We start from the raw sequence: 56,658 nt of genomic DNA, 5'->3' as shown, positions 1-56,658 counted from the left end.
GGCGTCGAAACCCGGGTCCAGAGCGCCATCACCATGGGCCAGGTCGCGGAGGCGTACATTCCGCGCCGCGCCATCCGACACATGGAAAAGGGCCGCGTTGTCATCTTCGGCGCCGGAGCCGGCTTGCCGTACTTCTCCACCGACACCGTGGCCGCCCAGCGCGCCATGGAGGTCCACGCCGACGTCGTCCTGATGGCGAAGAGCGGCGTCGACGGCGTCTACACCGCAGACCCGAAGAAGGACCCCACAGCAGAGAAGCTGCACCGCCTCAGCTACGACGACGCCCTGCGCCGCGATATCCGGGTGATGGACCAGACCGCGATGACCATGTGCAAGGACAACAACCTCACCATGGTCGTGTTCGGGATGGAAGGCGAAGGCAACGTGACCCGCGCCATTCGGGGCGAGGACCTGGGCACCATCGTCACCCCCTAGCAACGGCTAGGATGTTTTCAGGACAGTTCCGCACCCCCGCAGCAGGGGGCCAGCAGCCGGAACACAACAGCACCCCGCCAGCGGCGGGTGCACCAATTTCTGAGGAGAGATCGTGATCGAAGAAACCTTGCTCGAAGCCGGGGAAAAGATGGACAAGGCGGTTGAAGTAGCCAAGGAAGACTTCGCCTCGATCCGGACCGGCCGCGCCAACCCGGGCCTCTACAACAAGGTCCTGGTGGACTACTACGGTTCTCCCACACCCTTGCAGCAGCTGGCCTCATTCGCCATCCCGGACGCCCGCACCATCCTGATCACGCCGTTCGACAAGACCGCCCTGCGCGACATCGAACGGGCCCTGAGCGACTCCGAGGTGGGAGCCAACCCCTCGAACGACGGCAGCGTCATCCGGATCACCATCCCGGATCTCACGCAGGAGCGCCGCAAGGAATACGTCAAGATCGTCAAGACCAAGGGCGAGGACGCCAAGGTCTCCATCCGCAACATCCGCCGCAAGGCCAAGGAAACCCTGGACAAGCTGGTCAAGGACGGCGAAGCCGGCGAGGACGAGGGCAGCCGAGGCGAAAAGGAACTGGACGCCCTGACCAAGGCCCACGTCGACGGGATCGACGAGCTGCTCAAGCGCAAGGAAGCCGAGCTGCTCGAGGTCTAATGGCGCAGGAACAGGGGGATCCCGGGGCCGACGTCCGGGTGCGGCGGAAGCAGCGGAGGAACCCGACGCCGAAAGCCGGAAGGAACCTTCCCGCGGCTACAGCGGTGGGCCTTGGCATGCTCTTCTTTGTCCTCGGCGGACTGTTGTTCCTTCCGCTGGGGTTCGTGCTCATTGTCACCGCCTTCGCGGTCTTCGGCGTGTGGGAAGTCTTCCGGGCCCTGGAAACCTCGGGCACCAGGCTGCCGATCGTGCCGGTCATGACCGGCGCCGTCGCGATGCCCGCTTCCGCCTACTTCGGCGGCCTCGAGAGCCTCCTGTTCGCCATGATGCTCAGCAGCGTCGCGGCCCTGATCTGGCGGTCCCTCGAGGGCGCCGCCGGTTCCGCACGCAGCATCTTCGCCGGTGTCTTCACCCTGGCCTGGATCCCGTTCATGATCAGCTTCGCCGTGCTGCCGCTGCACACCCCTGTGGGTGAAACGCCGGTGGGACTATGGCCCGACGGCGTTGTTCCCCCCGGAGCGTGGCAGATTGCCACCCTCCTGCTGCTGGTGGTCGCCAATGACACCTTCGGGTACCTCGTCGGCGCCTCGCTCGGCAAGCACCCGATGGCGCCGAAGATCAGTCCCAAAAAGAGCTGGGAAGGCTTCGCCGGGTCCATCGCCGGTGCCACGGTGGTCGGGGTGCTCGCCGCCATCTTCCTGCTGGACAAGCCCTGGTGGTTTGGCGTGGTGCTGGCCGTGGGCATGGTCGCCGCTGCCACCGCCGGTGACCTCTCCGAATCCATGGTGAAGCGCGAACTCGGGATCAAGGACATGAGCAGCATCCTGCCCGGGCACGGCGGGGTCATGGACCGGCTGGACTCGATCGTCTTCGCCTGCCCGGTGGCATTCATCCTCTGCTCCCTCCTGGCCGGCGCGTGAGGCACCCCCTCTTCCACCCTCCGGCCCCTAGAATGGTGCCGGGCAAACCAGCCGAACGGCATTGAAGGAAACAAAAGTTACAGTGGACATTCAACGGCAGATTCCTGCTTCCTTTGACCGCGTGCAGCGGAACCAGTACGGCTACAACGCCAAGCAGGTCGACCAGTTCATGCAGCGCGCACGCGTCTCCTTCGAATCGCCCAAGTCCGCCGGCCGCCCGGTCAAGAGCGCGGACGTCAGGGCAGTCGCCTTCGACCCCGTCAAAGGCGGCTATGCAGCGGCCGGCGTGGACGCGGCCCTGGACCGGCTCGAGGACGCCCTCGCCCTGCGGGAACGCGACGGGCTCGTCGCCGAACGGGGCGAGGAAGCATGGCTCCGCGAGATCGGCCGGCTCGCCGGCCTGCTCCGCGGACGGCTGCACCGCCCCGACGGCCAGCGCTTCCGGCGCCCTGCCAAGGCCAAAGCCCGCAGCTACAACACCACGGACGTGGATGACCTCTGCCACGAGCTGATCGGCTACCTCGAAGAGGACAAGCCGCTCAGCGTGGACAATGTCCGCCGCGCGGTCTTCCGCCCCGCCGTCGGCAAGGACGGCTACGAGGAAAACCAGGTGGACGCCTTCCTGGACCGCGTCGTTGAGCTCATGGCCGCCATCGACTGACCGCCCTTAGCGCTCGGTGACGAGCGGCCGTTCCGGGGTGTGCAGACGCGTCATGAGCCGGGTGATGGTCCGCGGAACGCGCGCCCGGGTGGCCCGGGAGACCAGGACCATCACGGTAAAGGCGGCCGGCACCGTCCAGGCCGCCGGCTGTGCCAGCCACGGCGCGGTGCCGCCTGCACCCAGTACAGCCCCGGCCACCATCGCCCCGCCGCACAACACGGCCCCCGTCGCCATGCCGGCGACCGCCCCGGCATCGGTCAGCCCGCGCCACCAGATGCCCAGCAGTAGCACCGGGCAGAGCGTGGACGCGGTGAAGGCAAACACCATCCCCACGCTGCCTGCCAGCGCCAGCGACCCCGTCATGGACGCTATTCCCAGCGGCACCACCGCCGAGATCACGGCCGCCCGGCGGAAGCCTTTCACACTGCCGCCGAAGAGGTCCTGGCTGATCACCCCGGCGAGCGAGACCACCAGCCCCGAGGTTGTGGACAGGAATGCGGCAAACGCCCCGGCCACCACCAGGGCGGACAGCAGGTCCCCGGCCATCCCGCCCACCAGCTCTCCGGGAAGCAGCAGCACCAGCGCATCGGCCTGCCCGCTCTGCGCCAGTCCGGGGGCGAACATCCGGCCGATCAGCCCGTAGGCCGTCGGGAACAGGTAGAACACCGACAGCAGGCCCAGGACGATCAGGGTGGTCCGGCGCGCCGACTGCCCGTCCGGGTTCGTGTAGAAGCGCACCAGGACGTGCGGCAGCCCGAGCGTCCCGAACAGCAGCGCCACCAGAAGGGAAATGTTTTGGTAAAGCCCGGCCGGAGCCGCACCCGTGGGGTTCACCGACGCCGCCGCCACGGCGGGAGTCCCGGACCCGGCCAGCGTGAAGACGATGAACAGGATCGGCACGGCCAGCGCTGTCAGTTTCAGCCAGTACTGGAACGCCTGGACAAAGGTAATGGACCGCATCCCGCCCGACACCACGGTGACGCAGACGACGGCGACCACCGCCACCATCCCCACCCACGCCGGCAGCCCGGTGGTGATCCGGATGGCCAGTGCTGCGCCGTGCAGTTGCGGGACTATGTAGAGCCAGCCGACCATCACCACGACGATGCTCGTGACGCTGCGGGCCACCCGGGAGTCGAGCCGCGCTTCGGTGAAGTCGGGGATGGTGTAGGCGCCGGAGCGGCGGAGAGGGGCGGCGACGAACAGCAGCAGCATCAGGTAGCCGGCCGTGTAACCCACCGGGAACCACAGGGCGTCCGTACCGGAGAGCAGGATGAGGCCGGCGACGCCGAGAAAGCTCGCCGCCGAAAGGTATTCACCGCCGATCGCCGAGGCGTTCCACCAGGGCCGGACCGTCCGGGAAGCCACATAGAAATCCCCGGTGGTGCGCGAGATCCGCAGCCCGTAGAAGCCGATGACGGCAGTGGCCAGCGAGACGGCGGCGAACGCCGCGATGCCGACGACCGGGTTCACGGGCGCCTCACTTGTCCCCGACGAGATCCCGGTAGCGGGCCTCGTTCCGGGCCGCCGTGCGGATGTACAGCCAGGCGCTGAGCCCGATCACCGGATAGATCCCGGCGCCCAGCAGGACCCAGTCGAAGGGCAGGCCCACAATCGTTGACTCCGCGAGGCCGGGGACCAGGCCCAGCATAAGCGGGAACGCAACCAGGATCAGCAGGAATCCCGCGGCCACCACCACCGCAAGCCGCAGCTGCGAGCGGATCAGCGAGCGGACAAACACCTGGCCGGCGTCGGACTCCTCCGCGGCGTCGCGCGAGTCGGCGGCCGACCGCGCGGCCGGCAGCACGGCGCTTGCCGGTGTCATGCTGCGCGCCGTAACACTGCGCGGTGCGGTGACGCGGACCCGGGTCATGCCTGCGGCCGGATCCGGGTCGCCTCGAGCTTCTCCCGCACGGAGGGCAGGTGCCGCCGGCTGATGGGCAGTTCGGCCCCCGCCACGGTGACGCTGGGCCGGGCGGCAGCGAGCTTCATGTGGCTGACATGGTTCAGCGCGATGAGGTAGGAACGGTGGATGCGGAGGAACCCGGCCTCGGCCCATTGCTGTTCCAGGTCCGCCAGCGGAACGCGGATGAGGTAGCTTGCGTCCGCGGTGTGGAGCCGGGCGTAGTCGCCCTGGGCCTGGACGTAGGTCACGTCGTCGCGGCGGATCATCTTCGTGGTGCCGCCAAGGTCCACGGTGATCATTTCCGGCCGCGGGGCGCCGTCCTTGAGCAGCTCGCTGATCCTGCCAATCGACTTGGCCAGCCGCTCGGCACGGACGGGTTTCAGCAAATAGTCCACGGCAGCCAGTTCGAAGGCTTCGAGGGCGCAGTCCTCATCGGCCGTGACGAACACAACCGCGGGAGGCTTGCTGCTGCGCGCGATGACGCGGGCAATGTCGAGGCCGGAGAGCGCGGGCATGTGGATGTCGAGGAAGACGGCGTCGACATCCCCGGCCTCGAGGGCGCGCAGGGCCTCGGCCCCGGAGGACGCGCGGTGGATGGTGCCGATCCGGTCGTCCCGGCCGAGCAGGAAGGCCAGTTCCTCAACAGCGGGCAGCTCGTCGTCGGCGACGAGGACGTTAATCATGGTTCAAGACTACTGCCGCAGGCATTTTGGCCCCTACCGGGCATCGGGTCAGGCATCGTGGCGGGGCTGAGACTTGGGGACCCGCATCGTAATGAGGGTGCCTTCCCCGGGCGCCGTCTCGATCACCAGTCCGTTGTCGTCGCCGTAGACCTGCCGCAGCCGGGCGTCGACGTTGCGCAGCCCGACGTGGTCGCCGTCGCCGTGTCCGGCGAGGACGGCCCGCAGCTGTTCCGGATCCATGCCGACGCCGTCGTCCTCGATTCTCACCTCGGCAAACGCTCCGGAGTCATTCGCCGTGATGGAGATGTGTCCGGGACCCTCCTTGGCCTCGAGGCCGTGCCGGACCGCGTTTTCCACCAGCGGCTGCAGGCTCAGGAAGGGGATGACGGTGCTGAGCACCTCCGGGGCGATCCGCAGGCTCACCTGGACGCGGTCCCCGAACCGGGCGCGTTCCAGCAGCAGGTAGCGGTCGATGCAGCGCAGTTCCTCGGCGAGGGTCGTGAAGTCACCGTGCCGGCGGAAGGAATAGCGGGTGAAGTCGGCGAACTCCACCACAAGTTCCCGGGCCCGGACGGGGTCCGTATTGATGAAGGATGCGATCGCGTTCAGCGAGTTGTAGATGAAGTGCGGACTGATCTGGGCCCGGAGCGCGCGCACCTCGGCCTCCATCAGGAGGGTGCGGGACGCGTCGAGTTCGGCCAGCTCCACCTGCGCCGCCACCCAGTCGGCCACCTCGCTGGTGGCCCGGACCAACCCGGCGCCAGCCGCCGGGGCAAAGGCGGCCACGACGCCCACCACCCGGGTCCCGGCCCTGATCGGCGCGATCACCGCGGCGCGTTCCACGTCCGGGCGGGTCGCCACGGAGCCCTTCGCCCCGGCGAGTTCCTGCACTTCGCCGGCCGGGATGACGGCGGTGTGGCCGCCGTCGAGCACCCCGGACGCGAGCTCCATCAGCAGCGGCTTAAGCTCTTCCCCGGCGCCGTCCCAGGCGAGGACACCGGTGGTGTCGGTGATGGCCAGCGCGTCGCAGCCCAGCAGGCTGCGCAGCTGCCGGCTGGCCTTGGCGGCGCCGGCAGGATTAAGCCCGGTGCGCAGGTGCTGGCCGGCGCGCGACGCCGCGTGCAGCGTTTTGTAGGTGGCCCGTTCCGCGTCGGTGCCAAGCTCCCGGAACGAGCGGAGCACCTTGAGCCCGACGGCGACGACGACGGCGATCGCCGCCGCGATCACGGCGATGGCGGCGGCGATGAACAGGGGAGAGTCGGGCATGGGCCCAGCGTATCGCGGCACCTGCCCGGCCGGGGCCGACGGGGCTCCCGGCGGCTGCGCCGGTTCCACGGATCGTGCCGTTGAGCGCAGCATCCCGACCGTTGAGCGACGCAGGGTACGGCGGTTGTGGATTGTAAGGCGCATCACGGGAGACAGTGATTGCAGTCACATTGGCCGGAGGGCTGTTCGGAGCAGGCCAGGGCAGCCGGTGTGGACTCAAATCTCTCAATGAGGAGGAACGATGGGTCACGAAGCCCAAGAAACGGACGCTACGGCGGCCGTGGACTTCAAGGAAGTCCAGTCGACGCCGCGGTTCCAGGAACTGCGCAAGCGTCACCGCAGCTTTGTCTTTCCGATGGCCATTGCATTCCTGCTCTGGTACTTCGCTTATGTCCTGCTGGCCGATTATGCGGTGGATTTCATGTCCACCAAGGTCTGGGGCAACATCAACGTTGGCCTGATCATGGGCCTGCTTCAGTTCGTGACCACGTTTGCCATCACCGGCTGGTACGTCAGCTACTCGAACCGGAAGCTTGACCCGATCGCAGCGGAAATCCGCCACGAAATCGAAGGCCACGAATTCGATAAGCACGGCAACCAGATCACCGGGGTAGAAAAATGACGCTTATGGTTCCCGCAGTCAACGTTGCGGATCTCAAGGACACCACCCTGCTGAACATGGGCATCTTCGCCCTGTTCGTGGCGATCACCATGGTCATCGTGGTCAAGGCAAGCAAGAACAACAAGACGGCCGCCGACTACTACGCCGCCGGACGGTCCTTCACCGGATCCCAGAACGGCACCGCCATCGCAGGCGACTACCTGTCGGCGGCCTCGTTCCTGGGGATCACCGGCGCCATTGCCATCAACGGCTACGACGGCTTTATGTACTCCATCGGCTTCCTGGTCGCCTGGCTCGTTGCCCTGTTGCTGGTGGCCGAACTGCTCCGCAACACCGGCAAGTTCACCATGGCCGATGTGCTCTCCTTCCGGCTCAAGCAGCGGCCCGTGCGCATCGCGGCGGCCATCTCCACCCTTGTGGTCTGCTTCTTCTACCTCCTGGCCCAGATGGCCGGAGCCGGCACCCTGATCTCCCTGCTCCTGGGCATCAGCGACTGGGGCGGACAGGCGCTGGTCATCGTCGTCGTTGGCGCCCTGATGATCATGTATGTACTGATCGGCGGCATGAAGGGCACTACCTGGGTCCAGATCATCAAGGCCGTGCTCCTGATTGCCGGTGCCGCTGTGATGACCCTCTGGGTCCTCGCCATCTTCGGCTTCAACCTCTCCGCACTGCTGGGCGGCGCGGTGGAAACCTCGGGCAACCCGAACCTCCTGAACCCGGGCCTGCAGTACGGCAAGACTGAAACCTCCAAGATCGACTTCATGTCCCTGGCCCTGGCCCTCGTGCTTGGCACCGCGGCCCTGCCCCACGTACTGATGCGCTTCTACACGGTTCCGACCGCCAAGGAAGCCCGCAAGTCCGTGGTCTGGTCCATCTGGCTGATCGGCGTGTTCTACCTGTTCACCCTGGTCCTGGGCTTCGGCGCTGCGGCCCTGGTGGGCGCGGACACCATCAAGGCCGCCCCGGGCGGCGTCAACTCCGCCGCACCGCTGCTGGCCTTCCACCTCGGTGGCCCGCTGTTGCTCGGCTTCATCTCGGCCGTGGCCTTCGCCACCATCCTGGCCGTCGTCGCCGGCCTCACCATCACGGCGGCGGCGTCGTTTGCCCACGACATCTATGCCAGCGTCATCGCCAAGGGCAAGGCCGACGCCGGCACCGAGGTTAAGGTGGCGCGGCGCACCGTGGTCGTCATCGGCCTGCTGGCCATTGTGGGCGGTATCTTCGCCAACGGCCAGAACGTCGCGTTCCTCGTGGCGCTGGCCTTCGCCGTGGCGGCCTCGGCCAACCTGCCCACCATCGTGTACTCGCTGTTCTGGCGCAAGTTCACCACCCAGGGCGCCATCTGGAGCATGTACGGCGGTCTGGGCTCGGCAATCATCCTGATCGCCCTGTCCCCGGTGGTCTCCGGAGCCAAGACGTCAATGATCCCGGGCGCCAACTTCGCGATCTTCCCGCTCAGCAACCCCGGCATCGTCTCCATCCCGCTCGCGTTCCTGCTGGGCTGGCTCGGTTCGGTGCTGGACAAGAAGCTGGAAGACACCACCAAGCAGGCCGAAATGGAAGTCCGTTCCCTCACGGGTGTGGGCGCCGAGAAGGCCACCGACCACTAGGCTCAACCGCCGGTGATTACCGCCGGCTGACAGAGCGCAGGAGGGCCCGCGGAGACAGACGGGGGGGAATGCGCTCTTGGGCGTTAACCTTCGGCGGAGCCGCGTTCCAGCAGCGGCTGGATCCGGAACGGGATCATTTCACTCATGGCCAGGGCCGTATCCGTCCGGTCCACGCCGTCGCAGGCCAGGATCTTGCCGTTGATCCGGAACAGGTCCTCGGCGTCGAGCGCCACCACCCGGAGCAGCAGGTCCGCCGAGCCGGTGAGGCCGTAGCCCTCCAGGATCTCCGGGATATCAGCCAGCTCCACCGCCAGCTTGCCGAGCTTTTGCTGCTGCACGTGCACCGAGATGAACGCCATCAGCGGGTAGCCCAGCGAGGCCGGATTGATGCGGCGCTCAAAGGACAGGAAGACGTGTTTTTTCTCCAGCTGCGCCATCCGGGCCTGCACGGTATTCCGTGACAAACCCAGCTTCTGGGCCAGCGCAACCACGGTCCGCCGGGGGTCCCCGGCCATGGCCGAAAGGAGGCGGGTGTCGGTGCCATCCAAGGGTTGCATAATGCGCAAGATTAGCACGGTCCACCGAGGCCAGACAGTGCAGAATGCTCAACTTATTCGGAGGTGGTTGTACCCAATGGGCATTGTGAGTAGGGTCACAGATATCCGGGGCAACGGCGCCCGGGCGGCCGGCGCGCACCGGGATCACGAGTCCTGCGAGCACCGGTCAGACGACGTCAGAAGGTGCGGACAACTGTGTTTACCGACGACGCGGGCAAGGGCGGCATTTCCGCCGGGGGCCCCGGAAACAGTGCAGAATCAAACAGGCGGTCGGGCGGGGACCTCGTCCAACTCATCACCCCCGGGGGTGAACGCGTAAGCCATCCGGAGTTCGACCCCTGGGTCCAGGACGTCAGTGACGAACAGCTGGGCGCGCTCTACGAGGACATGGTGGTCATCCGCCGGATCGACGCCGAGGCCACCGCCCTGCAGCGGCAGGGCGAACTCGCCCTCTGGCCGCCGCTCCTGGGCCAGGAAGCGTCCCAGATCGGCTCGGCCCGGGCCCTTCGCGACGACGACTTCGTCTTCCCCAGCTACCGCGACAACGGCGTCGCCTACTGCCGCGGGGTCAACCCGGAGGACATCGTCAAAGCCTGGCGGGGCAACGCCCTGGCCGGGTGGGACCCCTACACGGTCAACGTCGCCACACAGCAGATCATCATCGGCGCCCAGACCCTGCACGCCACCGGCTACGCCATGGGAATCCAGAACGACGGCGCCGACTCGGTCGCCGTGGCCTATTTCGGCGACGGCGCGACGAGCGAGGGCGATGTCAACGAGGCCCTGGTGTTCGCCGCCAGCTTCCAGTCCCCGGTGGTCTTCTTCTGCCAGAACAACCACTGGGCCATTTCCGAGCCCGTCCGGCTGCAGTCCCACATCCAGATCGCGGACCGCGCGGCCGGCTTCGGGATCCCCAGCATGCGCGTCGACGGCAATGACGTCCTGGCCGTGATGGCAGCAACCCGCATCGCCACCGACCGGGCCCGCCACGGCGGCGGCCCCACTTTCATCGAGGCCGTCACCTACCGTATGGGTCCGCACACGACGGCGGATGACCCCACCCGATACCGCGACGCGAACGAGCTTGAGGACTGGGCCGCCAAGGACCCGATCGCACGGCTGAAGTCACTGCTCGAACGCAAGGGACTGCTCACGGCGGAACTCGAAGCCGCTGTCGCAGCCAAAGCCGACGCCGTCGCCAAGGCGCTGCGGGCCGGCACCATCAACATGCCCGAGCCGGCGCCGATGGACATCTTCAAGCACGTCTACAGCACACCCCATTCCCCGCTGGACCGCCAGCAGGACCACTATTCCCGCTACCTGGCTTCCTTCGGCGATCCCGCAGAAGCCGCTTCTGAAGAAGGTGCACGCTGATGACGCAGATGACCTTTGCCCGAGCCATCAATTCGGGCCTGCGCAAGTCCCTCGAAAACGACCCCAAAGTGATCCTCATGGGCGAGGACATCGGCGCCCTCGGCGGCGTCTTCCGCATCACCGACGGCCTGCAAAAGGACTTCGGCAAGCACCGCGTTGTCGACACGCCGCTGGCCGAGTCCGGCATCATGGGCACCGCCGTCGGCCTCGCCTACCGCGGGTACCGCCCGGTGGTGGAGATCCAGTTCGACGGGTTCATCTACCCGGCGTTCGACCAGATCGTCAGCCAGGTCGCCAAGATGCACTACCGTACCCAGGGTGCGGTCAAGATGCCCATCACCATCCGCGTGCCCTTCGGCGGCGGCATCGGCTCCCCGGAGCACCACTCCGAATCACCCGAGGCATACTTCACCCACACCTCGGGCCTGCGGGTGATCTCCGTCTCCAACCCGCAGGACGCGCACACCATGATCCAGCAGGCCATCGCCTCGGACGATCCGGTCCTCTACTTCGAACCCAAGCGCCGCTACCACGACAAGGGCGAGGTCGACGAGACCCTGGACCTCAGCGCCGCCCTGTCGATGGAGATGGCCCGCGTTGTCACCGAAGGCACGGACGTCACGCTCGTGGCCTATGGCCCTCTCGTCAAGACGGCCAGGGACGCTGCCCTTGCCGCGGCCGACGAGGGTGTGTCGGTCGAGGTCATCGACCTGCGCTCGCTCGCCCCGCTGGACTTCGCGACCCTGGAAGCCTCGGTCCGGAAGACCGGCCGGCTCGTCATCACGCATGAAGCCTCCCAGACCGGCGGCATCGGCGCCGAGGTGGCCGCCAGCATCACCGAACGCTGCTTCTACCACCTTGAGGCCGCCCCGGTCCGGGTGACCGGCTTCGACGTCCCCTACCCGTACTCAAAGCTTGAAATGCACCACCTGCCGGGCCTGGACCGGATCCTCGACGGCGTCGACCGCGCCCTGGGCCGCCCCAACTCCCTGAGCGGGCTGGAAGGATGAGCGCCACCATGATCAAGGAATTCAGGTTGCCGGACCTCGGTGAAGGTCTCACTGAATCGGAAATCGTCGCGTGGAAGGTCGCGGTGGGGGATACCGTCGCGCTCAACCAGATCATCGCGGAGGTCGAAACAGCCAAGGCCGTCGTCGAGCTCCCCTCGCCGTTCGCCGGCGTCATCACCGCGCTGCACGAACAGCCCGGCACCGTGGTGGAGGTCGGCAAACCGATCGTCTCCTTCGAAGTAGAGGGCGACGACGGCGGTTCCGGTACCGCGGGAGGTGGGGGCACAGACGCGCCCGCCAAGCGCGAGCCGAACCTCGTCGGCTACGGCGCCGTCCTGGAAGGCTCCGGCCGTCCGGCCCGCCGCGCCCGCAGCTTCGCCGCCCCGGCCGTGTCGGCAGCGCCGGCCGCCGCCGTCGTCGAGCATGTCCACGCCGCCCCGGCCGTCGAAACGGTCGCCGCTGCTCCAGTGGTTCCCGTGGCCGGGCCTGTAGAGACCCGGCCGGCACCGCACTCGGCGGAACGCCCGCGGTCCACGCCGCCGGTGCGCAAGCTGGCCAAGGATCTCGGCGTCGACCTCGCTGCCGTCACCGGCACCGGGGAATTCGGGCTCATCACCCGCGAGGACGTCCACAACTTCGTCGTCGGGGGAGACCTGCCGGTGGCACCCCGGGACCTGGCCGGTGTTTCGGCCCAGGGCCAGGCTCCGGCGCAGGGTGAGCGGGAAACCCGGACGCCGATCAAGGGCGTGCGGAAGTTCACCGCCGCGGCCATGGTCTCCAGCGCCTTCACGGCTCCGCATGTCACGGAATTCCTGACCATTGACGTCACCCCGACCATGGAGCTGCTGGCGAAGCTCAAGGCGAGCCGCGCGTTTGCCGGCTACAAGCTCACGCCGCTGACGCTGGTGTCCAAGGCCGTGCTGATCGCCCTGCGCAACCACCCCACGCTCAACACCCGCTGGGACGAGGCCAGGCAGGAGATCGTCCAGTACAACTACGTGAACCTGGGCATCGCGGCCGCCACCCCGCGCGGGCTGACCGTGCCGAACATCAAGGACGCCGACCGGATGTCCCTGCTGGAGCTCTCCACCGCGCTGACCGAACTGACGGACACGGCACGGGCCGGCAAGACCAGCCCGGCCAACCTTTCCGGCGGCACGATTTCCATCACGAACATCGGCGTCTTCGGCATTGATTCCGGCACGCCCATCCTCAACCCGGGGGAGGCCGCCATCCTGGCCCTCGGTGCGGTGCGGAAGATGCCGTGGGAGTACCAGGACGAGGTGGCGCTGCGCCAGGTCATGACGCTCAGCCTCTCCTTTGACCACCGGCTGGTCGACGGCGAGCAGGGATCACGGTTCCTGCAGGACCTCGGCGCCATCCTGTCCGATCCGGGCATGGCCCTCGCCATGGTCTAGTACCACCGGGCGAACGGCTGCCGGCTGTCCCTTCTCCGGGGGGCGGCCGGCAGCCTTCTTCTGCGGCACCATCTGATGCTGGTGCCCCCGTTCGGGGCATAGGGCGGGGCTATTTTCCGAGCCGTCTGCACGAAGTGTGCAAAGCCGTCTGCACGGCCACTACATGTTCGTAAAGGGAACCTGCTGCGACACTCCGGCCGAGCAGAAACGAACACCAACAGCCAAAATGCGGTCAAGGTCGCGTGGTCGCGTAGAGCAGCATGTCGCGCCGCGCGTCACCAATCTCCTGGTGGCTGCGGAGTAAGCCCTCCCGCTGAAAACCAGACGCATCGGCAACCGAGTAGCCGACCGTCGCATGGCCGGCCGACATGTTCTGAAGCCACAGTCCGATGGCACCGACGGCGCTGTCGGACTGTGGCATCGGCGATGGCGAAGGACAGCCCTTTTCCTTCGGTCAACCGGCCGCGCTGCCGGGGGATCCACTCCAGCGCCTGCTGTTCCGTGGGCAGTGCCGGAACGCTGCCAATGAGAGGGATGTAAGGATCGGTCCCCCAACTCGAAGGCGAGATGTACGTCGTCGTCGGTGAACTCGCGCAAAACGACTGAACCGTAGGTCGGTTGTGTGGTCGGCCAGGACGGTAAGTGCTCAGTCATACCTCGACTATCGCCGTGGTCATCGTCCCGTGCTGCTCAAGATTCACCCGATCATGCCGGACAGAGTGGGGTTCCACCCTCAGCCCGTTTCCGGTGAAGGATCCTTCACCGGGCAGCTCAGTTGAAACGCTGACCGGAGGCTATGGCATCCAGATCATTGGCAGTTACGGTGGCTCCATGAGGGACAGGAGGCTGCTGATCATGTGCGGGACGACAGAGATCAATGACGCCCTCGACCACTACGGGACGGAAGGCATGGCGCGATGCGGAAACTGATCTACGGCATGAATCTGACACTGGATGGCTACGTCGCCGCGCCCGGCGACGACCTCGGCTGGGGCGGACCGAGCGACGAGCTGTTCCAGTGGTGGCTCGATCAGGAGCGGGCGATCGGCCTGTTGCTGTATGGGCGCAAGCTGTGGGAGGCCATGAGTTCCCACTGGCCGACCGGCGACCAGCAGCCCAACGCCACCCCGGCCCAGATCGAGTTCGCGCGGAACTGGCGGGACACACCGAAGGTGGTGTTCTCCTCGACGGTCGACAAGGTCGACTGGAACACCCGTCTGGTCACCGGCGACGCGGTCGCGGAGATCACCCGGCTCAAGGCCGGGGACGGCCAGCCGATGAGGGTTGGTGGTGCAACGCTCGCCGGGGCGGCCATGCGGGCCGGGCTGATCGACGAGTACACGATCGTGACTCATCCAGTCCTGGTGGGCGGCGGCACGCCGTTCTTCACCGCGCTGGACAGCTGGGTGAACCTGAACCTGGTGGAGACGCGGACGTTTCCCGGCGGGGTGGTCCTGACCAGGTACGAGACGAGGCGCTGAGCGCGATTCCTCCGCGCGGTCGGGGAAGTACGTCCACCACCAGCGGGCCGCCGTCGGGGGCCAGCAGATAGTCCGGAATGTGCATGCGCACCGCCCCGGCGACCTCAGCCGTCTACAGAAACGGTTGCGCCACAATATGGCCCACCGACACATTGAAGTCCGCGAACAACAAACGCGCCAACTCCGAGCCGGCCGAGGCGTACCGCCCGGAGGCTGTCCGTGCCAAAGTGCCCTTCGAGCGCGCCGCCCGGGCGGGTGCTGTCAGCCGGCGGGAACGGCCGGGGCCATCAGGGCCGCCAGCGCCATGCTCTGCAGCAGCGGCCGGGCCCGTTTGACCGCGATCTGCCGTCCATGGCTGCGGACCGAGTGCGGGGTGGAGTTGATCAGGCCGAAGGTGGCGTGCGCGCGCATCCGGAGCTCGGTGGCCTCGGTCCCGGGATGCAGCCCGGCAAGGACCTCGACCCAGAGCTCCACGTAGTTCCTCTGCAGTGTGCGGACCTCGGCCTGGTCCTCGTCGGCGAGGTTGCTGAAGTCCTGGTCCTGCACCCGGATGACGTCGGGGTTGCTGAGCGCGAAATCCACGTGGAAGCCAACCAGCCGGTGCAGGGCAACCCCGGCGCCGTCGGAATCGGCAATGACGTGCCGGCCGCCGTCGAGCAGGTCACGGCTGACACTCAGCAGCAGCGCCCCGAGGACGGCCTGCTTGCCAGCGAAATGCCGGTACACCGCAGGGCCGCTGACCCCGGCGGCGGCGCCGAGGTCCTCCAGGGACACCCGGTTGAAGCCGTCGACGGCGAACAATGCGGCCGCCGAGGACAGCAGCGCCTGGCGGCGGCTCTCCTTGGCCTGGCTGCGCTGGGTCGTCGGAGGCAGGGTCGCTGCAAGCTGCGCGCCGGTCCGGCTCGCCTCGCTGGGTTCGGTCACCGGCACACGCCTCATCTCAAGAAAACCATCATTTGTGCGGCCTTGTGTTGGACATCACAGTTAATAGAGACTAACCTAAATCTCAGTTATGCGGTACTAACCGAAGTGGCTGGAGCGGGCGCACTGCAGGCCCCAGCATGAAGGCCAGGAACGGAAGCAGTCAATGGAGACAATCGCCAGCCAGGTGGACGCCACGAGCGCCGCCTTCGCCGCGAACCGCGAGGCCCAGCTGGGGCTGGCGCGTGAGCTGAGGGAACGCCTCGCCACGGCCGCGTTGGGCGGGCCGGAGAAGTCGCGGGAACGCCATGTGGCCCGCGGCAAGCTCCTTCCCCGCGAACGCATCGACCAGCTGCTCGATGACGGCAGCCCCTTCCTGGAAATCGCGCCGCTGGCAGCCAACGGCATGTACGACGACGACTCGCCCGGCGCCGGCGTGATTGCCGGGATCGGCCTGGTCCACGGCCGCCAGGTCCTGGTCATCTCCAACGACGCCACGGTCAAGGGCGGCACCTACTACCCGATGACCGTGAAGAAGCACCTCCGGGCGCAGGAAATTGCCCTGGAAAACCGGCTGCCCTGCATCTACCTCGTGGACTCGGGCGGGGCGTTCCTGCCCAAGCAGGACGAGGTCTTCCCGGACAAGGAGCACTTCGGCCGGATCTTCTTCAACCAGGCCAAGATGTCCGCGGCCCGGATCCCGCAGATCGCCTCGGTGATGGGCTCGTGCACCGCCGGCGGCGCGTACGTCCCTGCGATGAGCGATGAGACCGTGATTGTCCGAAACCAGGGCACCATCTTCCTGGGCGGACCGCCGCTCGTGAAGGCCGCGATCGGTGAGATCGTCACGGCCGAGGAACTCGGCGGCGGTGATGTGCACTCGAAGATCTCCGGTGTCACCGACCACCTGGCCGAGAACGACGAGCATGCCCTTCAGATCGTCCGCGACATTGTCTCCACCCTGCCCCGGCCGGCTGCCCCCGCCTGGGACATCGACACCGCCGTCGAACCCCTGGCGGACCCGGAGGAGCTGTACGGCGCCGTCCCCACCGACGTGAACGCCCAGTACGACGTGCGCGAGGTCATCGCCCGGCTGGTGGACGGCAGCCGCTTCCACGAATTCAAGAAAAACTACGGCACCACCCTGGTGACCGGCTTCGCGAAGCTGCACGGCCACCCGGTGGGCATCGTGGCGAACAACGGCGTGCTGTTCAGCGAATCCTCACTCAAGGGCGCCCACTTCATCGAACTCTGCGACCAGCGGGGCATCCCGCTGATCTTCCTGCAGAACCTCTCCGGCTTTATGGTCGGCAAGGACTACGAACAGGGCGGCATCGCCAAGAACGGCGCCAAGATGGTCACCGCCGTCGCGACCGCCCGCGTCCCGAAGCTCACCGTGGTGATCGGCGGGTCCTTCGGCGCCGGCAACTACTCGATGTGCGGGCGGGCCTACTCGCCGCGCTTCCTCTGGATGTGGCCGGCGTCCCGAATCTCCGTGATGGGCGGGAACCAGGCCTCCAGCGTGCTCGCCACCGTCAAACGTGACCAGTACGAGGCCCGCGGCGAGGAATGGTCCGCCGCGGACGAGGAAGCCTTCAAGGCCCCGATCAAGCAGCAGTACGAGGACCAGGGCAGCCCCTACTACTCCACCGCCCGCCTCTGGGACGACGGCATCATCGACCCCGCGGACACCCGCACCGTCCTGGGACTGGCGCTCGACGTCGTCTCCCGCACCCCGCTGCCGGAGACCTCCTTCGGCCTTTTCCGGATGTGAGCCCGCCATGACAATTCCTTCCACCCCTTCGCATCCGGCACCAGCCGGAAACCCGCTCTTCGGCACTGTTCTGGTCGCCAACCGCGGCGAGATCGCCTGCCGCGTGATCCGGACCCTGCGCGCGCTCGGTATCCGCTCGGTGGCCGTCTATTCCGACGCCGACGCCGGAGCCCGGCACGTGCGCGAGGCCGACACCGCCGTGCGGATCGGCCCGGCCGCCGCCGCCGAGAGCTACCTGAAGATCGACGCCATCATCCAGGCCTGCCGCGACACCGGCGCCGAGGCCGTGCACCCCGGCTACGGGTTCCTGAGCGAGAACGTGGACTTCGCCCGCGCCCTGGAAAAGGCCGGTATCACGTTCATTGGCCCCGGCGTCGAATCCCTGAACGTCATGGGCGACAAGATCCGTTCCAAGAACCACGTGACCGGCTACGGCGTCCCGGTGGTCCCGGGCATCGCCGAACCGGGTATGACGGACGCGCAGCTCATCGAGGCTGCGGCCGGCGTCGGCTTCCCGCTGCTCATCAAGCCCTCCGCCGGCGGCGGCGGGAAGGGCATGCACATCGTGGAACGCCCGGAGGATCTTGCGGCCACCCTGGTGACCGCCCGGCGCGTCGCGGCCAGCGCCTTTGGCGATGACACGCTGTTCCTGGAACGCCTCGTCCTGACCCCGCGGCACATCGAAGTCCAGGTGCTGGCGGACAACCACGGCAACGTCATCCACCTCGGGGAGCGCGAGTGCTCGCTGCAGCGCCGCCACCAGAAGGTCATCGAGGAGGCACCCTCCCCGCTGCTGGAATCCCTGCCCGACGGCGCGGAAATCCGGGCCCGTCTCGGCGAGGCCGCGTGCCAGGCCGCACGCAGCGTCAACTACAGCGGCGCCGGCACCGTGGAATTCCTCGTCTCCGACAACGCCCCGGACGAGTTCTTCTTTATGGAGATGAACACCCGCCTGCAGGTCGAGCACCCCGTCACCGAAATGGTGACCGGCGTCGACCTCGTCGAATGGCAGGTCCGGATCGCCGCCGGCGAGGAACTCGCCGTCCGCCAGGACGACGTCGTGCTCACCGGACACTCGGTGGAGGCGCGGGTCTACGCGGAAATCCCGGAACGCAACTTCCTGCCCTCCGGCGGCGAGGTGGTGCTCCTGGACGAACGCGGCGAGACCTTCACCGCCATGGACGACCTGGATGCCATCACACCTGCCCTCGCGGATCCGGACATCCGGATCGATTCCTGTCTGGTTCAGGGACTCGAGATCTCCAGCGACTATGACCCCATGGTTTCCAAAATCATTGCCTGGGGCAAAGACCGCACTGCGGCACTGGATAAGCTCGACACGGCGCTAGCCCGCTACACCGCGCTGGGGATCGACACCAACGTCGAATACCTGCGGCTGCTGATCAACGACGCCGACGTCCGGGCCGGCCGTCTCGACACCGGCCTGATCGAACGGAAGATGCCCGGCTTCACGTTCCGCCGCGCCGGCGATGCCGAGCTCATTGCCGCTGCCATGCCCTTCTGGGTCCTGGCCGAAGGGCCGGCAACGGTGGGATCCCCCTGGGACACCCTCCGTGGCTGGCGCCTGGGCACACCGGCGGCCTGGACCATGAGTTTCGGTGTTCCCGGCGGAGAGCTGGCCACCGTGGCCGTGACCTGGCTGAACAACTTGGATCTCGGTCACGCCGCCGTCCGGGTCAACAACGGCCCGGTGCACGACGTGAAGGTCCTGGGGCTGTCCGGTGTCGACGTGTACCTCGAAGTCGACGGACGGGAACAGCGGTTCGCGCAGGGCGCCGTCTGGGAGGACTACCCGCCGGAGGGGAATCCGCAGTACGTCTTCGTAGCCAACGAGGGATGGTCCTGCCGGCTCGAACCGCTCACCCGTGAAACCAAGCTCGCCCGGGTGCTCGCCGCCGTCGAACGCGAGGAAGGCGCCGCCGACCCGGCAGTGCGGTCGCCGATGCCCGGCACCGTGGTGTCCGTCTCGGTCGAAAACGGCGACGCCGTGACAGCCGGCCAGGTCCTGCTCTCGGTGGAGGCCATGAAGATGGAGCACCAGCTCGTGGCACCGCTGGACGGGACCGTGCACATCAGCATCGCGTCCGGCGACCTCGTGAAGGCGGACCAGGTCCTCGCCACGATCCACCCTGTTCACCCGACGGCGCCGGCTCCGCCGGACAACGCAGCCGAGGACACCATCGCGGAAGCCGTCATCGCCATGGGCGCGGCGGAGTAGCACTCAACAGCTTCAGCACCAGACCACCACCCGACACAGATCTTCGACAGCAGCACAGACAAAGGAGTCACCATGCCAGATTTTGAACTCAGCGAGGATTACCAGGACCTCAGCAACACCGTCCGAGCATTCGCCGACGAAGTGGTGGCCCCGGTCTCCGCCAAGCACGACGAGGAACACAGCTTCCCCTACGAAGTGGTGTCCCAGATGGCCGACATGGGCCTCTTCGGCCTGCCGTTCCCGGAGGAAGTCGGCGGCATGGGCGGGGACTACTTCGCCCTCGCCCTGGCGCTGGAACAGCTCGGCCGGGTGGACCAGTCCGTCGCGATCACCCTGGAGGCTGGCGTCTCCCTCGGCGCCATGCCGGTCCACCGTTTCGGCACCGCCGCCCAGAAGGAGGAGTGGCTGCCGCTGCTGGCCTCCGGCAAGGCCCTCGCCGGCTTCGGCCTGACCGAACCGGAAGCAGGCTCCGACGCCGGCGGAACCAAGACCACCGCCAAGCTCGGCGGAGGTGAGTGGGTCATCAACGGCAACAAGGAATTCATCACCAACTCCGGCACCGACATCACCCGGCTCGTCACTGTCACCGCGGTGACCGGCCAGTCGGAACGCCCGGACGGCAGCATCAAAAAGGAAATCTCCACCATCCTGGTGCCCACCAACACCCCCGGTTTCAAGGCCGAGAAGGCCTACAACAAGGTCGGCTGGAACGCCTCGGACACCCACCCGCTGACACTGGACAACGTCCACGTCCCCGAGGCCAACCTGCTTGGCACCCAGGGCCGCGGCTACGCCAACTTCCTCTCCATCCTCGACGAGGGCCGGATCGCGATCGCCGCGCTCGCCGTCGGCGCGGCCCAGGGGTGTGTGGACCAGTCGGTCAAATACGCCAAGGAGCGCAGCGCGTTCGGGCAGAACATCGGCAAGTACCAGGCCATCGCCTTCAAGATCGCCCGGATGGAAGCACGGGCCCACACCGCCCGCCTGGCCTACTACGACGCCGCCGCCCGGATGCTCGCCGGCAAGCCGTTCAAGACGCAGGCGGCCATCGCTAAGATGGTCGCAGGCGAGGCAGCCATGGACAACGCGCGGGACGCCACCCAGGTGTTCGGCGGCTATGGCTTCATCAACGAATTCACCGTGGCACGCCACTACCGCGACTCCAAGATCCTTGAAGTCGGCGAGGGCACCACGGAGGTCCAGCTGATGCTGATCGCCCGCGAACTGGGGCTCTGACCGGCCCGCTGGCCGCAACCGTCGAGGGAAGGATCAACGATGATTAACAAAGTTGTTGCCAGCGCTGCGGAGGCCGTCGCGGACATCCGCGACGGCGCCTCACTCGCCGTCGGCGGATTCGGCCTGTGCGGCATTCCGGTGGCCCTGATCGAAGCCCTGCACCAGGGCGGCGCCACGAACCTGGAAACCGTGAGCAACAACTGCGGAGTCGACGACTGGGGACTCGGGATCCTGCTCAGGGACGGCCGCATCCGCCGCACCATCAGCTCCTACGTGGGGGAGAACAAGGAATTCGCCCGCCAGTACCTCGCCGGCGAGCTCGAAGTGGTCCTCACCCCGCAGGGCACCCTGGCCGAGAAACTGCGCGCCGGCGGGGCCGGCATTCCCGCCTTCTACACGCCGGCCGGCGTCGGCACCCAGGTGTCCGACGGCGGCCTGCCGCAGAAGTACGACGCCGACGGCGGCATCGCGATCGCCTCCGCGGCGAAGGAGGTGCGCAGCTTCAACGGCGCCGACTACGTCCTCGAGGAGTCGCTGACCCCCGATTTCGGCCTTGTGCACGCCTGGAAGGGCGACCGCCACGGCAACCTCGTCTTCCACGCCACCGCGATGAACTTCAACCCGCTCTGCGCCATGGCCGGAAGGACCACCATCGCCGAGGTCGAGGAACTCGTGGAGCCGGGGGACCTGGACCCCGAACACGTCCATATCCCCGGCATCTTCGTCCAGCGCGTGGTGCTGGCCCCGGACGTCGAGAAGCGGATCGAGAAGCGGACGGTGGCCTTGGCTGCAACGTCCGCCGCCGGCCCTGCCGCCCCAACAACAGACCAGTCAGGAGCCTAGGCCATGGAATCCAACAGCCTGCAGGGTGCGCCGCCCCGTCCGGAAGCGGTCCGGCACGAATACCGGCCCGCCGCCGTCGAGCACCCCGCCGGTGTTGAGAGCAAGGGCTGGACGCGCAACGAACTGGCTGCCCGGGTGGCGCAGGAACTGCACAACGGGCAGTACGTCAACCTCGGCATCGGAATGCCCACCCTGATCCCCAACTACATCCCCGCCGGCGTCGAGGTGGTCCTGCACTCCGAGAACGGCATCCTCGGCGTCGGGCCGTACCCGGGGGAGGACGCCGTCGATCCGGACCTGATCAATGCCGGCAAGGAGACTGTAACGGTCAACAAAGGCGCCGCGTTCTTCGACTCCGCCACCTCCTTCGGCATGATCCGCGGCGGGCATGTGGATGTCGCCGTACTCGGTGCCATGGAAGTGGCCCAGAACGGTGACCTGGCCAACTGGATGATCCCGGGCAAGATGGTCAAAGGCATGGGCGGTGCCATGGACCTGGTGTTCGGCGCCAGGAAGGTGGTCGTGATGATGGAGCACGTGGACCGGAACGGCCGGCCCAAGATCGTGGAGCGGTGCACGCTGCCGCTGACCGGCAAAGCCTGCGTGGACCGGATCATCACGGACCTTGCGGTCATCGACGTCGTGACCGACGCCGGACAGTCCCGGCTGGTGCTGCGCGAACTCGCCCCCAACGTGACGGCCGAGGACGTGGCCGCAGCCACCGGCGCCGAACTTTTCGAGGAAGACCAGGAACTGACCGTATGACGACTGAACCATTGCGCGCGACTGGACCCCGGGGCAACGAACCGCGGGTCATTGAACAGCGCGGACTCTACTTCGACGAGCTCGACGAGGACGTGGTGTACGCGCACCGGCCGGGCCGGACCGTGACCGAGGCGGACAACGTCCTCTTCACCACCATGACCATGAACACCCAGGCCCTGCACCTCGATGCCGCCTGGAGCGCGGAGCAGCCGTTCGGCCAGCGCCTCATGAACTCCATGTTCACCCTGGCCACGGTGGTGGGGCAGTCCGTTCCGCAGCTGACCCAGGGCACCATCATCGCCCAGCTGGGGCTCACGGACGTGTCGTTTCCGCACCCCATGTACCACGGCGACACGCTGTACACCGAGACTGTCGTGACCGGGAAACGGCTGTCCTCCTCCCGGCCCGGCCAGGGGATTGTCACCATGAAGCACACCGGCCGGAACCAGAACGGCGACGTCGTCGCCCTCGCCACCCGCAGCTGCCTGATGTGGACACGCGACGCGCACACCGCTGCGCAGCAGGCACACGCGACCGGAAAGAACCTGCAGCGGTCAAGCGCGGCCCGGAAAGAACCGGCACAAAAGGGCAGAATAGACACATGAGCTTCCTGATGGGCCCCGCCCTGCTGTTTTGCCCTGCCGACCGCCCCGAGCGCTACCAGAAGGCCGCCGAGCGCGCCGACGCCGTGATCGTGGACCTCGAGGACGCCGTCGCGCCGGCGGACAAACAGCGTGCCCGCGGCGCCATCCTCGCCCAGCTCGGCGCCACCGGGGACGTCCCCGAGCTGGACCCCAGCCGCACCATCATCCGGATCAATCCGGCCGGCACGGAGGAGTTCGAGAAGGACCTGCACTGCCTCAAACACACCCCCTACCGGCACATCATGCTGGCCAAAGCCGAAAGTGCCGCCCAGCTGAGGGAGCTCGAGGGCTACAGCGTGATCGCGCTGTGCGAGACGGCGCTGGGGGTCATCAATGCCGCCGCCATCGCCGCGGAGCCAAACGTCGTCGGGCTGATGTGGGGCGCCGAGGACCTGCTCGCCTCGCTCGGCGGCACCTCCAGCAGGACGGACGACGGCGCCTACCGCGCGGTCGCCCTGCACGCCCGCTCCTCGGTGCTGCTGGCCGCCCGCGCATTCGGCAAGGACGCCGTCGATTCGGTGTACGTCAACATCCCCGACCTTGAAGGGCTCGCCGTCGAATCCCGTGACGCCGTCGCCTCGGGTTTTGGCTCCAAGGCCTGCATCCACCCGAACCAGGTGGCCGTGGTCCGCGGGGCTTACGCGCCGACCGAGTCCGAGGTCGCGGCAGCCACCGAACTGCTCGACGCGGCCGCAGCGGCAGGCTCGGGCGTGTTTCAGTTCAACGGCAAGATGATCGACGGCCCTCTCCTCAAGCACGCCGAATCCACGCTCCGCCGCGCGGGGCTGTAGCCTCTGCAGGTCTGGGGGTCCTGGCGGCTCTGCGCGTCTGGTCGGTGCACGTGGGGACGTCCTGCGGGGATGAACTGCGTCGATTCGTCACGAATGGCCGCTTTGACGTGTCCCATAGCGGCCATTTGCGTCAGATGGGTGCCCGGTAGCGGCCATTTGCGTCAGATGGGTGCCCGGTAGCGGCCATTTGCGTCAGATGGTTGCCCGGTAGCGGCCACTTGCGTCAGATGGTTGCCTCAAGGTGCGCAACCCTGGCCGGCGCTCGCCTGCGACGAATGGACATGCTCCGCGCAACTCCGACAAACTGGGCATGCTCAGCGCTTCCACAGGTACCGGTTCTCCGGCCGCCCTGCCGCGCCGTAGCGGGGTGTGAGCCGGGCGAAGCCGTGGATGACCAGATACTCAAGGTAGCGCCGCGCGCTGACCCGCGAGAGTCCGAGCTGCAGGGCCATCCCGGCGGCAGAGACGTCGTCGGAGGTTGATTTGAGCGCCTCGATGACGGCGTCCAGGGTGGGCCTGGACAACCCCTTCGGCAGCCTTGCCACCGAACCGGGCGCTGGTGCCGCCCCAAAGTCCGCAACAATTGCCCGGCGCGACGGCGCCACGAGCCGGTCGATGCTGTCCTGGTCCAGCGGCCCGGCAGCCCCGCCCGCGGCGAGTTCGCGGCGAAGGAGCAGGTACTCGTCGAGCCGTTCGTTCAGGGCCTGGGACGTGAAGGGCTTCACCAGGTAGTGCAGTACCCCGCCCGCCATGGCGCCGCGGACCGTTTCCAGCTCCCGCGAGGCGGTGATGACCAGGACGTCGAGCGCCTGCTGGCGGCCGCGGAGCTGCCGGAGCACGTCCAGGCCGGACATGTCCGGAAGATGGATATCCAGCAGGACAAGCTCGGGCAGCAGCTCCGCCGCCAGGTCGAGGCCCTGCTGCCCGGTATGGGCCAGGCTGACGACGTCGAAGCCGCCGCGGGCCAGCAGGAACCCGTGGTGGATCCCGGCCACTGCCACGTCATCGTCAATGATGAGGGTGCGTATGGAGCTCATTGTGTTTGTAGTTCCGCCTCTTTTGTCCTCAGTATTACCGTAAAGCAGGCACCGCCCAGCACGGACGGCCTTACCGACGCCCCGCCGGCCCGGCGCCGGGCCACACGCTGGACCAGGGCCAGCCCGAAGCCGCGGCTGTTGATGCCCTCGGCCTGTTTGGTGGTGACGCCGGCCTCGAACACGGCGCTCCGTTCCGGCTCGGGGACGCCGGGGCCGTCGTCCTCGACCGTGATGGTGCGTTCGCCGTCGGGAGCCTCATCCAGCCTGACGGCGATGGTGCTGTCGTAGCCTGCGGCGTCCGCCGCGTTGTCGATCAGGTTACCCAGGACGGTGATGACGTCGCCTGTCCCGTCCGGCGTGCACACCGAGGCCGGGTCCACCAGGATCTCAACGCCGCGCTCGGCGCAGACCGTCGATTTGGCGATCAGCAGGGCCCGGACATCGTGGTCGGTGATTCCTGCCGCCAGCGGGCGGTTGACGAACGCGGCCTCGCTGTGGCTCCGGCCCAGGTATTCCACGGCCTTGCCCTGTTCGCCGAGCTCCAGGAGACCCGAGATCACGTGCAGCTTATTGGCGAATTCGTGGGCCTGCGCCCGCAGCGCCTGCGTCACGTCCAGGGCGCCGTCGCGGTCGCGGAGGATTGCGTGGAGTTCGGTGCGGTCGCGAAGAATGAGGACTTTGCCCACTTCCCGGCCGTCCACGGTGGCGGCATTGACCTTGCCCAGCAGGATCCGTTCCCCGGAGAGCACCAGTTCTTCCGTGGCGGATCCTGCGGTGAGCATCCGGCGGATACCGGGTTCCAGGCATTCGCTGGCCGCCCGGCCGGTGATTTCCTCACCCACGCCCAGCAGCCGTCGGGCTTCGTCATTGACCAGCGCGACCTTCCCCTCGGCGTCCACCGCGATGAGTCCCTCGCCCAGCCCGTGGAGCATCGCGTCGCGGGTCTCGAGCAGGGCCGCGATGTCCTCCGGCTCCAGCTTGTAGATCCGGCGCCACACAAGCTTTGAGATGTACATTGCCCCGAGCGATCCGAGCAGCGCGGCGCCGAGGAGCCAGCCGAACAGTTGCGGCAGGTCCTCGTAGAGGTCCTGGGCCAGGGTGCTTTCCAGCACACCCACCGAGGCCGAGCCGATCACGGCTCCGGCGTTGTCGAAAATGGGAACCTTGACCCGCCAGGATTCACCCAGCGTCCCGGTCTGGGTGCCGACATAGATCTCGCCGGAAAGGGGCACGGAAGGGTCGGTGGACACTGGCCTGCCGATTTCCGCCGGGTTCGGGTGGGACTGCCGGACGCCGTGGCGGTCCGTCACCACAACATAGGTGACATTCGAGGCCTGCCGGATGACTTCGGCGATGGGCTGGATGGTCTGGGCCGGTTGCGGTGTCCCGAAGGCATTCACCACGGAGGGCAGCCGCGCGACGCTTTCGGCCACCCCGATCAGCCGGCCCTTGTACGCGTCCCGGAGCTGCTGCTCCTGCATCCGGATGGTCACGGCTCCCACCGCTGTCAGGACAGCCAGCACGATGCCAAGCTGCAGCGCGACCAGCTGGAAGCGTAAGGGAATCCTGTGAACCATGTCACAAGTTTCCCATCCCCTCGCCGCCCCGCGGCCCAAACGCGGGCCCGGGGCCGTGACCAATATGACCACTACTACCTCTACGGCCAAATTCTGTTCCCCGGCGCGTGCCGCTCCTACTCTCGGGGAAGTGATTCCGATGACGTGCGTCACATTCATACAAGGAGAAACCATGACCTCCCACTTCGATTCCCCGCGGTTCAACTTCACCCGCCGGGCCGCCCTCGCGGCCGGGGCGGCCGGCGTCGTCCTCGCCATGTCGGCGTGTGCCGGCGGTGCCAGCGGCGCGGCAGCAGGCCAGAGCGCGGCCGCCGACCCGATCAAGAAGCTCAGCATCATCGTTCCCGCGAACCCGGGCGGCGGCTGGGACCAGACCGGCCGTGCCATCCAGGCCGACCTGCAGTCCAACAAGTTCGTCACCTCGGCCCAGGTCAGCAACATCGGCGGCGGCGGCGGCACGAACGGCCTTGCCAAGCTGGCCACCGAAAAGGACGCCAACACGCTGATGGTGATGGGCTACGTCATGGTCGGGGCCGTGGAAACCAATGCCGCCAAGACCCGGCTGGAGGACACCACCCCCATTGCGCGCCTGACCGAAGAGCCGCTGGTCCTGGTGGTCCCGGCGTCGTCCAAGTACCAGTCGGTCCAGGACCTCGTGGATGACATCAAGGCCAACGGCAAGGGTGTCGCGATCACCGGCGGCTCAGCCGGCGGCGCGGACCACATCCTGGCCGGCCAGATCCTGAAGTCCCAGGGCATCGCCTCCGACAAGCTGAACTACATCGGCTACTCCGGCGGCGGCGAATCGATCGCGGCACTGCTCGGCAACAAGGTCCAGGCCGGCATCTCCGGTGTGGGGGAGTACGCCGAGCAGGTCAAGGCCGGCAAGGTCCGGGCGCTCGCCGTCTCCGGCACGTCCGAGGCCCCGGCCCTGCCGGGCGTCAAACCGCTCAAGGACCAGGGCATCGACGTCGTGCTGACCAACTGGCGCGGCGTCGTCGCACCGGGTTCCATTGATGACGCGCAGAAGGCGAAGCTGACCGAGGTTGTCACCAAGCTGCACAGCTCCGAAGCCTGGAAAGCGACCCTGGCCAAGAACAACTGGGATGATGCCTTCCTCGCCGGCGACGGGTTCAAGACCTTCCTCACGGAGGACATCGCCAAGGTCAAGACCACGCTGACCGAGATCGGCCTGGTCAAGTAACAATGTCCGTCCAAGTGACCACGCCCGCCAAACGGCCCACGGGGGAGATCCTCTTCGCCCTGGTGTTCGTGAGCGTGGGCGCAGCGGGCCTCCTGGCGGCGGGGTCCATCCCGATCCCGCCGTCGGAGACCGGCATCGGCCCGCGGGCCTTCCCCTACATCGTGTGCGCCATGCTGGTGCTCGTCGGCACGGGCATCGTGGCCCAGGTGTTCCGCGGCAAGGTGGGCGAGGCCGAGGAAAGCGAAGACCTCGACGTCACCGCCAAGACCGACTGGTTGGCCCTGGCGAAACTCGTGGGCTTCGTGGTCCTCCACATCTTCCTGATCGAACCGGCCGGCTGGCCCGTTGCCGCGGCAGTGCTGTTCAGCGGGGCGGCGTGGTCCCTCGCGGCCAAGCCGCTCTGGAAGGCAGTCATCATTTCCGTGCTCCTGGCGCTCGTGCTGCAGTACGTCTTCGGCGGTCTGCTGGGCGTGTCCCTGCCGCCGGGACCCCTGCTTGAGGGGGTGCCGTTCTTCCATGGATAGCTTCATGATGCTTCTTGAGGGCTTCTCGACGGCGCTGCAGCCGGTCTACCTGCTCTACGCCCTGGGCGGCGTCTTCGTCGGCACCGCTGTCGGCGTCCTGCCCGGCATCGGCCCGGCGATGACCGTTGCCCTGCTGATGCCCATCACGTATGCGCTGGATCCGGCGGCCGCCCTGATCGTGTTCGCCGGCATCTACTACGGCGGCATGTACGGCGGCTCCACCACGTCCATCCTCCTCAACACGCCGGGCGAGTCCTCCTCGATCGTCACGGCGCTTGAGGGCAACAAAATGGCCAGGTCGGGCCGGGGCGCGGCGGCACTGGCGACGGCGGCGATCGGCTCGTTCGTCGCCGGCACCATTGCGACGGTGCTGCTGTCCTTCCTGGCGCCCGTCGTCGCGGAACTGGCCGTGGGCCTGGGCCCCGTGGACTATGTGGCACTGATGGTGGTGGCATTCCTCACCGTCGGTGCCCTGCTGGGCGCCTCCGTGCTGCGCGGTCTCGCCTCCCTGGCATTGGGGCTGTTCATCGGGATGATCGGCATCGATGACAGCACCGCGCAACAGCGTTTCACCTTCGACAACCCCACGCTGGTGGACGGGATCGACATGGTCCTCGTCGCCGTGGGCCTCTTCGCCCTCGGGGAGGCCCTGTACGTGGCGTCGAAGCTGCGGCACGGGCCGGTCGAGGTCATCCCGGTCAGCAAGGGCAAGAACGCCTGGCTGTCCAAGGAGGACTGGAAACGGTCCTGGAAACCGTGGCTGCGGGGCACCTTCATCGGGTTCCCCATCGGCACGGTGCCGGCCGGCGGCGCGGACGTCTCCACCTTCCTGTCCTACGCGGCGGAGCGGAAACTGGCCAAGGGCGCGAACAAGGCACAGTTCGGCAAGGGTGCCATTGAGGGCGTGGCCGGTCCGGAAGCGGCGAACAACGCCGCCGCCGCCGGCGTCCTGGTCCCACTGCTGACGCTCGGAATTCCGACGACGGCGACCGCGGCCATGATGCTCACCGCGTTCCAGCGCTACCAGATCCAGCCCGGTCCGCTCCTGTTCGAGAACCAGGGTGCGCTGGTGTGGACCCTGATCGCCTCGCTCTACGTGGGCAACCTGATGCTGCTCGTGCTGAACCTGCCCCTGGTCGGACTCTGGGTGAAGATCCTGCAGATCCCGCGGCCCTATCTGTACGCGGGCATCCTGGTCTTCGCGGCCTTGGGCGCCTTCTCGGTGAACTTCGCCGCGGCCGACGTCGGCATCCTCCTGGTGGTCGGCATCCTGGGCTACTTCATGCGCCGCTACGGCTACCCCGTGGCGCCTATGGTGGTGGCGATGATCCTCGGGCCGATGTTCGAAGTGCAGCTGCGGCGCTCGCTGCAGCTCTCCCAGAACGACCCCACGGCGCTGTTCTCCTCGCCGTTCGCAGTGGTGGTCTACGTCTCCATGGCCCTGATCTTTGTGGGCTCCTGGTGGCTCCGCCGCCGCCAGGCCTCGCTGGAGGCAGCGCCGGTGAAGGACGAAGTCTCGGTCTAGGAGGTGGTCGGGTGCCCGGGCCACGGCACGGGCACCTCAGTCCCCGGGCGGCAGCGACAGGGGCGGAATGGACTCGTCCAGCAGCATCCGGATCCAGCGCTGGCCGGTGGCACGGAATTCCTCCCGGGTGGCGAAGCGGTACAGGTAGCTGCTGGCCCGCACCCAGCGGGGCCGGGCGCCCTCGAACGGATCACGCCGCAGCAGCCGCAGGGTGGGCCGGTCGGCCTCCAGCAGTTTGGCCAGGAAGGCATAGAACCACTGCTCGTGCACGGTGCGCAGCGGCAGGAACCACATCAGCCAGTCCAGGCGCAGGTGGTAGGGCGCCCACTGGCGCGGGATCCGGCGAACCTCGCCGGGCTTTCCGCGGAACCCGTATTCCCGCCAGTCCGCAGCGTCGTCGGGATCCGCGGCGAGGGTCCCCTCCACCACGATTTCGATCCGCTGCTTCGTGACCGTGCCAAACGCACCATAGGTGTTCCCCAGCTGCCAGCGGTTGAAGGCGGCGTTCATCAGCTGGTAGCGGGAGAACAGGTTCTCGACCGGGCGGTAGCTGAGCACCACGAGCAGCACGGCGGCGAGCAGGACCACCACGAGCCACACGACCGGCGCCTGGCTGCCGGCCGCCGCGCCCTCCACAACGTTCGCCCCGGCCCCGGTCCCTGCGGCCGTCCCTGCCGACGCAGCATGCCAGTCGAGCGGGATCGCCGGGAAGACGGCATGCGCCACGGGGTCGCTGACTGCGGCGAAGGCGAGCAGGATGGCCATCCAGTTGAGCCAGGCGAAGTTCCCGCTCGCCACCAGCCAGAGCTGCGTGAAGATGATGATGCCGGCGGCCACACTGGCCAGCGGCTGCGGGGCGAAGAGGAAGAAGGGCACCACCAGCTGCGCAAAATGGTTGCCCAGGACCTCGATTCGGTGCCACGGCTTGGGCAGCAAATGCGCCTGCCGGCTGAGCGGCCCGGGCATCGGCTGGGTCTCGTGGTGGTAGTAGAGGGCGGTCAGGTCACGCCATTCCCGGCCGCCGCGGATCTTGATCATGCCGGCGCCGAACTCCAGCCGGAACACCAGCCAGGCCAGCAGGATCAGGACGGTCCGCGGCGGGGGAGTCTGGTCCGAGCCGAGGAACGCCACAATGAACCCGGCCTCGAGCAGCAGCATCTCCCAGCCGAAGCCGTAGAAAGTCTGCCCCACATTGACGATCGACATGTACAAGAACCACAGGGCCAGGAACGCCAGCAGGGGAACCCACGGCGGGCCAAGCTGGGGCAGGCCCAGGACGATCGCGGCGGCAATTGCCAGCCCGGCCCAGCACACCGTGCGCAGCAGCCGGTCCGTGTAGCGCCAGCTGAACAGGGTGGGCCTGCGCGGCCGGCTGGAGCGTGCCAGGAAATCCGGCACCGGCAACAGCCCGCGCTCGCCGAGGAGGGCAGGAAACTGGTTGAGCGAGGACAGGAAGGCCACAAAATAGAGCGTGGCGGTGCCGCGCTGCAGCACCTGCCGGGCGAACTCGTATTCCGGCGCGTCAAACCAGGCCGTCCACTCCACGATCACCACGTTACGCCTGCAGTACCAGACGGGCATCGAGTTGGCGCTTCGCGGCGGCGTTGCGCCAACACTGCCGTGACATGCCACCGCGACGGCCAGGCCCGGGCACAGAACCCGGTGCGGGATACTTAACCCATGCAGCCGCGCAAGATCGTCCTCCTCGGGTCCACCGGTTCCATCGGCACACAGGCGCTTGACGTCGTCGACGGCGCCCCGCACCTTTTCGATGTCGTCGCGCTCAGCGCGGGCGGCGGCAACCTCGAACTCCTGGCCCGGCAGGCCGTCCACACCCGGGCCCGGGCTGTCGGCTCCGCCACCGGCGATGGGAAGGACCTCCAGACACTGATCGGTGACGCCGCCGCCGCGGCGGGCGTGACGGGCTACCGTCCCGAGATCATCACCGGACCGGACGCCTCCACCCGGATCGCGGAGATCGACGCTGACGTGGTGCTCAACGGCATCACTGGCTCCATCGGCCTGGCGCCCACCCTCGCGGCACTCAAATCCGGTGCCACCCTGGCCCTGGCCAACAAGGAATCCCTGATTGTCGGCGGCGCCCTGGTCAAGGCCGCGGCCCGCGAAGGCCAGATCGTCCCGGTCGACTCCGAACACTCCGCCATCGCCCAGTGCCTGCGCTCCGGCACTGCGACCGAAGTGGACCGGCTGATCCTCACGGCCTCCGGCGGGCCCTTCCGCGGTAAGACCCGCGGGGAGCTGCACGATGTGTCCCCGCAGGACGCACTCGCCCACCCCACCTGGGATATGGGCCTGATGGTCACCACCAACTCCGCCAGCCTGGTCAACAAGGGCCTCGAAGTGATCGAAGCGCACCTGCTCTTCGACATCCCTCTGGACAAGATCGACGTCGTGGTCCACCCGCAGTCCGTGGTCCACTCCATGGTCCAGTTCATCGACGGTTCCACGATTGCCCAGGCCTCCCCGCCGGACATGCGCCTGCCCATCGCCCTGGGCCTCGGCTGGCCGGACCGGGTGCCGAAGGCCGCCCCGGCCTGCGACTGGACCCGGGCCACCAGCTGGACGTTCGAGCCGCTGGACACCGTGGCGTTCCCCGCCGTCGGGCTGGCGAAGGATGCCGCCAAGCAGGGCAGCACGTACCCGGCCGTCTTCAATGCCGCGAACGAGGAGGCCGTCATGGCCTTCCATGCCGGCCGGATCAGGTTCACCGACATCGTCGATACCATCGAAGCAGTCCTCAGCGAACACACAGGGTCCTCCGGGCTGACGGTGGAGTCCGTGCTGGATGCTGAAAGGTGGGCACGCGCCCGCACCCACGAACGTTTAGCCGTCAGAAGCGTCTAGGAAGCAGCAGATCGAAGTATGAGTCCCGTCCTCCTCTTTATCCTCGGTGTCGTCTTTGTGGCGATCGGCATCGCCGTGTCCATTGCCCTCCACGAGGTGGGCCACCTGCTGCCCGCCAAGCTGTTCAAGGTCCGCGTCACCAAGTACATGATCGGCTTCGGGCCCACCCTCTGGTCCCGCAAGAGGGGCGAGACCGAGTACGGTTTCAAGGCCATCCCGCTGGGCGGCTTTGTCTCCATGATCGGCATGTACCCGCCGAACAAGGCGGACGGCACGGTCCGTCCCTCCAGCACCGGAATGTTCCAGTCGCTCGCCTCGGACGCCCGCTCCCTGGCCCACGAGGAAGTCGGCCCCGCCGACGCGAACCGCGTCTTCTACAAACTTCCTGTCTGGAAGAAGATCATCATCATGCTCGGCGGCCCGGCCATGAACATGCTGATCGGACTGGCGCTCACCGCCGTGCTGCTGATGGGCTTCGGCATGGCCACCCAGACCACCACGATCGCCGACGTCTCCAAGTGCCAGGTCAAGGCCGGCGAAACCGTGGACCCGGACTCCGCCGACTGCAAGCCCACCCCCGCCGCCGCCGCGGGCCTGTTGCCCAACGACGTCATCACCTCCTTCGACGGCAAACCCGTGACCAGTTGGGACGAACTCACCGGCTGGATCCGCGCTTCCGCGGACAAGCAGGTCAGCATCGCGGTGGAGCGCGACGGCGTCCCGGTCACCACTGCCGTCACGCCGGTCCTCTCCTCGCGTCCCGTGATGGGCGGCGACGGCCGCCAGGCCAAGGGCGCCGACGGCACCCTCCAATACCAGGATGTCGGTTTCCTGGGCATCGGTGCGCAGACTGCGCTCGTGCCCCAGCCGGCGTCGACGGTTCTGCCGATGGCGGGCGAGAACATCAAGCAGATCGCCGGCGTCGTCGTAAATCTCCCGGCGCGCGTGGTTGGTGTCGCGAAGGCGGCGTTCAGCGAAGAACCCCGCGACCCCAACGGACCCATCAGCGTGGTCGGGGTGGGGCGCGTGGCCGGCGAAGTCGCCGCGATGGAGCAGGTGCCGATGCAGTCCCGGGTGGCCACCCTGGTGGGCCTGCTGGCCGGACTCAACTTCGCCCTGGCCGTCTTCAACCTCATTCCGCTGCTGCCGCTCGACGGCGGCCACGTCGCCGGCGCGCTCTATGAAGGGGCGCGGCGCAGGATCGCCAAGCTCTTCGGCCGCCCGGACCCCGGCGCGTTCGACATCGCCAAGCTGCTCCCGGTCACTTACGTGGTGGCGGTGCTGCTGATGGGCATGGGCGCCCTGCTGATCTACGCGGACATCGTCAAGCCCGTCAACCTCTTCGGCTGACGCCGCGGCCCTCCGGCCTGCGGAAATGTCCGGCGAGGTTCAGGGCGGTGTTGACGCAAAACAGGACCAGAAAGACGGACCATGCGAGGCGCTGGAGGTCCCAGAGCGGCCACCACAGGAACATGTGTGCCCAGAAGTACAGGGCCACGTAGGGGATCAACAGACCCGGCCTGGGCGGTGAGCGCCATTCCACCCGGCGCCAGAGATCGAGATAGCTGCCGTAGAGCGCCCAGGTGCCGAGCAGGAGCGGGCCCACATAAGGGCCGCCAGGACTGCCCGCCGGCAAGGAACCAGAGGCCGAGCGGAAGTCCGAGCCCGCCGACGGCGTAGGCGAGCCAACCCAGGCGGTCCGCGAGCCCGGGACGCCAGCGCCGGGCGGCGAAGAAAGCGGCGAGCACGGACTGGGAACCGAGACCGAAAGCGATGAACGCCGCTTCCGTTGGTGTGGCCACCGGCCCACCTCCGCGGTGTCGTTGTTGCTGTGCCCCCAGACTGGCCCGGCGCGGGGGAGCTGTCAACGGTTCGGCTGTCCGGCCCTTAGCCCTGCGTGCCGGAGGCACGGAGCAGCGCACGGCCTAACCGGATCGCGTTGATTTCTAAATATCAGCTTATTTTGGCTTATTTTTAGTAATCAGTTGAAAATGATTGATTCTCTAAGATCAGCCCTTTAGGGTGGTGCTATGTACGTGATGACCATCGACCAGCGGGGAAGCAGCGCCGACGTCGACCGCGTCCCGGACCTCCTGGCGGAACTGGCCGGTCTTTCCACAGCCGGACGCTTCGAACGTTCCGTGGGCGACGAGGTCCAAGGCGTAGTGCAGCGCCCCGACGAAGTCGTGGACATCGCCCTGCATGCCCTGCGCAGCGGCCGCTGGTACGTGGGAATCGGTGTGGGGGCGGTGGACCTGCCGCTGCCGGCCAGCCCGCGGGAAGGATCCGGGCCGGCCTTCGTGGCGGCACGCGTGGCCGTCGAGAAGGCCAAGTCCGGGGCCGCCCATGTGCCAATCGCCGTCGTCTCCGGCGGCCTGCGCAGGGGGGAGGCGGCACCCTCGCCCGCTGGCTCTGCCGGTGCCCGCGCCTGCGCCAATGCCGAGGCAGTGCTGCGCCTGATCGGACTCCTGGTCCAGGACCGGTCGGCCGCGCAGTGGAAGGTCGTGGATGTGCTGCGCTCGGTGCAGCACGGCCACGCCGGCACCCACGGGACGCAGAAAATCGCTGCCCGGGAACTGGGAATCACCGAACAATCGGTGAGCCGTGCACTGCTGCGCTCCGGATGGCAGGAAGAATGGGCGGCGAGGCCCGCGGCGGAAATGCTGCTGGCCTTCGCCCACGGAGTCATCTCCGGAAACGATGACGCCCGAGGACAGCCCGCGGACCCCCGCACCCCGGACAGCACGGAAGGAGACCGGTGAACGGCCTCTGGATCACCCTGACACTGCTCATCGCCGGTTTCGCCGGCTGGCCCGTCACGGCCCTGGTCTTCCGGCTCGCCCGGACCATCGATGACCGGCAGGACGCCGGCGCTGGTGCCGCCGACCCGGCGAACGACCCTGCGGCGGATGTCACCGTTGATCCCTCGGCAGCGAGTGACACCCCGGTCACCACCACGGCCACCGTGGGCACAGCCGCCCCGGCAGCAGGCACCGCGGCCGCCTCGGTCAGCAGCGTCCGCATCCTGCGCGGCGGCGCTATCATCGGCGTGCTGGAACGCCTCGCCGTCTGCCTCGCAATCCTCGCCGGCGAGCCGGTCGCCATCGCCTATGTGGTCGCGATCAAGGGCCTGGGCCGCTTTGCCGAGCTGAAGGAGACCCCGGTGGCCGCAGAGCGGTTCATCATCGGCACCCTCACGTCGCTGCTGTGGGCGGCCGGCGTCGCAGCCCTGGCCAAGGTACTCGTCCTCGGCTGAAGACGCCGCTCCAACTGCCGCTCCAGACGCCGCTCCAGTCGCACTGGCCAGGTGCCCGGATGGGTACCTGGCCGGTGGGGCGATAGTGTATCCGTATGACTGTTTTTGCTGTTGAGTACGTATACGATGCCGAATCCTCCGAAGCCCGCGACGCCACCCGCCCGGCGCACCGCGAATGGACCGCAGGACTTGCCCAGGAGGGAACGCTGCTCGCCAGCGGCCCCTACGGTGACGGCGCCGGTGCGCTGCTGATCTTCAAGGCCGCCGATGAGCGGGCCCTGAACGAGGTCCTCAAGCAGGACCCCTTCGCCGCCGCCGGTGCCATCTCCGGCACCCGCACCATGGCCTGGGCTCCCGTGACCGGCCTCCTGGCCGGCCACGCCGCCTAGCCGCCCCCGCCAGACCTACTTCGACACAAGGAGTCCATGTGACCTCGGTCAGCCTGGGAATGCCGTCAGCACCGCCCCCCGTCCTCGCGCCGCGCCGCAAGACCCGCCAGATCAAAGTGGGTTCGGTCGGCGTCGGCTCCGATTCGCCGATCAGCGTGCAGTCGATGACCACCACCCCCACCACGGACATCAACGCCACGCTGCAGCAGATCGCCGAGCTCACGGCCTCCGGCTGTGACATTGTGCGCGTCGCGTGCCCGTCCGCGGACGACGCCGAGGCCCTGCCGATCATCGCGCGAAAGTCCCAGATCCCCGTCATCGCGGACATCCATTTCCAGCCGAAGTACGTTTTTGCCGCGATCGAAGCCGGTTGCGCCGCGGTCCGGGTGAACCCCGGCAACATCCGCAAGTTCGATGACCAGGTCAAGGAAATCGCCCGCGCGGCCAAGGACCACGGCACCTCGATCCGGATCGGCATCAACGCGGGCTCGCTCGAGCCCGGCATCCTGAAGAAGTACGGCAAAGCCACCCCGGAAGCCCTCGTGGAATCCGCCGTCTGGGAAGCCTCGCTTTTCGAGGAGCACGGCTTCCACGACTTCAAGATCTCGGTCAAGCACAACGATCCTGTCATCATGGTCGCCGCCTACGAGATGCTGGCCGAACAGGGCGACTGGCCGCTGCACCTTGGCGTGACCGAGGCAGGCCCGGCCTTCCAAGGCACCATCAAGTCGGCCACGGCCTTCGGTGCCCTGCTGTCCCGCGGCATCGGCGACACCATCCGGGTTTCCCTCTCCGCCCCGCCGGTGGAGGAAATCAAGGTCGGCAACCAGATCCTGCAGTCGCTCAACCTGCGCCCGCGCAAGCTCGAGATCGTCTCCTGCCCGTCCTGCGGCCGCGCCCAGGTGGACGTGTACACGCTGGCCGAGCAGGTCACGGCAGGGCTGGAAGGCATGGAGATCCCGCTGCGCGTTGCCGTGATGGGATGTGTCGTCAACGGACCGGGCGAAGCCCGCGAAGCCGACCTCGGTGTCGCCTCGGGCAACGGCAAGGGCCAGATCTTTGTGCGGGGCCAGGTCATCAAGACTGTCCCCGAGGACCAGATTGTTGAGACACTGATCGAAGAGGCCATGCGTATCGCTGAAGAGATGGGGGAGGCCGATGGCGAAGATGCTGTCAAGGGTAGCCCCGTGGTTAGCGTCTCGTAAGGACGGCGCCGCTCCCGGCGTCGCAGTCCGGACCCTTGGGGGCCCGGACACTTCCCAGCTCGTGGACCTGGCGCGGCAGGACGCCGTCGCCAATGTCTTCATCCTGTCGCACCTGGCAACCGCCGGTTCGGCGGCGCCCACCACCGGCGGGGCCAGCATCCTTGGCGTGTTCGACGGCGGTACCCTCCTCGGCGCCTGCTGGGCCGGAGCCAACCTGGTTCCCGTGCAGCTGGACCCCGGGCTTGCCGGCGCGGTGGCAGCCGCCGCGCACCGCTCGGGCCGCCGGTACGCCTCGATCTTCGGCCCGGCCGACACGGTCCTGGCCTTGTACGCCGGGCTGGAACTGTTCGGCCAGACGGCCCACGAGATCCGCGATGACCAGCCGCTGATGACAATTTCCGGGCCGCCCGCCGTGACCCCGAATCCACAGCTGGGTTTCGGCCAACTGGCGGACTTCGACCGGATCCTGCCCGCGTGCGCAGCGATGTTCGAGGAGGAAGTGGGATATTCGCCCTACCTCGGCGGCCGGGAGTACTACAGCCGCCGGGTCAAGGGCCTCATCCGCGAGGGCCATTCCATGGTGCACCTGAGCCCCGAGCGCGAGGTGGTCTTCAAAGCCGAGCTGGGGGCCGTCACCCCGGAGGTAACGCAGGTCCAGGGGGTCTGGATGAACCCGGAGTTCCGCGGCCAGGGCCTCAGTGCAGGCTACATGGCAGCCGCCGTCGTGCTGGCCCAGACCCTTGCCCCGGTCACCAGCCTGTACGTCAACAATTTCAACACCCGGGCCCGCGCCACCTACGAGCGCGTGGGCTTCCGCCAGGTGGGCACGTTCGCCACTGTTCTCTTCTGATTTCTGCACTTTCATAACTGCAGTGGTCTTCTACCCCCAGCCGTAACACTGGCATCACAGCAAAATATCTGAATCGGGACTCTTGTTTTCGTGCCCTGTGTCACATAAATTCGATCTAGCCGTGTCGCATGGGCACGTGTTTCCACGGGTGCGGTTGCCGGGATGCAGACGCCCTTGAGGGCAACACCAGAAGCCCTCAGCCGGAACTTTGGCGGATCTGGGGGCCGCAGAGCCACGCCATGACAGGATGACCAGCCGGGAACGGCCAGGGGCTTCCGTCAGTTATGGCGTGGCTCTTCTGCGTCCGGGCTGACGGTAGATTAGTACCTGGACTTGTGGGCCGGTTTTGCCGGTCCAGCTGATTCTCCAACTGACTCACAGCTTCGCTGCTTTGCCCCGCACCTTCCCAGAAACGGATAGATACCCAGTGGTCCTTCGACTCTCCAAGCTGTTCCTGCGCACCCTGCGTGAAGATCCCGCCGACGCCGAAGTGGCCAGCCACCGGCTGCTGGTCCGTGCCGGGTATATCCGCCGGGCTGCCCCGGGCATCTACACGTGGCTTCCGCTGGGCCTGAGCGTGCTGCGCAAGGTGGAGGCGGTCATCCGCGAGGAAATGTCCGCTATCGGCGCCCAGGAAGTGCATTTCCCGGCCCTGCTGCCCAAGGAGCCCTACGAAGCCACGAACCGCTGGACCGAGTACGGCGACGGGATTTTCCGGCTCAAGGACCGCAAGGGCAACGACTACCTGCTGGCCCCCACGCACGAGGAAATGTTCACCCTGCTGGTCAAGGACCTGTATTCCTCGTACAAGGACCTGCCGCTGAGCATCTACCAGATCCAGAACAAGTACCGCGACGAGGCACGCCCCCGGGCCGGGCTGCTGCGCGGCCGCGAGTTCATCATGAAGGACTCCTACTCCTTCGACGTCGACGACGCCGGCCTGGACGCCAGCTACGCCGCGCACCGCGGCGCCTACCTGAAGATCTTCGCGCGCCTCGGCCTCGAGGTCATCCCGGTGGCAGCCACGGCCGGCGCCATGGGCGGGTCCAAGAGCGAGGAATTCCTGCACCCTACCGAGATCGGCGAGGACACGTTCGTCCGCTCCGCCGGCGGCTACGCGGCCAATGTCGAGGCCGTCACCACCGTCGTCCCCGCGGACATCGACTTCAGCAACGCTCCCGCCGCAGAGGTCCGGGACACCCCGGACACCCCCACCATCGAGACCCTCGTGGACGCCGCCAACGCCCTGGCGCCCCGCAGCGGGGCCGACGGCGGCGCCTGGACGGCCGCCGACACCCTCAAGAACGTCGTTCTCGCCGTCACCCTCCCGACCGGCGAACGCCAGATCGTCGTCATTGGCCTGCCCGGCGACCGCGGCGTCGACCTCAAGCGTGTGGAAGCGAACATCGGGTCCTTCCTGCCGATCGGCGGCGAAATCACGATCGAGGCCGCCAACGAGGAAGACCTCAAGAAGCAGCCCCTCATCGTCAAGGGCTACCTTGGCCCCGGCCTGTCCCTGGACGCGCCCCTGCTGGGCACCGAGGGCGCCGCCAAACTGCTGTACCTCGTGGATCCCCGGGTTGTCCGGGGCTCCGCCTGGGTCACCGGCGCCAACGAGGCCGGCAAGCACGTCTTCGGCCTGGTCGCCGGACGCGACTTCGGCTGGGACGGCGTCATCGAGTGCACCGAGGTGCGCGCCGGCGACGAGGCCCCCGACGGCTCAGGCCCCCTGGAAACCGCCCGTGGCATCGAAATGGGCCACATCTTCCAGCTCGGCCGCAAGTACGCCGCAGCCATGGACCTCAAGGTCCTGGACCAGAACGGCAAGCAGGTTGTGGTCACCATGGGTTCGTACGGCGTCGGCGTCACCCGCGCGGTCGCGGCCCTGGCCGAATCCAACCACGACGACAAGGGCCTCATCTGGCCGCGCGCCGTCGCGCCGGCCGATGTCCACGTGGTGGCCGTTGGCCGCGGCGAGGAGATCTTCGCCGCCGCGGAGAAGCTGGCCCTTGACCTGGAAGCGGCCGGCCTCGAAGTGATCTACGACGACCGTCCCAAGGTGTCCCCGGGCGTGAAGTTCGGCGACGCCGAACTCGTCGGTGTGCCGACCATCCTCGCCGTCGGACGCGGGCTGGTGGACGGCGTCGTCGAGATCAAGGACCGCCGCAGCGGCAACGCCGAGAACATCGCCGTGGACAAGGCCGTCGATTACGTCGTCAACGCCGTGCGCAACAGCTGACCAGCTGAACTAGGCAGGCGTGGTTTCCGGACTCGAGTCGATCGAGCTCAGTACTCTCATCCTGATCGTGGTCGCCGGCTTCGCCGCGGGCTGGGTCGATGCCGTCGTCGGGGGCGGGGGATTGATCCAGCTCCCGGCCATGCTGCTGGTGCCGGGCATCAGCCCGGTGCAGGCGCTGGCCACCAACAAGATGGGCTCCATCTTCGGCACCACGACCAGTGCCGTCACGTACTACGGCAGGGTGCGGCCGGACCTGCGCACGGCGCTGCCCATGGCGGTGATCGCCATGGCCGGCAGCCTCGGCGGCGCAGTACTCGCCGCGAACCTCCCGGCGAGCGTGTTCAAGCCCATCATCGTGGTGGCGCTCGTCGCCGTCGCGCTCTTCACCGCTTTCCGCCCCAACGTGGGGGAACTGACCAGGCTGCGGCACAGCGGGCACCGGCACTATGTGCTGGCGTGCCTGATCGGCGGCGTGATCGGCTTCTATGACGGCCTGATCGGCCCCGGCACCGGATCATTCCTGATCATCGCGCTGGTCTCCGCGATGGGCTACGCCTTTCTCGAAGCAAGCGCCAAGGCCAAGATCGTGAACATGGCCACCAACGCCGGCGCCCTGCTGTTCTTCGTGCCGCACGGCGCCGTGCTGTGGGGTCTCGGGCTCGTCCTGGGCCTGGCGAACATGGCCGGCGGGTACCTGGGCGCCCGGACGGCCGTCAAACAGGGAAACAAGTTCATCCGCATTGTGTTCCTCGCCGTCGTGGGGGCGCTCATCATCAAGCTCGGCTCCGACATCTGGCAGGACAGCATCGCGTAGCATCAGCGCCCCGGCCCCGCACCGGTGCCCGCTCCCGTGAGGGCTGCCCGTACCGTGCCCGCGGGCGTAGCATGCAGCTATGTCAGCACCGGAAGAACGCTACGGCGATGCCCTGGAAGCTGCGGCCAGGCACGCACGCCAGTGGCTGGAGAGCCAGGAAACGCGCCGTGTTGGCCCGCGCGTGACCGCGGCGGACCTCGCGGCCGACTTCGGCGGGCCGCTGCCCGAAGAGGGCATGCCGGCGGCCGAGGTGGTGGACTACCTGGCAACGAAGGCTGAGCCCGGACTGATGGCCATGCCCTCCGGCCGCTTCTTCGGCTGGGTCATCGGCGGGACCCTTCCGGCGGCCCTGGCCGCGGACTGGCTGGTCAGCGCGTGGGACCAGAACGCCGGGCTGCGCTACGCCACTCCCGCGACTGCCGCTATTGAGGAGGCCGCCGGCGGCTGGTTGCTGGAGCTGCTGGGGCTGCCGGCAGAGTCCGACGTCGGCTTCGCCACCGGCGCCACCATGGCCAACTTCACCGGCCTCGCCGCGGCGCGGTGGCGCCTGATGACGGAGGCAGGCTGGGACCTGGACGTCAACGGCCTCGCCGGCGGCCCCAGGATCCACTGCTTCGTTGGCCAAGAACGCCACGACACGATCGACCTCGGCCTCCGGTACCTCGGGCTGGGCCGGCCCACGGCCGTCGCCGCGGACCGGCAGGGCCGCATCATCCCCGGGGAACTGGACCGCGCCCTCGGGCGCACGCTGGACGGCGCGCCAAGCCGGGGAAACAACTCCGGGCGGGCCCCGGCGTTGGTGTGCCTGCAGGCCGGGAACCTGCATTCCGGTGCCTTTGACCCCTTCCTCGAGGCAATCGCCGTCGCAAAATCGTACGGTGCCTGGGTACACGTCGACGGCGCCTTCGGGCTCTGGGCCGCCGCGGTCCCCGAACTCGCCGAACTGACCGCCGGGCTGGAACTCGCCGACTCCTGGGGCACCGACGCGCACAAAACGCTCAACGTCCCCTACGACTGCGGCATCGCGGTTTGCCGGGATGTCCAGGCCCTGCGCTCCGCCATGGGCGTGCACACCAGCTACCTGATCCAGGCGGCGGACGGCACGGCGGACCCGTTCGAGAAGGTCCCCGAACTCTCCCGCCGGGCCCGCGGCGTCCCGGTGTGGGCGGCCCTGAAGTCGCTCGGCAGGGACGGCGTCGCCAGCCAGGTCCGCACGCTCGTGCAGCGCGCTGCGCAACTGGCGGAGCAGCTGTCCGCGCTCGACGGCGTCGAGGTGCTCAACGACGTCGACTACACCCAGGTCTCGCTGGCCTTCGGCGACGACGCCGCCACGCGCGCCGTGACGGCCCGGATCATCGCCGACGGCCGGGTCTGGATGTCCGGTTCGCGCTGGCGGGACCGCGACATCCTCCGGATCTCGGTCAGCAACTGGAGCACGGACGACGCCGACGTGGCGGTTGCCGTGGACGCCGTCCGGGACGCCCTGGCCGCGGTCCGCGGCCAGAACGACTAGCTGCCTGCGTCGCCCGGCGCCGGCAGCCCGTGGGGTGCGGGAAGCTCCGGCAGCGTGCGGCCGGCCAGTGTGCTGGCCACCCAGAGCGAACGGGCGAGATCGCCCTCATGGCCCGGCTTCGCGGCATACCGGAGGGCGTTGTCGACCTCGCGGGCCAGGGCCCATTGCCGGGCGACGTCGGCGTCGAGGCCCGCGGCCAGGCTGAAGTCACGGCAGCGCTCCAGCAGGCCTTGTTCCGGATCCGCCCGGGGCAGCTCAGGAATCCGGTTCCACAGCAAGGGTGCCACCGCGAATTCCGCTTCGCCGATCATGGGCTGCGGATCGATGGCGGCCCAGCCGTCGGCCGGTTTCGGTGCGCCTCTTTCCGGGCCACCACGGCCGGGCCGGGCCAGGATATTCACGTAGTGCAGGTCGGTGTGGACCAGCACGTCGCGGCCGGAGCGGCGGCCGACGGCTCCGCGCGTCTGGCAGACCTCAAGCGCAGCTTCCAGCAGCCAGCGCGGGAACGGCCGGCCCAGAAGGTCCCAGGTCGCCGGCAGTTCGTCACTCCACTGCTCGGCCCTGGCCGCCACGTGTTCGAACGCCCGCCAGGCCGGCCCGCCGTCGGGCACCAGGCTCAGCCGGCGAACAAGCTCACCCCACACCGGCACCGCCACGTCCACGGGCTCATCCTGAAGCGAGCGGACGGGGTCCAGGCGCTCCAGCAGCAGCGCCCCGGCACCGGCGTCGTGCGCCAGCAGACGCACCGCCCCGTCCCCCTTCCAGAGGACGAGGGCCTGCGGTTCCGCCAGCGCTTCGTCGTGCGGATAGGCAATTTTGAGGACTGCAGCGCCGGCAGCTCCTTCGGCGGCCACCCCGGCTGGGGCACCGGTGCGACGGCGCACCGGGACGACGATGGCGCCGTGGCCGTTCCAGGGCAGTGCGCCGGTAGCGAGCTCAAGCTCGAGCTGCCACCGGTCCAGGGACTGCTGGATCAGCCGGGGGAGCGACGCCAGCCAGTCGCGGCCGCTGGCGCTGGCGCCGTAGCGGCGGCTGAGCTCGGGCGGGATCGGGACGTCTGCAGGCTGGATCACAGATCCAGCGTAGTTGGCCCGGCCGCGGGGCAGGACTGTCAGGCCGTGATGCCGCTGGCGCCGAGCCAGCTGCCGATCAGGAAGGTCGCGATCAGCGCTGCCGCGCCGCCGATCACCACGCGGATGGCCGCCTTGGACTTTGAACCGCCGCCGATCCAGGCGCCGATGGCTCCGGTCAGGGCCAGAGCCACCAGCACAGCCACGAACGTCAGCGGCACCCGGATGTTTTCCGGCGGCAGGAGGATGGCCAGCATGGGGAGGACCGCACCGACCAGGAACGCCGCGGCGGAGGCGAAGGCGGCGTGCCAGGGGCTGACAATGTCCGTCTCGTCAATGTGGAGCTCGGCGGAAAGGTGGGCGCCGAGGGCATCGTGGGCGGTGAGTTCCAAGGCCACAGTGCGGGCGGTGTCGGCGCTGAGGCCCTTGCCCTGGTAAATGGCGGCGAGCTCCTCAAGTTCCTCTTCGGGCTGTTCGGCCAGTTCCCGGCGTTCCTTCTCGATCAGCGCCTGCTGGCTGTCCTTCTGGCTGCTCACGGACACGTATTCGCCCAGGGCCATCGAGATTGCACCACCCACAACGCCGGCGGCACCGGCGATAAGGATGGGGCCGGAGTCCGTGGTCACGCCGGCGACGCCGACCACAATCGCGGCGACGGAGACGATGCCGTCGTTGGCGCCCAGCACACCTGCGCGCAGCCAGTTGAGGCGGTGCGCGATGTCGTTGTGGTGGGGCTCGTTCTCGTGCTGGGTGGGGGTGGCTTGACTGTCCATGACTACAGCAAACCACCGGCGCCCCCGGCCCACCAGTATTACGAGCCTAAGTTAGCCGCGGCTTGCACGTCAGCACAGCGGTTCCCGCCACCCGTGTGCGGCGCAGCGGGGGCACATTGACGCGGACACGCCGGGTTCAGGACAGGTTTCGTGGCCAACGGACCTCAAAGGCGCCCCGGACGGCCGCCACCCGGCGGCCGTGCCCCCGCAGCCCCAACTCCCCGCAGCCCCAACTCCCCGCCGCCTCGGGTCCCCGCCGCCTCGGGTCCTGGGGCCGGACGCGATCTGCGCAGCGGGGGCACTTTGGCGCGGACACGCCGGGTTCAGGACAGGTTTCGTGGCCAACGGACCTCAAAGGCGCCCCGGACGGCCGGCGGGACGGAGGGGAGGAGCGCAGGACGTGGAAGAGGAAGGAGCTAAGTAGCGCAGCAAGGGCTAGGGAAGCTCAGGGAACCCGTCCGGGTCCGCCGCCAGGCCGGGAAGAACGCCGGTGTCCGCACCCCAGAGGGCGGACCGGCGCGCGGCACCCACGAGGCCGGCGATCGCCCACTGCCGGGTCTGGCCCTCGCTCAGGGCAACCAGATCGCCATAGACAGGCAGCGCCGAGGCCTCCAGTCCGCCGAGGCCTGCGGCGGGAGAGGCCAGGAACGCCGGCGCAATCGTGTACCCGGCTGCGCGCGGCGGGACGGGTGCGCAATGCATCCGGCTCAGTTCTTCCGCGCCGGCGGCGAGGGCCTCATGCCGGGCGAGCTGCTCCGACGCAGGGCCGGCCGCTGGACCACCCAGCCGGGTCAGGGCCACCTGGTAGCCGTAGACAGTTTCCAGTTCGGTCTCGACTGTCGCCGCCAGCGCACCGGGAAGGGACGCGGCCGCAGCATCCGCGCCGGCCGAAAACCCTGGGAACGACCCTGACGACGACCCTGACGACGACGGCGATGCCTGGACGGCACTGGGGCACGCGCCGGACAGCCGGGGTGCGGCGGGGTCGGACACCACGGGCGCGGGCGCCCCGGCGGCGGCGGCGAGGGAGGACGCCTGGAGCAGCTGGGCGGTCCCGACGGCGGCAAGCAACCGGGCCATTCCGCCGTCGGCCACGGCGGCGTCGGCGAGCCGTTGCGAGGCGCTGGCCGCCAGTTCGGTTGCCAGCGCGGCCACGGACGCGGGCAGCGGAACAGCAGACGGGGCGGCAGCAGTGCCAAAGCCCGGCGACGAAGGGGCGGCCGGTGCGTCCTGGCCCGGCACCAGGAGGGCCCGGGAATGGCTTGTCAGCAAACTCACAGTCCGCGCCACGGCGGGCTGTGGGTCGCCGGCGGCGGACTTGCCAAGTTGCTCGCCGGCGGCACGCAGCCGCAGGGTTTCGGTTAGCGCGGCCGACCGCGCCTGTTCGGAAAACGGCGGTTCGGCGGGTTCCTTGGGGCTTCCGGGACTCCAGGCCAGGCCAAGGCTGGCAACCACGAGGGCGAGGCAGGCAAGGAGCGCGATGCGGGGCATGAGCTCCCGCCGCCGCTTTTCCCTGCTGTCGTCTTTCACAACAGACCATATTGTCATGCTCCTCATGCCGGCCGGGAACTGAAGTGCACCACGGCGCCCGGAAAATCGCTAGGCTAGTACACACAACATCATCTAGAGCGGGAGGCGGCCGGCATCATGACCAACCCAGAAGCCACGACTTCAACAGACCGGACCGGAACGGGTAAGGCTGAAGCCGCACCCGCCCACAACTTCGAGGCCGAGCGGCTGCATGCCCTCCTGGAGCCCGAAGTCCAGGCAAACCGGCTGTACCTCGAGGACGTCTCCATTCACGTCGCCGGCGCCAACCGGGTGGTCCACGTGGTGGTGGACCTGCCGCAGGAGGAGGCCGGCGGCGTCGGCCTCGACGTCATCGCCGAGATTTCCAAGACCCTCTCCGACATCCTGGACAACGATCCCAGCACCGACGCGCGCCCGTACGAGCTTGAGGTTTCCTCTCCCGGCGTCGGCCGTCCCCTTACCGAAGAGCGGCACTGGCACCGTGCCCGCGGCCGGATGGTCAAGGTCAATGTCCTGCAGGGCGAGAACGTCACGGGCCGGGTGCAGTCCGTCGATGACGAGGGCGTCACCCTGGTCCCGGAGATCACCGTGAAGAAGGGCATGAAGCCCAAACAGGGTGAGCCCATCAAGCTTCCTTTCGACAGGATCCGCAGTGGAAAAGTCGAGATAGAGTTCAGCCGCCTCGAAGAGGCTGGCCTGGAGAACGCACACAATGGACCTTCTGAGGAGGCCTAATGGATATTGACATGAGCGCACTGAGACTCCTGGAGCGTGAGCGTGAAATCCCGCTGGATCTCCTGATTCCGACGATCGAGCAGGCCCTGCTGGTGGCCTACCACAAGACGCCGGGAGCCTTCGAGAAGGCCCGTGCCGAGCTGGACCGCAAGAGCGGGCACGTGACCATCTGGGCCACGGAGATCGACGACGACGGCGCCCCCATCGGCGAATTCGAAGACACACCCGCAGGCTTTGGCCGCATCGCCGCCAGCACTGCACGCCAGATCATCCTGCAGCGCCTGCGCGACGTCGAGGACGACAACGTCCTCGGCGAGTTCAAGGGCCGCGAGGGCGAACTTGTTGCCGGAACCATCCAGCAGGGCAACAACCCGCACATGATCCAGGTCAACCTGGGCACGGTGGAGGCACTCCTGCCGCCGCCCGAGCAGGTGCCGGGGGAGAAGTACACCCACGGGAACCGGCTCCGCGCCTTCGTGATCGACGTGCACCGCGGCACCAAGGGCCCGTCCATCACCCTGTCCCGCTCGCACCCGGGCCTCGTGCGGAAGCTCTTCGAAATGGAAGTCCCGGAAATCGCGGACCGCTCCGTGGAAATCGTCGCCCTGGCCCGCGAAGCCGGACACCGCACGAAGATGGCCGTCAAAGCCAACAACCCCGGCATCAACGCCAAGGGTGCTTGCATCGGTGAAATGGGATCGCGTGTCCGTGCGGTCATGAACGAACTCAACGACGAAAAAATCGACATTGTCGACTACAGCGACGATCCCGCGACGTTCATCGCCAGCGCACTGTCCCCGTCCCGGGTGAATTCGGTCACCATCACGGACGAGGCAACCCGCTCGGCCCGTGTGGTGGTCCCGGACTACCAGCTCTCCCTCGCCATCGGCAAGGAGGGCCAGAACGCCCGCCTCGCCGCCAAGCTCACCGGCTGGCGGATCGACATCGTCTCTGACGCTGCGGTCAGCCGCGACAAATAGGCCCCACCGTGGCGGCCCCAGCAAAGGGGTCACAACAAAAGGGCCGGACTTCGGGCCCGCCCGCCGGCGTCCCGGGCCCCGTAAGTTCGGGGTCCGGCCGCTCGAGGGGCTAGAATAGACATGACCGCGCCTCACGGCCGGTATCCGCGTGTCCCTTGCGCGTCCGGGTTTGCGTCCGGCGAAGGTGTTGGTGACAACCCCTTGGCCTGGCAGGCTCAGGACTCCGGGTCGGCAGATATGTACTGGCAGGAAGAAACTCGTAAGTGGCACACGTGCAACACCTCGGGAATCAGCCGCAACGTACCTGCATCGGATGCCGGAAGAAGGGCACGCGGTCACAGCTACTCCGGCTCGTCGCCGACAGCAGCGGTTCATCCGCTGTCGTAGTCGACGAACGACGCCGGATGGCTGGCAGGGGTGCATGGCTGCACCCCAGCGAAAAGTGCCTGGCACTGGCGGTCAAACGTCGAGCGTTCGGACGCGCCCTCAACGGCGCTGCCGGAACCGCCGACGTCGAACGCCGGATCATGGCGGGCACGCAAGCCGTGGACACCCCGGTGGCCGCAGCAACAACCGTCCAACCTGAAAGCGGGTCAGAAAACTGATGGAAACCCGATGAGTTCCCAGCGATGAGTGCGCAACGATGACAACTTTGTTGCGCTCTGCAATGGACCTTTCAGCTGCACTCGCGGCGGAGGTCCGCAGTAAGAAGTAGACGGTTCGTGCCTGGCTCGGTGCGGACCGAGACAGGAGAAATGTGGCCAAGGTCCGCGTACATGAGCTCGCTAAAGAGCTCGGTATTACTTCCAAAGATGCAGTAACCAAACTGCAGGAACTGGGCGAATTCGTTCGCTCTGCCTCTTCCACCATTGAGGCCCCCGTTGTGAGGAAACTCCGCAACGCCTTCCCCGACGCAGCAGCAGCTTCGAAGTCCGAAGCGCCTGCGTCCGCCCCCAAGGCACCCGCCAGCCCCTCGGCAAACCGTCCGGCGCCTGCGCCGGCTCCGGCCGCCCCCAAGGTTGCGGAAACGAAGACTGAAGCTCCGGCTCCGGCAGCGGCTGCTCCGGCACCCAGTGCCGCCCCTGCGGCCCCCGCCGCCCCGGCAGCTCCGGCGGCCCAGGCTCCGGCAGCACCGTCGACGGGCGTCAAGCCCGGCGCACGTCCGGCACCCAAGGCTGAAACCCCGGCTGCTCCGGCACGCCAGGGTGGCTCGGCGCCCCGCCCGGGCGGTCCCCGCCCCGGCAACAACCCGTTCGCGACCTCCCAGGGCATGCCCCGGGGCCGCGGCGGCGACAACGAACGTCCCTCGCGTCCGGGTAACAACCCGTTCGCTCCTTCCCAGGGCATGCCGCGTCCGGGCGGAAGCCGCACCGAGGGCGAACGCCCCGGCGGCCCGCGTCCCGCAGCAGGCGCTGGTGGTCCCCGTCCCGGTGCTCCCCGCACCGGCGGCGCTCCGGGCGCACGCCCGGGCGCTCCGCGTCCGGCCGGCGCAGCAGGCGCTGGCCGTCCGGCAGGGGCCGGCGGAAACCGTCCGACTCCCGGCATGATGCCTAACCGCACCGAACGTCCCGCACCCGCTGGTGCAGGACGTCCCGGCGGCGGGGCCCGCGGTCCGGGCCGTCCGGGTGGCGCTCCAGGTACCGGTGCTCCCGGTGCCGGTGGCGGCGCTCCGGCCGGCGGCGGCTTTGGCAAGGGCGGCCGCGGTCGCGGCGGCACCCAGGGTGCTTTCGGCAAGGGCGGTGCAGGCCGTGGCAAGCAGCGCAAGTCGAAGCGTGCCAAGCGCCAGGAACTCGAGCAGATGAGTGCCCCGTCGCTGGGCGGCGTCAGTGTGCCCCGCGGTGACGGCAACACTGTAGTCCGGCTTCGCCGCGGCTCGTCCATCACGGACTTCGCCGACAAGATCGAGGCGAACCCCGCAGCACTGGTGACCGTCCTCTTCCACCTCGGCGAAATGGCTACCGCCACGCAGTCGCTGGATGAAGAGACCTTCGCCCTGCTGGGTGAGGAGCTTGGCTACAAGCTCCAGGTCGTGTCCCCGGAAGACGAGGAGCGCGAGCTGCTCTCCGGTTTCGACATCGACTTCGATGCCGAGCTGGAAGCCGAAGGCGACGAGGAACTTGAGGCCCGTCCTCCGGTCGTCACTGTCATGGGTCACGTTGACCACGGTAAGACCCGCCTGCTCGACGCCATCCGCAAGTCCGACGTTATGGCGGGCGAGCACGGCGGCATCACGCAGCACATCGGTGCCTACCAGGTCACGCATGCCCACGAAGGTACCGATCGCAAGATCACCTTCATCGATACTCCGGGCCACGAGGCGTTCACCGCCATGCGTGCCCGTGGTGCGAAGGTCACCGACATTGCCATCCTCGTGGTGGCAGCGGACGACGGCGTGATGCCGCAGACCATCGAAGCCCTCAACCACGCGCAGGCGGCCAACGTGCCGATCGTCGTGGCCGTGAACAAGATCGACAAGGAAGGCGCCAACCCGGAAAAGGTCCGCGGCCAGCTGACCGAGTACGGACTGGTTCCGGAAGAGTACGGTGGCGACACCATGTTCGTGGAGGTCTCTGCCCGCCAGAACCTGAACATCGACGAGCTGCTCGAGGCTGTCCTGCTCACCGCAGACGCAGCCCTGGACATGCGCGCCAACCCGAACAAGGACGCCCGCGGTATCGCGATTGAAGCCAACCTGGACAAGGGCCGCGGCGCGGTTGCTACCGTCCTGGTTCAGTCCGGCACCCTGCACGTCGGCGACACCATCGTGGCAGGCACGGCCCACGGCCGCGTCCGTGCGATGTTCGACGACGACGGCAGCGCACTGACCGAGGCAGGCCCGTCCCGCCCCGTGCAGGTACTGGGTCTGTCCAACGTCCCGCGCGCCGGCGACACCTTCTTCGTGACCGCTGACGAGCGCACCGCCCGCCAGATCGCCGAGAAGCGTGAAGCTGCGGACCGTAACGCCGCCCTGGCCAAGCGCCGCAAGCGCATCAGCCTGGAAGACTTCGACCAGGCCGTCGCCGATGGCAAGATCGACACCCTCAACCTCATCCTCAAGGGTGACGTGTCCGGTGCCGTGGAAGCCCTCGAAGACGCGCTGCTCAAGATCGACGTCGGCGAGGGTGTCCAGCTCCGCGTTATCCACCGCGGTGTCGGTGCGATCACGCAGAACGACGTCAACCTGGCAACGGTCGACAGCGCCGTCATCATCGGCTTCAACGTCAAGCCCGCCGAGCGTGTTGCCGAACTGGCAGACCGCGAAGGCGTGGACATGCGCTTCTACTCCGTCATCTACGCAGCAATTGATGACATTGAGGCAGCCCTCAAGGGCATGCTCAAGCCGGAGTACGAAGAGGTCCAGCTTGGCACCGCCGAGGTCCGCGAAGTGTTCCGTTCCTCCAAGTTCGGCAACATTGCAGGCTCGATCGTCCGCTCGGGTGTTATCCGACGCAACGCCAAGGCCCGTGTCACCCGCGACGGCAAGATCATCGGTGACAACCTCACCGTTGAGACGCTCAAGCGCTTCAAGGACGACGCCACCGAGGTCCGCACGGACTTCGAGTGTGGTATCGGTCTTGGCTCGTTCAACGACATCACCGAAGGTGACATCATCGAGACCTTCGAGATGCGCGAGAAGCCGCGCGTCTAAGGTGTCTTAGCGTTACAGGTGCGGGGCCGTTGGGTTTTTCCCGGCGGCCCCGCCCCTTCGCCGGACGGTTTTCGATCTTCGATCGCAAACCGTCCGGCTCCGACAGGCCCGATGCCACTCCCAGGCCGCCGGGAAAAACCCAACGGGAGTCCGTCGTAGACTCGCCTTAGGCGCGTGGCAACAAACCCAACAAGTGTGCGGCAACCGTTCAGGCGCCGTCGTACATCCAAATTTTTAGGAGTGGAAATGGCTGATCCCGCACGGGCTGCCAAGTTGGCGCAGCGGATTAAGGTTGTTGTTGCTGAGGCCCTGGGTCGTAGGGTCAAGGATCCCCGGCTTGAGGGCGTCACTGTTACCGATGCGCGTGTGACCAATGATCTGCAGCACGCCACGATTTACTACACCGTGTTCGGTGACCAGCTGGTCCAGGCCGAGGCTGCCAAAGGGCTTGAGAAAGCCAAGGGCGTGCTGCGGCAGGAAGTTGGACGGAACATCACCGTCCGGTTGACCCCGACCCTCGAGTTCGTGGCGGACCAGATTCCCGTGAACGCCTCTAACCTGGAGGAACTGCTCCGGGCCGCGAAGAAGCGTGACGCCGAGGTGGCCGCCCTCGCCGCCAGCGCAAAGCACGCAGGCGACGCCGACCCCTACAAGAGCGACACACCGCAGGACGTGGAGCTCGACGAGGACGACTTCGACGAAGAGGACCTGGACCTCATCGACGAAGACGACGTCGACGAGGACACCAACAAGTAGTCCAGCAACATTTGTCCTGCACCACTGCAGGACTGCAAGGAAATGGCCGGCCCCGGTGGGGGACCGGCCGTTCCTGTTCAGCCGCGCGCCGTTGCGTCAGGACTTCGCCGAGCCGTCGTGCCGCCCGGACTCCAGATCCAGGTACATGACCTGGCCGTCCGGCGGGCCTCCGGAGCCGGGCAGGGCGTTGACCGTGGCATAGAGGATGTGTCCGCGGAGGTCGACGTCGGCGGTGAAGGCAGCCGCGAGCACCACTGTCTGTTCGCCCGAGTCCGGGTCGATCCTGAGGCCGCCCTCGCCGAACAGCGAGGCAACGTACATGTCACCGTCGTCGTCCAGGACGAGTCCCGTGGGCGACATGATGTCTTCCGCCACGAGCTTCACCTCGGCGTCGTCCGGGTTTACCTTGAAGATCGCCCCGCGCGGGCCCAGTGCCGGATCTTCCGGACCGCCCGGAAGCGAGGTCACGTACAGCCAGCCATCGGGGCCGACGGCGACGTCGGTCGGCACCGCCTCGAAGTCGTAGGTTGTTCCCACAACGCAGTCGGGCAGGCCGTTGGAGGCCGCGGCCTCCGGGGTGATCTTGTAGGACCGCGGCGGCATCACAGCGACGGTCTCGGTCTTGCCGCTCCGGGCATCAACCGACACCACGCTGTTGGCCCCGGCATCGGCGACGTAGAAGGCCCCATCGGTGACGGCGATTGCGTACGGATGCGAATCCACTTCACCCTTGTAGTTGGCCGGCATGTTGGCCGGCAGCTGCGCTGCGCAGCCGTCCGGCAGGTCACGGAAGCCGTACCGGGTTGTGCCGTCGGCGTTGTCCTCCGTCTCCAGGGCCGCGAAGTCGCCAAGCGTCCGCTGGTGTCCGTCGTCGTCGATGATCCGGACGTGGCCGGCCAGCTCAGCGGGGTCGGGTCCTGCGCCCTGGCTCTCCAGGACGTAGGTGTTCCCGTTCCACTGGGCGTTGCCCGTAACGTTCCAGTCAGGGGTTTCGTAGAGGACCTTCTGGTTCCCCTCGGAGTCGACCCGCGTCAGCCTGCCGGCGAAGGACTCGCTCACCGTCACGGAGCCGTGGTGGCCGGCGCTGACATGAAGCGGCCCCACCAGCCTGCCGGTGAGCACCACGGGCGCTGTCTCTCCGCCGTTCCCGCGGCCGTTCCCGACAGGGGCCGCGCCGGCGGCTGTCCCGCTGGTGAGGAGCACGGCTGCGGTTGCGGCCGTGGCTAGCAATGACAAACTCTTTCTCATGGTTGGCTCCCGTGGCGAATGATGAAATATCCACTGTGTTGAGACCCGTGAGACCCCTGAGACCGGTACAGCGGCCGCCGGACTAGTCACGGCGGCCCCCTCAACCGGATAGTAGGCCCTGGGAGGCGCAAAGTCGATGGCTTCGCGGCAGGTCCGGATCTTCCGTAACGGATGCCGTTGCTGGCTATGATCGGACCATGCTCACGCCACCCTCCGCCCCCGATGTCAACCGCTTCCTGGACCGTGCGATCCGGCTCGCCGCCGGGAGTGTGGCCGGGGGCGGCGGACCGTTCGGAGCGCTGGTCGTGACAGCGGACGGGCGGATCCATGAGGGCGTCAACCGCGTCACACGGGACAACGACCCCACAGCCCATGCCGAAGTGGTGGCCATCCGCACGGCCGCCGCCGCATCCAGCAACTTCGATCTCAGCGGTGCCGTGCTCTATGCCAGCTGCGAACCGTGCCCCCTCTGCCTCGCCGCTGCCCTGTGGGCCCGGGTGGACCGGGTCTACTTCGCTGCGGACCGTCACGCCGCGGCTGCCGCCGGCTTCGACGACGCGCTCTTCTACGAATACTTCGACGGAACCCGGCCGGACCTCATGCCGGTCCGCCACACGGCCGTTCCGGCGTCTGAGGTTCCCTTCCAGGCCTGGCGCGCCAACCCCGACCGCGTCGAGTACTGAAATCGTGTCGTCTGCGTCCGGGGGACTTTGGACTCTATGCCCGCCCCGTGCGGTGGCGTCCCATGGAACCATGACTGCGGGGACTCGGGAAGGCGGCGGGCCGTGGGCTCCAGCCTGATCGCGTGTCCCCATTGCGGGAAGACCAACCGGATTCCTGCGGCGGCCGCCGGCCATCCACGTTGCGGCAACTGCCGGAAGGACCTGCCCTGGATCGTCGACGCCGGGGACGCGGACTTCGGTGTTATCGCCGAGCAGTCCTCGACGCCGGCCCTGATCGACTTCTGGGCCGCCTGGTGTGGTCCCTGCCGCATGGTCAGCCCTGTGCTGGACAAGCTGGCCCACGAGCGGGCCGGCCGGGTGAAACTCGTTAAGGTCGACGTCGACAAGTCGCCGGGCCTGTCGCGGCGCTTCGATATCCAGGCCGTTCCGACCATGCTGCTGATCCGGGACGGCAACGTCGTGGCCCGCCAGGCGGGTGCTCCGCCGGCAGCGGCCCTGCGCCAATGGCTCGACGGCGCGCTGGCAGCGGGCCAACCGTGACCGTCCCACTGGCCAGATGGAGGAAAGAATGACCGCAATCCTGCGTTACGAAGTTGGTTCCGGCACGGTCCTGGTCGAGGCCGCGGATGACAGCTTCGGCGTGAAGCTGGCCGGCGGGGCAGGGGCCATCATCGCGCAGAACTGCTCTGAGGCCCACTTCATCGTCAAGCTGTCCTTCACCCGCGCGCCCGCCGCGCAATTGTCACCGGAAGAAGAGATCATGCTGTGAGGCCCCCCGGCCAACCGGACTAAAACGGAGAACCGGACAAAGAGAGTCAGCGGGGCTCCCGCTCAGCGGCGCCGCCTGCCCCGGGCACCCAACCCACCCAGGAGGGGCGAACCCACCCCCAGCAGGAAGCCGAAGTCATACCAGTTACCGGCTCGGGCCGTGTTGTAGAAAGGGAACTCGCTCCACTGCCCGAAGACATGGACGATCAACACAATCCAGGCGGTAAGCCCGTTCCAGATGCCCCATAGCAAGTCCTGCCACCACATGTGAACCTCCCTGACCAAACGCTCAAGCACCAATTCCGGAACGGCAGCCCGCGGAACCCCGCGCGAAATTCATTGCGCTGCGCTCAGGTTAGGAGTTGCGGTGCCGCGGCGGTAGGGGACAAGGACCCCGGAGACGGGTCTGTCGGCCGGCGTCTAGCCTACCCGTGCCGGAAGCCGGCGGAGGCCTTCGACGAGATCGGCCTGGCTGCTGCAGAGCGCGATCCGGATCCAGCCCTCGCCGATCGAACCGAACGCGGTGCCGGGGGCGAAGGACACGCCGGAATCGGCCAGGAAGCGCCGGACCCAGCCCCGGACGTCCCCGCCACTGACGTGGGACACGTCTGCCCAGAGGTAGAAGGCCCCCTGCGCCGTCAGAAAGGGGATGCCCTTGGACGCCAACACGGCCGAGGCAGCATCCCGGTTGGCCCGGTAGTGTGCGTGGGCGTGGCTGACATAGTCCTGCGGGCCCGTCAGAGCCGCCAGCGCCGCGTACTGCGAGGGCGCGGCGACACAGGAGACAATCGCCTCCATCACGTTGTTCATCTTCTGCTCCAGGCCGGGCGGGCAGACCAGCGCGCCGATGCGGAGCCCCGTCAGGCCGTAGGTCTTGGAGAGCGTCAGCGAGGTGAACACGCGGGCTTCACCCGGGATGTCGCTGTCGAAGCGGGCCGGACTCACATGCGGAACGTCATACGTGAACGCTTCGTAGCATTCGTCGGAGATGATCCACAGATCGTGCCGGACGGCCAGCTCCACGAGGCTGCGGGTGAGCTCTTCGCCCAGGACGGCGCCCAGCGGGTTGGATGGTGAATTGAGGATCAGCACCTTGGTCCGCGGGGTGATGAGCTCCTCGATGTCCTCGATCCGCGGCTGGAAGTCGTGCTCGGGATACAGCGGGTACTGCACCGGGACGGCGTGCAGCAGGCTGGACGTCATCGCGAAGGTCGGGTAGCCCGGATTCGGGATCAGGATTTCGTCGCCCGGCGAGAGCAGCAGGCTCATCGCGAAGTGCAGGCCCTGCTGGGCGCCGTCGACGACGTACACACGGTCCGCTCCGACCGGTGTCGCGTTGTGTTCCCGGAACCGGGCGGCGAACGCCTCGCGTAGGGCCGGGATGCCGGCGTTGGGGGTGTAGTTCGTTTCGTCGCGGTCCAGGCACGCCATCCCGGCCTCGAGGATATGGCGGGGGACGGCGAAACCCGGTTCGCCGATGCTCAGGACGATGGCGCCGGGGGTTCCCCAGGCGGCTTCGGTGATTTCGCGGATCTGGTTGATGGGGACGTCGCGGACGTGGGCGGCAAGCTCGGGCATGTCTGCCATCCTATCCGCCGCGGCTCCCGGCGCCGGGGGAAGCTCCGGCGCAGATATACTG

Annotated in this window: 54 protein-coding genes (1 of these 54 cut by a window edge); 38 read left to right on the top strand and 16 right to left on the bottom strand. The window is 67.8% G+C overall.

Translation table 11 applies throughout. The features are described from left to right. From pyrH to ACZY0Y_RS02955, 4 genes are all read left to right on the top strand, one after another. On the top strand, positions 1-435 hold the 3' portion of the coding sequence (gene pyrH / locus ACZY0Y_RS02970) for a UMP kinase (protein ID WP_463880338.1). Its footprint begins 303 nt before the window's first position; only the last 435 of its 738 coding nucleotides appear in the window; its start codon lies beyond the left edge, outside the window; its stop codon occupies positions 433-435. Positions 436-547: 112 nt separating this feature from the next. Continuing rightward, a complete protein-coding gene (frr, locus tag ACZY0Y_RS02965) occupies positions 548-1,105 on the top strand; it encodes a ribosome recycling factor (RefSeq protein ID WP_160666850.1) in 558 nt (185 codons plus the stop codon). Next, entirely contained in the window at positions 1,105-2,025 is a 921-nt protein-coding gene (locus tag ACZY0Y_RS02960; protein ID WP_463956746.1) for a phosphatidate cytidylyltransferase, read from the top strand. Before frr ends, ACZY0Y_RS02960 begins: the two co-directional genes overlap by 1 nt. Before the next feature lie 82 nt (positions 2,026-2,107). Continuing rightward, on the top strand, positions 2,108-2,686 hold the full coding sequence (locus tag ACZY0Y_RS02955) for a DivIVA domain-containing protein (protein WP_463880346.1): 579 nt from the start codon (positions 2,108-2,110) through the stop codon (positions 2,684-2,686). Between the two features lie 6 nt (positions 2,687-2,692). On the opposite strand, the gene ACZY0Y_RS02950 is transcribed toward ACZY0Y_RS02955, so the two are convergent. Genes ACZY0Y_RS02950 through ACZY0Y_RS02935 form a run of 4 tightly spaced genes read right to left on the bottom strand, consistent with a single transcriptional unit; the run spans position 2,693 to position 6,541 of the window. Then, the gene (locus ACZY0Y_RS02950) at positions 2,693-4,159 is read right to left on the bottom strand and encodes a sodium/solute symporter (RefSeq protein ID WP_463956745.1); all 1,467 of its coding nucleotides are present in this window, start codon (positions 4,157-4,159) and stop codon (positions 2,693-2,695) included. A gap of 7 nt (positions 4,160-4,166) precedes the next feature. Then, positions 4,167-4,559 carry a DUF485 domain-containing protein gene (locus tag ACZY0Y_RS02945; protein ID WP_463880351.1) on the bottom strand — a complete coding sequence of 131 codons (393 nt, stop codon included), beginning with the start codon at positions 4,557-4,559 and terminating at the stop codon, positions 4,167-4,169. Then, a complete protein-coding gene (locus ACZY0Y_RS02940) occupies positions 4,556-5,275 on the bottom strand; it encodes a LytR/AlgR family response regulator transcription factor (protein WP_463880354.1) in 720 nt (239 codons plus the stop codon). Before ACZY0Y_RS02940 ends, ACZY0Y_RS02945 begins: the two co-directional genes overlap by 4 nt. A gap of 48 nt (positions 5,276-5,323) precedes the next feature. Beyond that, positions 5,324-6,541, bottom strand: coding sequence for a sensor histidine kinase (locus tag ACZY0Y_RS02935; protein WP_463880357.1), 1,218 nt, complete (start codon positions 6,539-6,541; stop codon positions 5,324-5,326). A 241-nt stretch (positions 6,542-6,782) separates the two neighbouring features. On the opposite strand from ACZY0Y_RS02935, the gene ACZY0Y_RS02930 reads away from it, so the two are divergent. Further along, positions 6,783-7,163 (top strand): DUF485 domain-containing protein, encoded by a 381-nt coding sequence (locus ACZY0Y_RS02930; protein WP_024365701.1) that lies wholly within the window; start codon positions 6,783-6,785, stop codon positions 7,161-7,163. Further along, complete coding sequence (locus ACZY0Y_RS02925) at positions 7,160-8,776, top strand: monocarboxylic acid transporter (RefSeq protein ID WP_463880360.1); 1,617 nt, start codon at positions 7,160-7,162, stop codon at positions 8,774-8,776. The genes ACZY0Y_RS02930 and ACZY0Y_RS02925 overlap by 4 nt, the downstream gene beginning before the upstream one ends. A gap of 83 nt (positions 8,777-8,859) precedes the next feature. Here the strand turns inward: ACZY0Y_RS02925 and ACZY0Y_RS02920 are convergent, their stop codons facing one another. Continuing rightward, positions 8,860-9,333: an Lrp/AsnC family transcriptional regulator gene (locus tag ACZY0Y_RS02920; protein WP_024365699.1), complete on the bottom strand. Its 474-nt coding sequence runs from the start codon at positions 9,331-9,333 to the stop codon at positions 8,860-8,862. Between the two features lie 195 nt (positions 9,334-9,528). On the opposite strand from ACZY0Y_RS02920, the gene pdhA reads away from it, so the two are divergent. The 4 genes from pdhA to ACZY0Y_RS02900 all read left to right on the top strand — a co-directional run bounded on the left by pdhA (position 9,529) and on the right by ACZY0Y_RS02900 (position 14,616). Continuing rightward, positions 9,529-10,707: a pyruvate dehydrogenase (acetyl-transferring) E1 component subunit alpha gene (gene pdhA, locus ACZY0Y_RS02915; RefSeq protein ID WP_160666834.1), complete on the top strand. Its 1,179-nt coding sequence runs from the start codon at positions 9,529-9,531 to the stop codon at positions 10,705-10,707. Beyond that, entirely contained in the window at positions 10,707-11,717 is a 1,011-nt protein-coding gene (locus ACZY0Y_RS02910) for an alpha-ketoacid dehydrogenase subunit beta (protein WP_463956744.1), read from the top strand. Before pdhA ends, ACZY0Y_RS02910 begins: the two co-directional genes overlap by 1 nt. Then, positions 11,714-13,135 (top strand): dihydrolipoamide acetyltransferase family protein, encoded by a 1,422-nt coding sequence (locus ACZY0Y_RS02905; protein ID WP_463956742.1) that lies wholly within the window; start codon positions 11,714-11,716, stop codon positions 13,133-13,135. The genes ACZY0Y_RS02910 and ACZY0Y_RS02905 overlap by 4 nt, the downstream gene beginning before the upstream one ends. Before the next feature lie 917 nt (positions 13,136-14,052). Then, the gene (locus ACZY0Y_RS02900; protein WP_463956740.1) at positions 14,053-14,616 is read left to right on the top strand and encodes a dihydrofolate reductase family protein; all 564 of its coding nucleotides are present in this window, start codon (positions 14,053-14,055) and stop codon (positions 14,614-14,616) included. Between the two features lie 261 nt (positions 14,617-14,877). On the opposite strand, the gene ACZY0Y_RS02895 is transcribed toward ACZY0Y_RS02900, so the two are convergent. Beyond that, entirely contained in the window at positions 14,878-15,540 is a 663-nt protein-coding gene (locus ACZY0Y_RS02895; RefSeq protein WP_463880374.1) for an SACE_7040 family transcriptional regulator, read from the bottom strand. Positions 15,541-15,703: 163 nt separating this feature from the next. On the opposite strand from ACZY0Y_RS02895, the gene ACZY0Y_RS02890 reads away from it, so the two are divergent. The 7 genes from ACZY0Y_RS02890 to ACZY0Y_RS02860 all read left to right on the top strand — a co-directional run bounded on the left by ACZY0Y_RS02890 (position 15,704) and on the right by ACZY0Y_RS02860 (position 23,829). Beyond that, positions 15,704-17,311, top strand: coding sequence for a carboxyl transferase domain-containing protein (locus tag ACZY0Y_RS02890; protein WP_024367543.1), 1,608 nt, complete (start codon positions 15,704-15,706; stop codon positions 17,309-17,311). A 7-nt stretch (positions 17,312-17,318) separates the two neighbouring features. After that, entirely contained in the window at positions 17,319-19,550 is a 2,232-nt protein-coding gene (locus ACZY0Y_RS02885; RefSeq protein ID WP_463956738.1) for an acetyl/propionyl/methylcrotonyl-CoA carboxylase subunit alpha, read from the top strand. Positions 19,551-19,622: 72 nt separating this feature from the next. Continuing rightward, positions 19,623-20,786 (top strand): acyl-CoA dehydrogenase family protein, encoded by a 1,164-nt coding sequence (locus tag ACZY0Y_RS02880; protein WP_463880380.1) that lies wholly within the window; start codon positions 19,623-19,625, stop codon positions 20,784-20,786. Between the two features lie 39 nt (positions 20,787-20,825). Further along, positions 20,826-21,629, top strand: a complete 804-nt coding sequence (locus ACZY0Y_RS02875; RefSeq protein ID WP_463956737.1) for a CoA transferase subunit A — start codon at positions 20,826-20,828, stop codon at positions 21,627-21,629. A gap of 3 nt (positions 21,630-21,632) precedes the next feature. Next, complete coding sequence (locus ACZY0Y_RS02870; protein WP_463956735.1) at positions 21,633-22,394, top strand: CoA transferase subunit B; 762 nt, start codon at positions 21,633-21,635, stop codon at positions 22,392-22,394. Further along, positions 22,391-22,999 carry a MaoC family dehydratase gene (locus ACZY0Y_RS02865; protein WP_463880387.1) on the top strand — a complete coding sequence of 203 codons (609 nt, stop codon included), beginning with the start codon at positions 22,391-22,393 and terminating at the stop codon, positions 22,997-22,999. Before ACZY0Y_RS02870 ends, ACZY0Y_RS02865 begins: the two co-directional genes overlap by 4 nt. Next, the gene (locus ACZY0Y_RS02860) at positions 22,996-23,829 is read left to right on the top strand and encodes an HpcH/HpaI aldolase/citrate lyase family protein (protein WP_463880390.1); all 834 of its coding nucleotides are present in this window, start codon (positions 22,996-22,998) and stop codon (positions 23,827-23,829) included. The genes ACZY0Y_RS02865 and ACZY0Y_RS02860 overlap by 4 nt, the downstream gene beginning before the upstream one ends. Positions 23,830-24,143: 314 nt before the next feature. On the opposite strand, the gene ACZY0Y_RS02855 is transcribed toward ACZY0Y_RS02860, so the two are convergent. Both ACZY0Y_RS02855 and ACZY0Y_RS02850 read right to left on the bottom strand, forming a co-directional pair. Continuing rightward, entirely contained in the window at positions 24,144-24,866 is a 723-nt protein-coding gene (locus tag ACZY0Y_RS02855; protein ID WP_463956734.1) for a response regulator, read from the bottom strand. Next, entirely contained in the window at positions 24,863-26,443 is a 1,581-nt protein-coding gene (locus ACZY0Y_RS02850; protein WP_463956733.1) for an ATP-binding protein, read from the bottom strand. The genes ACZY0Y_RS02855 and ACZY0Y_RS02850 overlap by 4 nt, the downstream gene beginning before the upstream one ends. A 172-nt stretch (positions 26,444-26,615) precedes the next feature. Here ACZY0Y_RS02850 and ACZY0Y_RS02845 point away from each other — a divergent pair, with 172 nt between their 5' ends. Genes ACZY0Y_RS02845 through ACZY0Y_RS02835 form a run of 3 tightly spaced genes read left to right on the top strand, consistent with a single transcriptional unit; the run spans position 26,616 to position 29,696 of the window. Beyond that, positions 26,616-27,647, top strand: a complete 1,032-nt coding sequence (locus ACZY0Y_RS02845; protein ID WP_463956732.1) for a Bug family tripartite tricarboxylate transporter substrate binding protein — start codon at positions 26,616-26,618, stop codon at positions 27,645-27,647. Positions 27,648-27,661: 14 nt separating this feature from the next. Next, a complete protein-coding gene (locus ACZY0Y_RS02840) occupies positions 27,662-28,171 on the top strand; it encodes a tripartite tricarboxylate transporter TctB family protein (RefSeq protein ID WP_463880400.1) in 510 nt (169 codons plus the stop codon). Further along, positions 28,164-29,696 carry a tripartite tricarboxylate transporter permease gene (locus ACZY0Y_RS02835; protein WP_463880402.1) on the top strand — a complete coding sequence of 511 codons (1,533 nt, stop codon included), beginning with the start codon at positions 28,164-28,166 and terminating at the stop codon, positions 29,694-29,696. Before ACZY0Y_RS02840 ends, ACZY0Y_RS02835 begins: the two co-directional genes overlap by 8 nt. 36 nt (positions 29,697-29,732) lie before the next feature. On the opposite strand, the gene ACZY0Y_RS02830 is transcribed toward ACZY0Y_RS02835, so the two are convergent. Continuing rightward, positions 29,733-31,241 (bottom strand): lipase maturation factor family protein, encoded by a 1,509-nt coding sequence (locus tag ACZY0Y_RS02830; RefSeq protein ID WP_463956731.1) that lies wholly within the window; start codon positions 31,239-31,241, stop codon positions 29,733-29,735. A 135-nt stretch (positions 31,242-31,376) separates the two neighbouring features. On the opposite strand from ACZY0Y_RS02830, the gene dxr reads away from it, so the two are divergent. Then, entirely contained in the window at positions 31,377-32,561 is a 1,185-nt protein-coding gene (gene dxr / locus ACZY0Y_RS02825) for a 1-deoxy-D-xylulose-5-phosphate reductoisomerase (protein WP_463956730.1), read from the top strand. An 18-nt stretch (positions 32,562-32,579) separates the two neighbouring features. After that, on the top strand, positions 32,580-33,911 hold the full coding sequence (locus tag ACZY0Y_RS02820) for a M50 family metallopeptidase (protein WP_463956729.1): 1,332 nt from the start codon (positions 32,580-32,582) through the stop codon (positions 33,909-33,911). Here the strand turns inward: ACZY0Y_RS02820 and ACZY0Y_RS02815 are convergent. Continuing rightward, positions 33,895-34,167, bottom strand: a complete 273-nt coding sequence (locus ACZY0Y_RS02815; protein WP_463956728.1) for a hypothetical protein — start codon at positions 34,165-34,167, stop codon at positions 33,895-33,897. The two genes, ACZY0Y_RS02820 and ACZY0Y_RS02815, sit on opposite strands and share 17 nt — an antisense overlap. A 424-nt stretch (positions 34,168-34,591) precedes the next feature. Between ACZY0Y_RS02815 and ACZY0Y_RS02810 the strand changes: the two genes are divergently transcribed. From ACZY0Y_RS02810 to ACZY0Y_RS02775, 8 genes are all read left to right on the top strand, one after another. Next, on the top strand, positions 34,592-35,323 hold the full coding sequence (locus tag ACZY0Y_RS02810) for a MarR family transcriptional regulator (RefSeq protein WP_463956726.1): 732 nt from the start codon (positions 34,592-34,594) through the stop codon (positions 35,321-35,323). After that, positions 35,320-35,817: a hypothetical protein gene (locus ACZY0Y_RS02805; protein WP_463956725.1), complete on the top strand. Its 498-nt coding sequence runs from the start codon at positions 35,320-35,322 to the stop codon at positions 35,815-35,817. Before ACZY0Y_RS02810 ends, ACZY0Y_RS02805 begins: the two co-directional genes overlap by 4 nt. A gap of 95 nt (positions 35,818-35,912) precedes the next feature. Beyond that, positions 35,913-36,206 (top strand): YciI family protein, encoded by a 294-nt coding sequence (locus ACZY0Y_RS02800; protein WP_463880419.1) that lies wholly within the window; start codon positions 35,913-35,915, stop codon positions 36,204-36,206. A gap of 38 nt (positions 36,207-36,244) precedes the next feature. Continuing rightward, a complete protein-coding gene (gene ispG / locus ACZY0Y_RS02795) occupies positions 36,245-37,411 on the top strand; it encodes a flavodoxin-dependent (E)-4-hydroxy-3-methylbut-2-enyl-diphosphate synthase (RefSeq protein WP_160666795.1) in 1,167 nt (388 codons plus the stop codon). Next, positions 37,374-38,261, top strand: coding sequence for a GNAT family N-acetyltransferase (locus ACZY0Y_RS02790; RefSeq protein ID WP_160669115.1), 888 nt, complete (start codon positions 37,374-37,376; stop codon positions 38,259-38,261). The genes ispG and ACZY0Y_RS02790 overlap by 38 nt, the downstream gene beginning before the upstream one ends. A gap of 427 nt (positions 38,262-38,688) precedes the next feature. Next, positions 38,689-40,500 carry a proline--tRNA ligase gene (locus ACZY0Y_RS02785; protein ID WP_463880422.1) on the top strand — a complete coding sequence of 604 codons (1,812 nt, stop codon included), beginning with the start codon at positions 38,689-38,691 and terminating at the stop codon, positions 40,498-40,500. Positions 40,501-40,519: 19 nt separating this feature from the next. Beyond that, on the top strand, positions 40,520-41,314 hold the full coding sequence (locus ACZY0Y_RS02780) for a sulfite exporter TauE/SafE family protein (protein ID WP_463956723.1): 795 nt from the start codon (positions 40,520-40,522) through the stop codon (positions 41,312-41,314). A 79-nt stretch (positions 41,315-41,393) separates the two neighbouring features. Further along, positions 41,394-42,827 carry a pyridoxal phosphate-dependent decarboxylase family protein gene (locus tag ACZY0Y_RS02775; RefSeq protein WP_463956721.1) on the top strand — a complete coding sequence of 478 codons (1,434 nt, stop codon included), beginning with the start codon at positions 41,394-41,396 and terminating at the stop codon, positions 42,825-42,827. Here the strand turns inward: ACZY0Y_RS02775 and ACZY0Y_RS02770 are convergent. The 3 genes from ACZY0Y_RS02770 to ACZY0Y_RS02760 all read right to left on the bottom strand — a co-directional run bounded on the left by ACZY0Y_RS02770 (position 42,824) and on the right by ACZY0Y_RS02760 (position 46,218). After that, positions 42,824-43,900 (bottom strand): aminoglycoside phosphotransferase family protein, encoded by a 1,077-nt coding sequence (locus ACZY0Y_RS02770; protein ID WP_463956720.1) that lies wholly within the window; start codon positions 43,898-43,900, stop codon positions 42,824-42,826. The two genes, ACZY0Y_RS02775 and ACZY0Y_RS02770, sit on opposite strands and share 4 nt — an antisense overlap. 38 nt (positions 43,901-43,938) lie before the next feature. Then, positions 43,939-44,670 (bottom strand): VIT1/CCC1 transporter family protein, encoded by a 732-nt coding sequence (locus ACZY0Y_RS02765; RefSeq protein ID WP_463880433.1) that lies wholly within the window; start codon positions 44,668-44,670, stop codon positions 43,939-43,941. 435 nt (positions 44,671-45,105) lie between these two features. Further along, positions 45,106-46,218, bottom strand: coding sequence for a DUF4439 domain-containing protein (locus ACZY0Y_RS02760; protein ID WP_463880436.1), 1,113 nt, complete (start codon positions 46,216-46,218; stop codon positions 45,106-45,108). Between the two features lie 99 nt (positions 46,219-46,317). Here ACZY0Y_RS02760 and rimP point away from each other — a divergent pair, with 99 nt between their 5' ends. The 5 genes from rimP (at position 46,318) to rbfA (ending at position 52,320) form a co-directional block, all read left to right on the top strand. Continuing rightward, entirely contained in the window at positions 46,318-46,935 is a 618-nt protein-coding gene (rimP, locus tag ACZY0Y_RS02755) for a ribosome maturation factor RimP (protein ID WP_463880439.1), read from the top strand. Next, positions 46,935-47,915 (top strand): transcription termination factor NusA, encoded by a 981-nt coding sequence (gene nusA, locus ACZY0Y_RS02750; RefSeq protein ID WP_024366138.1) that lies wholly within the window; start codon positions 46,935-46,937, stop codon positions 47,913-47,915. Before rimP ends, nusA begins: the two co-directional genes overlap by 1 nt. Positions 47,916-48,178: 263 nt before the next feature. Beyond that, positions 48,179-48,520, top strand: coding sequence for a YlxR family protein (locus ACZY0Y_RS02745; protein ID WP_463956718.1), 342 nt, complete (start codon positions 48,179-48,181; stop codon positions 48,518-48,520). 152 nt (positions 48,521-48,672) lie between these two features. Continuing rightward, a complete protein-coding gene (gene infB, locus ACZY0Y_RS02740) occupies positions 48,673-51,564 on the top strand; it encodes a translation initiation factor IF-2 (protein ID WP_160666777.1) in 2,892 nt (963 codons plus the stop codon). Between the two features lie 246 nt (positions 51,565-51,810). Further along, positions 51,811-52,320, top strand: coding sequence for a 30S ribosome-binding factor RbfA (gene rbfA / locus ACZY0Y_RS02735; RefSeq protein WP_463880442.1), 510 nt, complete (start codon positions 51,811-51,813; stop codon positions 52,318-52,320). Positions 52,321-52,416: 96 nt separating this feature from the next. On the opposite strand, the gene ACZY0Y_RS02730 is transcribed toward rbfA, so the two are convergent. Continuing rightward, the gene (locus tag ACZY0Y_RS02730; protein WP_463956716.1) at positions 52,417-53,568 is read right to left on the bottom strand and encodes a ScyD/ScyE family protein; all 1,152 of its coding nucleotides are present in this window, start codon (positions 53,566-53,568) and stop codon (positions 52,417-52,419) included. Between the two features lie 197 nt (positions 53,569-53,765). Between ACZY0Y_RS02730 and ACZY0Y_RS02725 the strand changes: the two genes are divergently transcribed. The 3 genes from ACZY0Y_RS02725 to ACZY0Y_RS02715 all read left to right on the top strand — a co-directional run bounded on the left by ACZY0Y_RS02725 (position 53,766) and on the right by ACZY0Y_RS02715 (position 55,020). Continuing rightward, entirely contained in the window at positions 53,766-54,251 is a 486-nt protein-coding gene (locus tag ACZY0Y_RS02725) for a nucleoside deaminase (protein WP_463880446.1), read from the top strand. Positions 54,252-54,353: 102 nt separating this feature from the next. Next, positions 54,354-54,791, top strand: coding sequence for a thioredoxin (gene trxA, locus ACZY0Y_RS02720; protein WP_463956714.1), 438 nt, complete (start codon positions 54,354-54,356; stop codon positions 54,789-54,791). A gap of 28 nt (positions 54,792-54,819) precedes the next feature. Then, positions 54,820-55,020 carry a hypothetical protein gene (locus ACZY0Y_RS02715; RefSeq protein WP_463956712.1) on the top strand — a complete coding sequence of 67 codons (201 nt, stop codon included), beginning with the start codon at positions 54,820-54,822 and terminating at the stop codon, positions 55,018-55,020. 62 nt (positions 55,021-55,082) lie between these two features. Here the strand turns inward: ACZY0Y_RS02715 and ACZY0Y_RS02710 are convergent, their stop codons facing one another. Both ACZY0Y_RS02710 and ACZY0Y_RS02705 read right to left on the bottom strand, forming a co-directional pair. After that, positions 55,083-55,286: a hypothetical protein gene (locus ACZY0Y_RS02710; protein WP_463880453.1), complete on the bottom strand. Its 204-nt coding sequence runs from the start codon at positions 55,284-55,286 to the stop codon at positions 55,083-55,085. A 153-nt stretch (positions 55,287-55,439) separates the two neighbouring features. After that, positions 55,440-56,597: a pyridoxal phosphate-dependent aminotransferase gene (locus ACZY0Y_RS02705; RefSeq protein ID WP_463956710.1), complete on the bottom strand. Its 1,158-nt coding sequence runs from the start codon at positions 56,595-56,597 to the stop codon at positions 55,440-55,442. Between the last annotated feature and the right edge of the window lie 61 nt (positions 56,598-56,658).

This window comes from Pseudarthrobacter kochi (assembly GCF_055412805.1).
Note: the sequence above shows the minus strand (reverse complement) of the source record. Positions and strands in the feature narration are given on the sequence as shown.

Coding starts and splice junctions, on each gene's coding strand:
- ACZY0Y_RS02810 (WP_463956726.1), top strand. CDS start 34,592: ATGTACGTGATGACCATCGACCAGCGGGGAAGCAGCGCCGACGTCGAC.
- ACZY0Y_RS02800 (WP_463880419.1), top strand. CDS start 35,913: ATGACTGTTTTTGCTGTTGAGTACGTATACGATGCCGAATCCTCCGAA.
- ACZY0Y_RS02760 (WP_463880436.1), bottom strand. CDS start 46,218: ATGACAATATGGTCTGTTGTGAAAGACGACAGCAGGGAAAAGCGGCGG.
- ACZY0Y_RS02855 (WP_463956734.1), bottom strand. CDS start 24,866: ATGAGCTCCATACGCACCCTCATCATTGACGATGACGTGGCAGTGGCC.
- ACZY0Y_RS02960 (WP_463956746.1), top strand. CDS start 1,105: ATGGCGCAGGAACAGGGGGATCCCGGGGCCGACGTCCGGGTGCGGCGG.
- ACZY0Y_RS02705 (WP_463956710.1), bottom strand. CDS start 56,597: ATGCCCGAGCTTGCCGCCCACGTCCGCGACGTCCCCATCAACCAGATC.
- ACZY0Y_RS02730 (WP_463956716.1), bottom strand. CDS start 53,568: ATGAGAAAGAGTTTGTCATTGCTAGCCACGGCCGCAACCGCAGCCGTG.
- ACZY0Y_RS02765 (WP_463880433.1), bottom strand. CDS start 44,670: ATGGACAGTCAAGCCACCCCCACCCAGCACGAGAACGAGCCCCACCAC.
- ACZY0Y_RS02860 (WP_463880390.1), top strand. CDS start 22,996: ATGAGCTTCCTGATGGGCCCCGCCCTGCTGTTTTGCCCTGCCGACCGC.
- ACZY0Y_RS02910 (WP_463956744.1), top strand. CDS start 10,707: ATGACGCAGATGACCTTTGCCCGAGCCATCAATTCGGGCCTGCGCAAG.
- ACZY0Y_RS02935 (WP_463880357.1), bottom strand. CDS start 6,541: ATGCCCGACTCTCCCCTGTTCATCGCCGCCGCCATCGCCGTGATCGCG.
- ACZY0Y_RS02850 (WP_463956733.1), bottom strand. CDS start 26,443: ATGGTTCACAGGATTCCCTTACGCTTCCAGCTGGTCGCGCTGCAGCTT.
- ACZY0Y_RS02710 (WP_463880453.1), bottom strand. CDS start 55,286: ATGTGGTGGCAGGACTTGCTATGGGGCATCTGGAACGGGCTTACCGCC.
- ACZY0Y_RS02775 (WP_463956721.1), top strand. CDS start 41,394: ATGTCAGCACCGGAAGAACGCTACGGCGATGCCCTGGAAGCTGCGGCC.
- ACZY0Y_RS02890 (WP_024367543.1), top strand. CDS start 15,704: ATGGAGACAATCGCCAGCCAGGTGGACGCCACGAGCGCCGCCTTCGCC.
- ACZY0Y_RS02845 (WP_463956732.1), top strand. CDS start 26,616: ATGACCTCCCACTTCGATTCCCCGCGGTTCAACTTCACCCGCCGGGCC.
- rbfA (WP_463880442.1), top strand. CDS start 51,811: ATGGCTGATCCCGCACGGGCTGCCAAGTTGGCGCAGCGGATTAAGGTT.
- ACZY0Y_RS02900 (WP_463956740.1), top strand. CDS start 14,053: ATGCGGAAACTGATCTACGGCATGAATCTGACACTGGATGGCTACGTC.
- ACZY0Y_RS02715 (WP_463956712.1), top strand. CDS start 54,820: ATGACCGCAATCCTGCGTTACGAAGTTGGTTCCGGCACGGTCCTGGTC.
- ACZY0Y_RS02820 (WP_463956729.1), top strand. CDS start 32,580: ATGAGTCCCGTCCTCCTCTTTATCCTCGGTGTCGTCTTTGTGGCGATC.
- ACZY0Y_RS02940 (WP_463880354.1), bottom strand. CDS start 5,275: ATGATTAACGTCCTCGTCGCCGACGACGAGCTGCCCGCTGTTGAGGAA.
- ACZY0Y_RS02880 (WP_463880380.1), top strand. CDS start 19,623: ATGCCAGATTTTGAACTCAGCGAGGATTACCAGGACCTCAGCAACACC.
- ACZY0Y_RS02865 (WP_463880387.1), top strand. CDS start 22,391: ATGACGACTGAACCATTGCGCGCGACTGGACCCCGGGGCAACGAACCG.
- ACZY0Y_RS02875 (WP_463956737.1), top strand. CDS start 20,826: ATGATTAACAAAGTTGTTGCCAGCGCTGCGGAGGCCGTCGCGGACATC.
- ACZY0Y_RS02945 (WP_463880351.1), bottom strand. CDS start 4,559: ATGACCCGGGTCCGCGTCACCGCACCGCGCAGTGTTACGGCGCGCAGC.
- ACZY0Y_RS02925 (WP_463880360.1), top strand. CDS start 7,160: ATGACGCTTATGGTTCCCGCAGTCAACGTTGCGGATCTCAAGGACACC.
- ACZY0Y_RS02790 (WP_160669115.1), top strand. CDS start 37,374: ATGCTGTCAAGGGTAGCCCCGTGGTTAGCGTCTCGTAAGGACGGCGCC.
- ACZY0Y_RS02835 (WP_463880402.1), top strand. CDS start 28,164: ATGGATAGCTTCATGATGCTTCTTGAGGGCTTCTCGACGGCGCTGCAG.
- ACZY0Y_RS02930 (WP_024365701.1), top strand. CDS start 6,783: ATGGGTCACGAAGCCCAAGAAACGGACGCTACGGCGGCCGTGGACTTC.
- dxr (WP_463956730.1), top strand. CDS start 31,377: ATGCAGCCGCGCAAGATCGTCCTCCTCGGGTCCACCGGTTCCATCGGC.
- ACZY0Y_RS02905 (WP_463956742.1), top strand. CDS start 11,714: ATGAGCGCCACCATGATCAAGGAATTCAGGTTGCCGGACCTCGGTGAA.
- rimP (WP_463880439.1), top strand. CDS start 46,318: ATGACCAACCCAGAAGCCACGACTTCAACAGACCGGACCGGAACGGGT.
- ACZY0Y_RS02920 (WP_024365699.1), bottom strand. CDS start 9,333: ATGCAACCCTTGGATGGCACCGACACCCGCCTCCTTTCGGCCATGGCC.
- nusA (WP_024366138.1), top strand. CDS start 46,935: ATGGATATTGACATGAGCGCACTGAGACTCCTGGAGCGTGAGCGTGAA.
- ACZY0Y_RS02885 (WP_463956738.1), top strand. CDS start 17,319: ATGACAATTCCTTCCACCCCTTCGCATCCGGCACCAGCCGGAAACCCG.
- ACZY0Y_RS02870 (WP_463956735.1), top strand. CDS start 21,633: ATGGAATCCAACAGCCTGCAGGGTGCGCCGCCCCGTCCGGAAGCGGTC.
- ACZY0Y_RS02725 (WP_463880446.1), top strand. CDS start 53,766: ATGCTCACGCCACCCTCCGCCCCCGATGTCAACCGCTTCCTGGACCGT.